This is a genomic window from Sinorhizobium sp. P24N7, from assembly GCF_042436655.1.
In the GTDB taxonomy this organism is placed as follows: domain Bacteria; phylum Pseudomonadota; class Alphaproteobacteria; order Rhizobiales; family Rhizobiaceae; genus Sinorhizobium; species Sinorhizobium meliloti_A.
Map to the genome: position 1 here is coordinate 113,103 of NZ_JBHMIW010000014.1, position 55,023 is coordinate 168,125.

Annotated in this window: 56 protein-coding genes, 7 tRNA genes and 1 pseudogene (2 of these 64 running past the window's edge); 28 read left to right on the forward strand and 36 right to left on the reverse strand. The window is 61.4% G+C overall.

What is annotated here, in order from left to right; translation table 11 throughout:
• The 5 genes in view from ACFHWW_RS23560 to glp are tightly spaced (at most 18 nt apart) and all read left to right on the forward strand, a layout consistent with a single transcriptional unit that may run on beyond the window.
• A protein-coding gene (locus ACFHWW_RS23560) for a SurA N-terminal domain-containing protein (protein WP_379941134.1) crosses the window boundary here: on the forward strand, positions 1–441 show its end. Its footprint begins 1,452 nt before the window's first position; only the last 441 of its 1,893 coding nucleotides appear in the window; the start codon falls outside the window, past its left edge; its stop codon occupies positions 439–441.
• A gap of 18 nt (positions 442–459) precedes the next feature.
• Entirely contained in the window at positions 460–1,473 is a 1,014-nt protein-coding gene (trpD, locus tag ACFHWW_RS23565) for an anthranilate phosphoribosyltransferase (RefSeq protein WP_379941136.1), read from the forward strand.
• 9 nt (positions 1,474–1,482) lie between these two features.
• Positions 1,483–2,298 (forward strand): indole-3-glycerol phosphate synthase TrpC, encoded by an 816-nt coding sequence (gene trpC, locus ACFHWW_RS23570; RefSeq protein WP_379941138.1) that lies wholly within the window; start codon positions 1,483–1,485, stop codon positions 2,296–2,298.
• Positions 2,298–2,792: a cyclic pyranopterin monophosphate synthase MoaC gene (moaC, locus tag ACFHWW_RS23575; protein WP_379941140.1), complete on the forward strand. Its 495-nt coding sequence runs from the start codon at positions 2,298–2,300 to the stop codon at positions 2,790–2,792. Before trpC ends, moaC begins: the two co-directional genes overlap by 1 nt.
• On the forward strand, positions 2,792–4,012 hold the full coding sequence (glp, locus tag ACFHWW_RS23580) for a gephyrin-like molybdotransferase Glp (RefSeq protein WP_379941142.1): 1,221 nt from the start codon (positions 2,792–2,794) through the stop codon (positions 4,010–4,012). The genes moaC and glp overlap by 1 nt, the downstream gene beginning before the upstream one ends.
• Positions 4,013–4,071: 59 nt before the next feature.
• Here the strand turns inward: glp and ACFHWW_RS23585 are convergent, their stop codons facing one another.
• From ACFHWW_RS23585 to pcsA, 9 genes are all read right to left on the reverse strand, one after another.
• The gene (locus tag ACFHWW_RS23585; RefSeq protein ID WP_324763420.1) at positions 4,072–4,662 is read right to left on the reverse strand and encodes a hypothetical protein; all 591 of its coding nucleotides are present in this window, start codon (positions 4,660–4,662) and stop codon (positions 4,072–4,074) included.
• 125 nt (positions 4,663–4,787) lie between these two features.
• Positions 4,788–6,080 carry a hemolysin family protein gene (locus ACFHWW_RS23590; RefSeq protein ID WP_379941144.1) on the reverse strand — a complete coding sequence of 431 codons (1,293 nt, stop codon included), beginning with the start codon at positions 6,078–6,080 and terminating at the stop codon, positions 4,788–4,790.
• Between the two features lie 644 nt (positions 6,081–6,724).
• The gene (locus ACFHWW_RS23595) at positions 6,725–7,474 is read right to left on the reverse strand and encodes a FadR/GntR family transcriptional regulator (protein WP_018094988.1); all 750 of its coding nucleotides are present in this window, start codon (positions 7,472–7,474) and stop codon (positions 6,725–6,727) included.
• Positions 7,475–7,650: 176 nt separating this feature from the next.
• The gene (locus tag ACFHWW_RS23600; protein WP_379941146.1) at positions 7,651–8,721 is read right to left on the reverse strand and encodes a BMP family ABC transporter substrate-binding protein; all 1,071 of its coding nucleotides are present in this window, start codon (positions 8,719–8,721) and stop codon (positions 7,651–7,653) included.
• A gap of 46 nt (positions 8,722–8,767) precedes the next feature.
• Positions 8,768–9,688 (reverse strand): ABC transporter permease, encoded by a 921-nt coding sequence (locus ACFHWW_RS23605; protein WP_018094990.1) that lies wholly within the window; start codon positions 9,686–9,688, stop codon positions 8,768–8,770.
• Positions 9,688–10,782 carry an ABC transporter permease gene (locus ACFHWW_RS23610; RefSeq protein WP_127709946.1) on the reverse strand — a complete coding sequence of 365 codons (1,095 nt, stop codon included), beginning with the start codon at positions 10,780–10,782 and terminating at the stop codon, positions 9,688–9,690. Before ACFHWW_RS23610 ends, ACFHWW_RS23605 begins: the two co-directional genes overlap by 1 nt.
• Complete coding sequence (locus ACFHWW_RS23615; protein ID WP_379941149.1) at positions 10,772–12,358, reverse strand: ABC transporter ATP-binding protein; 1,587 nt, start codon at positions 12,356–12,358, stop codon at positions 10,772–10,774. The genes ACFHWW_RS23610 and ACFHWW_RS23615 overlap by 11 nt, the downstream gene beginning before the upstream one ends.
• Before the next feature lie 144 nt (positions 12,359–12,502).
• Complete coding sequence (locus ACFHWW_RS23620) at positions 12,503–13,480, reverse strand: quinone oxidoreductase (protein WP_100673212.1); 978 nt, start codon at positions 13,478–13,480, stop codon at positions 12,503–12,505.
• Positions 13,481–13,533: 53 nt separating this feature from the next.
• Complete coding sequence (gene pcsA, locus ACFHWW_RS23625; RefSeq protein ID WP_379941151.1) at positions 13,534–14,259, reverse strand: phosphatidylcholine synthase; 726 nt, start codon at positions 14,257–14,259, stop codon at positions 13,534–13,536.
• A 335-nt stretch (positions 14,260–14,594) separates the two neighbouring features.
• On the opposite strand from pcsA, the gene ACFHWW_RS23630 reads away from it, so the two are divergent.
• Entirely contained in the window at positions 14,595–15,806 is a 1,212-nt protein-coding gene (locus ACFHWW_RS23630) for a UbiH/UbiF family hydroxylase (RefSeq protein ID WP_338283025.1), read from the forward strand.
• Here the strand turns inward: ACFHWW_RS23630 and ACFHWW_RS23635 are convergent.
• Together ACFHWW_RS23635 and ACFHWW_RS23640 are read right to left on the reverse strand one after the other, a co-directional pair.
• Positions 15,774–16,736: an AEC family transporter gene (locus tag ACFHWW_RS23635; protein ID WP_127709956.1), complete on the reverse strand. Its 963-nt coding sequence runs from the start codon at positions 16,734–16,736 to the stop codon at positions 15,774–15,776. The genes ACFHWW_RS23630 and ACFHWW_RS23635 overlap by 33 nt on opposite strands.
• 198 nt (positions 16,737–16,934) lie before the next feature.
• Positions 16,935–17,678 carry a cytochrome c biogenesis CcdA family protein gene (locus ACFHWW_RS23640; RefSeq protein WP_026168597.1) on the reverse strand — a complete coding sequence of 248 codons (744 nt, stop codon included), beginning with the start codon at positions 17,676–17,678 and terminating at the stop codon, positions 16,935–16,937.
• 240 nt (positions 17,679–17,918) lie between these two features.
• On the opposite strand from ACFHWW_RS23640, the gene ACFHWW_RS23645 reads away from it, so the two are divergent.
• Positions 17,919–17,994: transfer RNA gene (locus ACFHWW_RS23645), tRNA-Lys, on the forward strand.
• A gap of 124 nt (positions 17,995–18,118) precedes the next feature.
• On the opposite strand, the gene ACFHWW_RS23650 is transcribed toward ACFHWW_RS23645, so the two are convergent.
• Positions 18,119–18,415 carry a hypothetical protein gene (locus ACFHWW_RS23650; protein WP_275597900.1) on the reverse strand — a complete coding sequence of 99 codons (297 nt, stop codon included), beginning with the start codon at positions 18,413–18,415 and terminating at the stop codon, positions 18,119–18,121.
• A gap of 180 nt (positions 18,416–18,595) precedes the next feature.
• On the opposite strand from ACFHWW_RS23650, the gene ACFHWW_RS23655 reads away from it, so the two are divergent.
• From ACFHWW_RS23655 to ACFHWW_RS23680, 6 genes are all read left to right on the forward strand, one after another.
• Positions 18,596–18,841 (forward strand): membrane protein, encoded by a 246-nt coding sequence (locus ACFHWW_RS23655; protein WP_018094998.1) that lies wholly within the window; start codon positions 18,596–18,598, stop codon positions 18,839–18,841.
• 161 nt (positions 18,842–19,002) lie between these two features.
• On the forward strand, positions 19,003–19,308 hold the full coding sequence (locus tag ACFHWW_RS23660) for a hypothetical protein (RefSeq protein WP_026168598.1): 306 nt from the start codon (positions 19,003–19,005) through the stop codon (positions 19,306–19,308).
• A gap of 19 nt (positions 19,309–19,327) precedes the next feature.
• Positions 19,328–19,507 carry a hypothetical protein gene (locus ACFHWW_RS23665; RefSeq protein ID WP_275597898.1) on the forward strand — a complete coding sequence of 60 codons (180 nt, stop codon included), beginning with the start codon at positions 19,328–19,330 and terminating at the stop codon, positions 19,505–19,507.
• A 158-nt stretch (positions 19,508–19,665) separates the two neighbouring features.
• Positions 19,666–19,830, forward strand: a complete 165-nt coding sequence (locus tag ACFHWW_RS23670) for a hypothetical protein (RefSeq protein ID WP_379941155.1) — start codon at positions 19,666–19,668, stop codon at positions 19,828–19,830.
• Positions 19,831–19,869: 39 nt separating this feature from the next.
• A complete protein-coding gene (locus ACFHWW_RS23675; protein WP_018095002.1) occupies positions 19,870–20,133 on the forward strand; it encodes a hypothetical protein in 264 nt (87 codons plus the stop codon).
• Positions 20,134–20,580: 447 nt separating this feature from the next.
• Complete coding sequence (locus ACFHWW_RS23680; protein ID WP_018095003.1) at positions 20,581–20,820, forward strand: hypothetical protein; 240 nt, start codon at positions 20,581–20,583, stop codon at positions 20,818–20,820.
• 73 nt (positions 20,821–20,893) lie between these two features.
• On the opposite strand, the pseudogene ACFHWW_RS23685 reads toward ACFHWW_RS23680, so the two are convergent.
• Positions 20,894–21,194: pseudogene (locus ACFHWW_RS23685) on the reverse strand (hypothetical protein).
• Positions 21,195–21,411: 217 nt separating this feature from the next.
• Between ACFHWW_RS23685 and ACFHWW_RS23690 the strand changes: the two are divergent.
• The 3 genes from ACFHWW_RS23690 to ACFHWW_RS23700 all read left to right on the forward strand — a co-directional run bounded on the left by ACFHWW_RS23690 (position 21,412) and on the right by ACFHWW_RS23700 (position 23,759).
• Positions 21,412–21,813, forward strand: a complete 402-nt coding sequence (locus tag ACFHWW_RS23690) for a DUF1236 domain-containing protein (RefSeq protein WP_275600051.1) — start codon at positions 21,412–21,414, stop codon at positions 21,811–21,813.
• Positions 21,814–22,715: 902 nt separating this feature from the next.
• Positions 22,716–23,123 (forward strand): DUF1236 domain-containing protein, encoded by a 408-nt coding sequence (locus ACFHWW_RS23695; protein WP_003530981.1) that lies wholly within the window; start codon positions 22,716–22,718, stop codon positions 23,121–23,123.
• 324 nt (positions 23,124–23,447) lie between these two features.
• A complete protein-coding gene (locus ACFHWW_RS23700) occupies positions 23,448–23,759 on the forward strand; it encodes a hypothetical protein (protein ID WP_018095009.1) in 312 nt (103 codons plus the stop codon).
• Positions 23,760–23,974: 215 nt separating this feature from the next.
• Here ACFHWW_RS23700 and ACFHWW_RS23705 read toward each other — a convergent pair whose 3' ends face one another.
• Positions 23,975–24,970 carry a GlxA family transcriptional regulator gene (locus ACFHWW_RS23705; RefSeq protein ID WP_100673202.1) on the reverse strand — a complete coding sequence of 332 codons (996 nt, stop codon included), beginning with the start codon at positions 24,968–24,970 and terminating at the stop codon, positions 23,975–23,977.
• Between the two features lie 267 nt (positions 24,971–25,237).
• On the opposite strand from ACFHWW_RS23705, the gene ACFHWW_RS23710 reads away from it, so the two are divergent.
• On the forward strand, positions 25,238–25,885 hold the full coding sequence (locus ACFHWW_RS23710; protein ID WP_275597895.1) for an outer membrane protein: 648 nt from the start codon (positions 25,238–25,240) through the stop codon (positions 25,883–25,885).
• Positions 25,886–26,039: 154 nt separating this feature from the next.
• The gene (locus tag ACFHWW_RS23715; protein ID WP_379941159.1) at positions 26,040–26,303 is read left to right on the forward strand and encodes a hypothetical protein; all 264 of its coding nucleotides are present in this window, start codon (positions 26,040–26,042) and stop codon (positions 26,301–26,303) included.
• Between the two features lie 16 nt (positions 26,304–26,319).
• Here the strand turns inward: ACFHWW_RS23715 and ACFHWW_RS23720 are convergent, their stop codons facing one another.
• The 10 genes from ACFHWW_RS23720 to ACFHWW_RS23765 form a co-directional block, all read right to left on the reverse strand.
• The gene (locus tag ACFHWW_RS23720) at positions 26,320–27,177 is read right to left on the reverse strand and encodes a PCC domain-containing protein (RefSeq protein WP_379941161.1); all 858 of its coding nucleotides are present in this window, start codon (positions 27,175–27,177) and stop codon (positions 26,320–26,322) included.
• Positions 27,174–27,935 (reverse strand): SDR family NAD(P)-dependent oxidoreductase, encoded by a 762-nt coding sequence (locus tag ACFHWW_RS23725; RefSeq protein WP_379941163.1) that lies wholly within the window; start codon positions 27,933–27,935, stop codon positions 27,174–27,176. The genes ACFHWW_RS23720 and ACFHWW_RS23725 overlap by 4 nt, the downstream gene beginning before the upstream one ends.
• The gene (locus ACFHWW_RS23730; protein ID WP_379941165.1) at positions 27,932–29,581 is read right to left on the reverse strand and encodes an acyl-CoA synthetase; all 1,650 of its coding nucleotides are present in this window, start codon (positions 29,579–29,581) and stop codon (positions 27,932–27,934) included. The genes ACFHWW_RS23725 and ACFHWW_RS23730 overlap by 4 nt, the downstream gene beginning before the upstream one ends.
• Positions 29,578–30,747, reverse strand: coding sequence for an acetyl-CoA acetyltransferase (locus tag ACFHWW_RS23735; protein ID WP_275597890.1), 1,170 nt, complete (start codon positions 30,745–30,747; stop codon positions 29,578–29,580). The genes ACFHWW_RS23730 and ACFHWW_RS23735 overlap by 4 nt, the downstream gene beginning before the upstream one ends.
• A complete protein-coding gene (locus ACFHWW_RS23740) occupies positions 30,744–31,592 on the reverse strand; it encodes an IclR family transcriptional regulator (protein ID WP_338282959.1) in 849 nt (282 codons plus the stop codon). Before ACFHWW_RS23740 ends, ACFHWW_RS23735 begins: the two co-directional genes overlap by 4 nt.
• Positions 31,593–31,595: 3 nt before the next feature.
• Entirely contained in the window at positions 31,596–32,399 is an 804-nt protein-coding gene (locus ACFHWW_RS23745; protein ID WP_100673194.1) for an SDR family NAD(P)-dependent oxidoreductase, read from the reverse strand.
• A 108-nt stretch (positions 32,400–32,507) separates the two neighbouring features.
• Positions 32,508–33,518, reverse strand: a complete 1,011-nt coding sequence (locus ACFHWW_RS23750; protein WP_379941168.1) for a TRAP transporter substrate-binding protein — start codon at positions 33,516–33,518, stop codon at positions 32,508–32,510.
• Between the two features lie 48 nt (positions 33,519–33,566).
• Complete coding sequence (locus ACFHWW_RS23755) at positions 33,567–35,435, reverse strand: TRAP transporter large permease subunit (RefSeq protein ID WP_275597886.1); 1,869 nt, start codon at positions 35,433–35,435, stop codon at positions 33,567–33,569.
• A 361-nt stretch (positions 35,436–35,796) separates the two neighbouring features.
• A complete protein-coding gene (locus ACFHWW_RS23760) occupies positions 35,797–36,672 on the reverse strand; it encodes an MBL fold metallo-hydrolase (RefSeq protein ID WP_379941170.1) in 876 nt (291 codons plus the stop codon).
• Positions 36,659–38,158: an aminotransferase class V-fold PLP-dependent enzyme gene (locus tag ACFHWW_RS23765; protein WP_379941231.1), complete on the reverse strand. Its 1,500-nt coding sequence runs from the start codon at positions 38,156–38,158 to the stop codon at positions 36,659–36,661. The genes ACFHWW_RS23760 and ACFHWW_RS23765 overlap by 14 nt, the downstream gene beginning before the upstream one ends.
• A gap of 99 nt (positions 38,159–38,257) precedes the next feature.
• On the opposite strand from ACFHWW_RS23765, the gene ACFHWW_RS23770 reads away from it, so the two are divergent.
• On the forward strand, positions 38,258–38,740 hold the full coding sequence (locus ACFHWW_RS23770) for an Lrp/AsnC family transcriptional regulator (RefSeq protein WP_275597884.1): 483 nt from the start codon (positions 38,258–38,260) through the stop codon (positions 38,738–38,740).
• Positions 38,741–38,921: 181 nt separating this feature from the next.
• On the forward strand, positions 38,922–40,088 hold the full coding sequence (locus ACFHWW_RS23775; protein ID WP_338282955.1) for a BCCT family transporter: 1,167 nt from the start codon (positions 38,922–38,924) through the stop codon (positions 40,086–40,088).
• A gap of 549 nt (positions 40,089–40,637) precedes the next feature.
• On the opposite strand, the gene ACFHWW_RS23780 is transcribed toward ACFHWW_RS23775, so the two are convergent.
• Both ACFHWW_RS23780 and ACFHWW_RS23785 read right to left on the reverse strand, forming a co-directional pair.
• Positions 40,638–41,078: a YybH family protein gene (locus ACFHWW_RS23780; RefSeq protein ID WP_379941172.1), complete on the reverse strand. Its 441-nt coding sequence runs from the start codon at positions 41,076–41,078 to the stop codon at positions 40,638–40,640.
• A gap of 188 nt (positions 41,079–41,266) precedes the next feature.
• On the reverse strand, positions 41,267–41,431 hold the full coding sequence (locus ACFHWW_RS23785) for a hypothetical protein (protein ID WP_018095026.1): 165 nt from the start codon (positions 41,429–41,431) through the stop codon (positions 41,267–41,269).
• 95 nt (positions 41,432–41,526) lie between these two features.
• Here ACFHWW_RS23785 and ACFHWW_RS23790 point away from each other — a divergent pair, with 95 nt between their 5' ends.
• The gene (locus ACFHWW_RS23790; protein WP_379941235.1) at positions 41,527–42,321 is read left to right on the forward strand and encodes a class I SAM-dependent methyltransferase; all 795 of its coding nucleotides are present in this window, start codon (positions 41,527–41,529) and stop codon (positions 42,319–42,321) included.
• Positions 42,322–42,490: 169 nt separating this feature from the next.
• On the opposite strand, the gene ACFHWW_RS23795 is transcribed toward ACFHWW_RS23790, so the two are convergent.
• From ACFHWW_RS23795 to ACFHWW_RS23820, 6 genes are all read right to left on the reverse strand, one after another.
• Positions 42,491–43,735, reverse strand: coding sequence for a calcium-binding protein (locus ACFHWW_RS23795; protein ID WP_379941175.1), 1,245 nt, complete (start codon positions 43,733–43,735; stop codon positions 42,491–42,493).
• Between the two features lie 365 nt (positions 43,736–44,100).
• Positions 44,101–44,177: transfer RNA gene (locus ACFHWW_RS23800), tRNA-Arg, on the reverse strand.
• A gap of 17 nt (positions 44,178–44,194) precedes the next feature.
• Positions 44,195–44,500, reverse strand: coding sequence for an ETC complex I subunit (locus ACFHWW_RS23805; RefSeq protein WP_003530925.1), 306 nt, complete (start codon positions 44,498–44,500; stop codon positions 44,195–44,197).
• Positions 44,501–44,552: 52 nt separating this feature from the next.
• Positions 44,553–44,629: transfer RNA gene (locus tag ACFHWW_RS23810), tRNA-Pro, on the reverse strand.
• A gap of 80 nt (positions 44,630–44,709) precedes the next feature.
• On the reverse strand, positions 44,710–45,201 hold the full coding sequence (locus tag ACFHWW_RS23815) for a DUF192 domain-containing protein (RefSeq protein ID WP_379941178.1): 492 nt from the start codon (positions 45,199–45,201) through the stop codon (positions 44,710–44,712).
• The gene (locus tag ACFHWW_RS23820) at positions 45,201–45,779 is read right to left on the reverse strand and encodes a cold-shock protein (RefSeq protein WP_003530922.1); all 579 of its coding nucleotides are present in this window, start codon (positions 45,777–45,779) and stop codon (positions 45,201–45,203) included. The genes ACFHWW_RS23815 and ACFHWW_RS23820 overlap by 1 nt, the downstream gene beginning before the upstream one ends.
• 196 nt (positions 45,780–45,975) lie before the next feature.
• Here ACFHWW_RS23820 and ACFHWW_RS23825 point away from each other — a divergent pair, with 196 nt between their 5' ends.
• From ACFHWW_RS23825 to ACFHWW_RS23850, 6 genes are all read left to right on the forward strand, one after another.
• Positions 45,976–46,416: a VOC family protein gene (locus tag ACFHWW_RS23825; RefSeq protein ID WP_275597880.1), complete on the forward strand. Its 441-nt coding sequence runs from the start codon at positions 45,976–45,978 to the stop codon at positions 46,414–46,416.
• A gap of 391 nt (positions 46,417–46,807) precedes the next feature.
• Positions 46,808–48,121 (forward strand): D-Ala-D-Ala carboxypeptidase family metallohydrolase, encoded by a 1,314-nt coding sequence (locus tag ACFHWW_RS23830; protein ID WP_379941181.1) that lies wholly within the window; start codon positions 46,808–46,810, stop codon positions 48,119–48,121.
• 161 nt (positions 48,122–48,282) lie between these two features.
• Positions 48,283–48,358 (forward strand) — tRNA-Glu (locus ACFHWW_RS23835).
• Between the two features lie 216 nt (positions 48,359–48,574).
• A tRNA-Glu gene (locus ACFHWW_RS23840) sits at positions 48,575–48,650 on the forward strand.
• A 57-nt stretch (positions 48,651–48,707) separates the two neighbouring features.
• Positions 48,708–48,782: transfer RNA gene (locus ACFHWW_RS23845), tRNA-Glu, on the forward strand.
• Positions 48,783–48,965: 183 nt separating this feature from the next.
• A tRNA-Glu gene (locus tag ACFHWW_RS23850) sits at positions 48,966–49,041 on the forward strand.
• 73 nt (positions 49,042–49,114) lie between these two features.
• On the opposite strand, the gene recJ is transcribed toward ACFHWW_RS23850, so the two are convergent.
• From recJ to ACFHWW_RS23870, 4 genes are all read right to left on the reverse strand, one after another.
• Positions 49,115–50,917, reverse strand: coding sequence for a single-stranded-DNA-specific exonuclease RecJ (recJ, locus tag ACFHWW_RS23855; protein ID WP_379941183.1), 1,803 nt, complete (start codon positions 50,915–50,917; stop codon positions 49,115–49,117).
• A 129-nt stretch (positions 50,918–51,046) separates the two neighbouring features.
• Complete coding sequence (locus ACFHWW_RS23860; RefSeq protein WP_379941185.1) at positions 51,047–52,369, reverse strand: homoserine dehydrogenase; 1,323 nt, start codon at positions 52,367–52,369, stop codon at positions 51,047–51,049.
• Between the two features lie 80 nt (positions 52,370–52,449).
• Positions 52,450–53,667: an LL-diaminopimelate aminotransferase gene (locus ACFHWW_RS23865; protein ID WP_010969423.1), complete on the reverse strand. Its 1,218-nt coding sequence runs from the start codon at positions 53,665–53,667 to the stop codon at positions 52,450–52,452.
• Between the two features lie 123 nt (positions 53,668–53,790).
• The gene (locus ACFHWW_RS23870) at positions 53,791–54,096 is read right to left on the reverse strand and encodes an SHOCT domain-containing protein (protein WP_198516793.1); all 306 of its coding nucleotides are present in this window, start codon (positions 54,094–54,096) and stop codon (positions 53,791–53,793) included.
• 211 nt (positions 54,097–54,307) lie between these two features.
• Here ACFHWW_RS23870 and phaC point away from each other — a divergent pair, with 211 nt between their 5' ends.
• A protein-coding gene (gene phaC, locus ACFHWW_RS23875) for a poly(3-hydroxyalkanoate) polymerase subunit PhaC (RefSeq protein WP_379941188.1) crosses the window boundary here: on the forward strand, positions 54,308–55,023 show its start. 1,120 nt of this gene lie beyond the right edge of the window; 716 of the gene's 1,836 nt are visible here — the first part of the coding sequence; the start codon lies at positions 54,308–54,310; its stop codon lies beyond the right edge, outside the window.

Sequence of the window (55,023 nt, forward strand, 5' to 3'; positions counted from 1 at the left end):
GCCGCCGACTGGACTGCGGAGCAGCAGCGCGCGGCACTGGCCGCCAAGGCGAAGGAACTCAAGGAACGTATCGAGAAGGGCGCCAAGCTCGCCGATATCGCAAGCGAACTCGGCCTTGTCGTCGAGACCAAGACCGGGCTGACCCGCGCGACCAACGATGCGAGCCTCAGCCCTGCCGCGGTGATCGCGGCCTTCGGCGGCCCGAACGGCCATGTCGCCAATGCCCCGGGGATCGGCGGCGATGGCCAGGTGCTCATGCAGGTTACGGCGGTCGAAGAGAAAGCGCCTGCCGACGCCCTCGACAACGACAGCAGCCAGATCGATGCGATTGCGCGCGCGAGCGGTGACGACATCCTGGATCAGATGGTCTCCACCTTGCAAACTGCCTACGGCGTTTCGATCAACCAGTCGCTTGCCGAAACGGCCCTGGCGCAACGGTGACGACGGAGAAGCGAACCCATGAGTGATTTGAAACCGTTCGTCGCGAAGGTCGCAGGGCGCGAGGCACTGAGTCGCGAGGATGCGCGCGCGGCCTTCGAGATCATCATGTCCGGAGCCGCCACCCCATCGCAGATCGGCGGTTTTCTGATGGCGCTCCGGGTGCGCGGCGAAACGGTCGACGAGATCGTGGGCGCGGTCGGCGCGATGCGCGCACGCATGTTGCCCGTGGAAGCGCCTGACGGAGCGATCGACATCGTCGGCACGGGCGGCGACGGTGCCGGTACCTACAACATTTCCACACTCGCCGCGCTGATCGTCGCGGGTGCCGGTGTACCGGTCGCCAAGCATGGCAACCGCGCGCTCAGCTCGAAGTCCGGAACGGCCGATGCGCTCTCCTGCCTCGGGGTCAATCTCGATATCGGACCCGCGACAATCTCGCGCTGTATTGCCGAGGCCGGTCTCGGCTTCATGTTCGCCCAGCAGCACCATTCGGCCATGCGCCACGTCGGCCCGACGCGGGTGGAACTTGGCACGAGGACCATCTTCAACCTGCTCGGCCCCCTGGCCAATCCCGCCGGCGTCAGACAGCAGCTCGTCGGCGTCTATGCGCCGCAATGGGTCGACCCGCTCGCGGAAGTGCTCCGCGATCTCGGTTCGCAAAGCGTCTGGGTCGTGCATGGCGAAGGGCTCGACGAGATCACCACGACCGGCGTGACCAAAGTGGCGGCGCTGAAGGACGGCACGATCACCAACTTCGACCTGACGCCGGCCGATTTCGGCCTCGAACGGGTGTCGCTCGATGCCTTGAAGGGCGGAGACGGAGCCCACAATGCCGCTGCGTTGCAGGCCGTTCTCGACGGCGCGGAAAATGCCTACCGGGACATTTCCCTTGCGAATGCCGCCGCTTCGCTGATGATAGCAGGGCGCGCCAGGGACTTGTCCGAAGGCATGGCGCTGGCCCGGCAATCGCTTTCGAGCGGCGGTGCCAAGGTCGCCTTGCAGCGGTTGATCACCGTCTCGAACGCGGCTTGAGGAGAAGACATGACGGACATCCTGCGCCGCATCGAAGCCTATAAGCGAGAGGAGATCGCCGCTGCGAAAGCGCGCGTTCCGCTCGAAGAGTTGAAGGCGCGGGCCGCCGATCAGTCGGCGCCGCGCGGTTTCCACGCCGCGCTTGTGGCCCGGCGGGAAAAAGGCCAGTTCGGGCTGATCGCCGAAATCAAGAAGGCGAGCCCCTCGAAGGGTTTGATCCGGCCCGATTTCGACCCTCCGGAACTGGCGAAGGCCTATGCCGCGGGCGGCGCTGCCTGCCTCTCCGTCCTGACCGACGCGCCGAGCTTCCAGGGTGCGCCGGAGTTCCTGACGAAGGCACGCGAGGCCTGCCCGCTCCCGGCTCTGCGCAAGGACTTCATGTTCGACACCTATCAGGTTTTCGAAGCGCGCGCCTGGGGCGCCGATTGCATACTGCTGATCATGGCTTCGCTTGGCGACGATGATGCGCGCCGGCTGGAAGAAGCCGCGTTTACACTCGGCATGGATGTCCTCGTCGAAGTACACGACGCGGAGGAGATGGAGCGAGCACTTCGCCTGTCATCGCCGCTCATCGGGATCAACAACCGTAATCTCAGGACGTTCGAGGTCGACCTCGCCGTCTCCGAACGGCTCGCGGCAATGGTTTCCTCAGACCGTCTCCTGGTCGGCGAAAGCGGCGTTTTCACCCACGAAGACTGCCGGCGCCTCGAGATGAGCGGGATTACGACCTTCCTGGTCGGTGAAAGCCTGATGAGGAAGGACGACGTGGAGGCGGCGACGCGCGCGCTGCTGACCGGCTCGGCAAATATCCTGGCGGCAGAGTGATGAGCGGGCCGACCCTCACCCATATAGACAGCGCCGGCGAAGCCCGCATGGTCGATGTCGGCGACAAGACCGAGACGGTCCGCATCGCTGTCGCGGAGGGCTTCGTCAGGATGAAGCCGGAGACGCTGACACTCATTCGCGAAGGAAATGCCAAGAAGGGCGACGTGATCGCGACCGCCCGGCTGGCGGGCATCATGGCCGCCAAGCAGACATCCAGCCTCATTCCGCTCTGCCATCCCTTGATGCTGACGAAAGTGTCCGTCGATATTATGCCGGATGACGCCCTTCCCGGGTTGCGTGTCGAAGCGATGGCGAAGCTGACCGGACGGACGGGTGTCGAAATGGAGGCGTTGACCGCCGTCAGCGTAGCCTGCCTGACGATATACGACATGGCCAAGGCCGCTGACCGGGAAATGGAAATCTCCGGCGTGCGGCTGGTCAGCAAGTCGGGCGGGCGTTCCGGCGATTATCACCGCGGGGGAGAGATGCGCTGATGTCGCTTCTTTCGGTCGAGGAAGCACTTCAGAGGATTTTGGCCAGGGCCAATCCGCTGCAACGGACGGAGCGCGTTTCGCTGCAGGAATGCCTCGGAAGGGTGCTCTCCGAGAACGTAGCGGCCAAGCTGACTCACCCCCCTTTCGACAACTCCGCGATGGATGGTTATGCAGTCCGCCACGAGGATATCGCCGAAGTCGGAGCGGAGCTCTCCGTTATCGGCCAGTCGGCCGCAGGACACCGTTTTCGCGGCGAAGTGAAAGGCGGGGAGGCCGTACGCATCTTTACCGGCGCGCCGGTACCTGCAGGCGCCGATACCGTAATCATCCAGGAAGACACGGAAAAACTGCCGGACGGCCGCATCCGCACCCTATTTGCGCCGGCAAAGGGCCGCCACATCCGTTTGGCGGGCCAGGATTTCCTGGCAGGTGACGTCGCGCTTTCCGCCGGAAGCGCGCTCGATGCCGGCCGCCTGACGCTCGCGGCCGGCATGAATCATCAGGACCTGCCGGTTTTCGCGCGAACCAAGGTTGCAATCATCGCCACGGGCGACGAGTTGTTGCCGCCGGGAAGTTCCCTCGGCCCCGACCAGATCATCGCTTCCAACAGTTTCGGAATCGCTGCGGTTGCCCGCGACAATGGGGCCGAAGTTCTTGATCTCGGCATCGTCGGCGACGATCGGGCAGCGATCGCCAGCGCCGTCGCCAAGGCACAGGCAGCCCAGGTGGACGTGCTGGTAACACTCGGAGGAGCCTCGGTCGGCGATCACGATCTCGTCCAGTCGACGCTTCTCGGCTGCGGCATGACGCTGGACTTTTGGCGCATCGCCATGCGGCCGGGAAAACCGCTGATGGTCGGCGATCTCGACGGCGTCACGGTACTCGGCCTTCCCGGAAACCCGGTTTCGAGCCTCGTCTGCGCCCTGCTCTTCCTTGAGCCTTTGACGCGCAAGCTTTCGCATCTGCCGCCCCGTTCGAGACTGGTCGATGCACGGCTTGCCGCAGCGCTGCCGGCCAATGACCGGCGCCAGGATTATATACGTGCCCGCCTCACGCTCGAGGCGGACGGTTCGCTCGTGGCGCATCCCTTCCCGCGGCAGGATTCGTCCATGGTCAGCGTTTTCGCGCAGTCCGACGGGTTGATCGTGCGGCGACCGGGTGCTCCCGAAGCCGCAAGCGGAGAGGCATGCAGGGTTTTCAGGCTCAGAGATCCCGCCTGACTTGCGTTGGACCTAATTGAAATGCCCTCGAGATCGGCGAAGAAGGCTGGAGAGCTGAGCTACGGCGCCCTGCCCGCGGGAGGTTTTTCCTGCGCCGCTTTCCGAAACAACAAGGCCGATGCGACCCAGAGCATTGCGAACAAGGCATTGACGCCAAGGATCTCCAGCGGCGGACTTGCCGGGTAACCCATCCCTGCGGCTACCGCGACCGCGGCGACCAGCGCCTGCGCGAGCGCGGTTGCGAAGAAAGCGCGTGCCATTCCGGCCGGCTGAAAGCGCGCAATGAAGGCGCTGATGATGCCGAACGCCAGCACCCCGCCATAGAGGAGGTTGGCGGGGTCATCCTCGGTCCCGATGATGCCAACGGCGAGATTCGCCCACACCAGGAGGAATGCTGTCGCCAGCGCAAGGCCGATGGCTGCGCGGTATGCGTTGCCGGCAGAGAACCTCGCCGACGCCTCATAGACGCCGCCTGCGGCGATCAGCATGGCTCCGAAGACAGCGAAATCGGCGACATCCCAGGCCACTTCCTCCGTGACTTGCATTGCGAGCAAGGGCAGCAGCATAAGCGCTGCGGCCGCGCCCCACGCCGCTCTCCTCCAGAGTCTCCCGCGTCCCTTACGATTTTCCGCCTTCGCCGCCATCTGCATCGCCCGCGCGCATTCACCTCGACTACTTCCAAGCGGATCGCGGTGATTTTAGGTCGGATCGACCTGAAATCATGAATGTGATCGATTCCGATGAGTCGAGACGCGGGATGTCGCGGAAAACCGCGTCATGAAAGTGTTTCACCGGCCCGGCTGACGAGGATCTTGTCGATGCGTCGGCCGTCCATGTCGATCACCTCGAAGCGGTAGCCGTGGGCCTCGGCGGTGTCGCCCTCCTCCGGAGTCTTGCGCAACTGCTGCACCAGGAAGCCGGCTATGGTTTCGAAATCGCCGTCCGCTTCGATTCCATCGATGCCGATCTGGAGATGAATTTCATCGATCGGCGTCCGTCCGTCTACGATATAGCTGCCGTCGTCGCGCTGGCGAATGAGAGCGTGTTCGGAATTATCATAATTCGACGGGATGACGCCGACGATTGCCTCCAGGATGTCGGCGGTGGTGATGATCCCCTCCGTGCTCCCGTATTCGTCGACAATCATCGCCATATTGATGCTGGACGACTTGAAGGCTTCGAGAGCCTTCAGACAGGAGGCCGTCTCCGGCAGGGTAAGAATTTCGCGGACATAATCGCGGATGTTGAAGGGCGCGGCCGGCGCAACATTCAATATTTCCTTGGTAAGGACCGCGCCGATGACATCACCCGATGGGCCGTCGATCACCGGGTAGCGCGAGTGGCCGAATTGCCGGATCTTCTGTCCGATCGTCTCCAGGCTGTCGTGAACGTCGATGAAACCGACCTCTGTGCGGTGGGTCATGATCGATTTGACGTTCCGATCGCCGAGGCGGATGATTCGCCGCAGCATCTCGTGCTCGCTCTTCTCGATGGCGCCGCTTTCGACGCCTTCCGCCATGATCGCCTGCACTTCCTCTTCGGTGACGCGATCGGCATCCTCCGGCCTCATGCCCATGAGCCGCATCGCAATAGAGGCCGCCGTTTCGAAAATAAAAACGACCGGCGCTGCGATACGGGAAAGCAGCGCCATCGGACCGGCGACGAACATGGCCAGCCCTTCCGGATTTCGCAGCGCCAGCTGCTTGGGGATGAGCTCGCCGATGACCACCGACAGAAATGTAATCAGCGTGACGACGAGTGCGACCGCGACGGTGTCGCCGTAAGGGCTGATCCAACCGATGTCGTTCAGGAACGGAGCAATCTTTGCCGCGATCGTCGCGCCGCCATAGGCGCCCGCGAGGATGCCGACAAGGGTGATGCCGACCTGCACCGTCGACAGGAACTTGCCCGGATCCTCGGCCAGCGTCAGCGCGGCCTCCGCGCGCCGGTTACCCTGCTTCACCATCTGACGAAGCAGCGGCCTGCTTGCCGAGACGATTGCCATTTCCGACAACGCGAAGAAAGCGTTGATCAAGAGCAGAATGAAAATGACAAGAAGCTCGAACATAGTCTCCGGTTCACCGTTGAAGAAAAGGCGGCCGCGCGACTGCCCGCTTCCCAGATAGGCTAAGCCGCATGGTCGGGCAAGGCCACCAGCAGGATTTCACGGCCGGGCGCCGGAGCCTGGATCGCGATGTTCTGAGGTCGGCCGACCTAAAAGCATGAACGTAAGTTAGAGCGGGAAGTCCGAGCGGCGTCTCATAAGACGGGCGGCGCTGTAGGAACGTATCGGAGGACTGCAATCTCTCCTCCCCTCATCCCTGTGCTCGTCACAGGGATCCAGCAGCGCCGCGTCTGCGGCGCGGAAAGCGTTCTTTCAGCCCAAGGACTTGGTCTGGCTGGATTCCTGTGACAAGCACAGGAATGAGGACCGGGGATGTGCGCCTATTGCAACATTCGCTGCGAATAATGCGAGGGATGGTCGACCTGCGCGCCGAGGGCCGCACCCTCTCCGCCCCCTGTGCTCGTCACAGGGATCCAGCAGCGCCGCGTCTGCGGCGCGGGAAGCCTTCTTCAGCCCAAGGACTTGGTCTGGCTGGATGCCTGTGACGAGCACAGGAATGAGGAAGTCAAAAAAAGCGCGGCGGGTGTCCCGAATCTCAACAGGCCTTAGAAGGCCGCTGTCTTGTCAAAGTGTTTGAGGGTCTTCGGTCAGGCTTCTGCACCGCCGCCGCTTAGCGCCTGACGGATACGCGCACGCCCTACCTTGATCACGTGCTCCATCGCCAGGCGTGCAGCCGCTTCGTCGCGTTTGCCGATCGCCTCGACGATGCGGATATGGTTGCGCGCAACTTCGTCGATGCCGCCCTTCTCAGCTGTCGGCGAACTTAGCTTGAAGACGCCCACAAGAGCTGCCTCGATCAAGCCCCCGACGGTACGCAGGAAGGGATTGCCGGATGCTTCGATAACCGAGAGATGGAACTTGAGGTCCGCTACGGCGAGGCTCTCGGGGGTGTGATTCGCCTCGCCCATGGCGACGGCGAGCCGCATCATCCCCGCGATTTCCGCATCCGACGCGTTTCTTGCCGCCAGTGCCGCAGCATGGGTCTCGAAGGCAAGCCGTACCTCGCTCAGATGGTAGAGAAAGTCCTCATCGACGCCGCAGGCGAAATGCCAGGTGAGAATGTCGCTGTCGAAGAGATTCCATTCCTTTCGGGGCGTGACGCGCGTGCCGATCCGGGCGCGCGGAACGATCATGCCCTTGGCGGCAAGCGTCTTCATCGCTTCGCGCAGTACCGTCCGCGAGACGCGGAAACGGAGCGCCAGTTCAGGATCTCCGGGGAGAATGCTGCCGACCGGGAACTCGCCCGAAACGATCGCCTTGCCGAGCTGATCCACGACCTGTGCATGGCTCGTCCGCTTCGGCGTGCCGGATATCACGGTCTCAAGCACGCTCTTCAACCACTCCTCCCCAGGGAAACTCCTCATCGTCAGCGTGATTCTTGCCGGCGACGATCAACACTAGATCGAATAGACGATTCCTGAAAGGCCTGCGGAGAGTTGCAGGTAGGCCGTCGGACTATAGAAAACCCCGCGCACGAGGCGCGGGGTTGCAATAGCCGTGTTCGGGCGTTCGATTATTGCGGCAGCTTGTCGTCTACGCCTTCGACATAGAAGTTCATGCCGAGCAGCGTCGCGTCGTCGGCGGTCTCGCCCTCTCTCAGCCACGGGCTGCCATCCTGCTTGTTGAGCGGACCGGTAAACGGCTTCAGTTCGCCGGACTTGATTTTCGCCTCCGTCGCTTCCGCCATCGCCTTCACGTCATCGGGCATGTTGGTGTAGGGCGCCATGGTCAGGATGCCGTCCTTCAGGCCGTCCCAGCTCGAAGTCGTCGACCATGTTCCATCGAGGAAAGCCTTGGTGCGCTTCACATAGTAGGCGCCCCAGGTATCGACGATCGCAGTCAATTGCGTCTGCGGGCCGGCGGCAATCATGTCGGATGCCTGACCGAAAGCCTTGATACCGCGCTCGGCTGCGACCTGCATCGGCGCGGTCGTGTCGGTATGCTGAGTGATGATATCGACGCCCTGGTCGATGAGCGCCTTGGCGGCGTCCGCTTCCTTGCCCGGATCGAACCAGGTGTTCGCCCATACGACCTTGATCTTGAAGTCCGGATTGACCGCCCGGGCACCGATGACGAAGGCGTTGATGCCCATCACCACCTCGGGAATCGGGAAGGAGGCGATGTAGCCGGCAACGCCCTTTTCCGACATTTTCGCGGCGATCTGGCCCTGGATGTAGCGGCCTTCGTAGAAACGGCTGTTATAGGTGGCCACGTTCGGCGCGGTCTTGTAGCCGGTCGCGTGCTCGAACTTCACATCCGGGAATTTGCCGGCGATCTTGATCGTAGCATCCATGAACCCGAAGGACGTGGTGAAAATCAGACCACAGCCGGAACGCGCCAGGCGCTCGATCGCGCGTTCGGCGTCCGGACCTTCCGGCACGTTTTCCAGGAACTGCGTTTCGATCTTGTCGCCGAGTTCCTTTTCGAGCTCCTGGCGGCCGATGTCGTGGGCCTGGGTCCAGCCGCCGTCTGTCTTCGAGCCGACATAGATGAAGCAGATCTTTGCCTTCTCCTGAGCGCTTGCAGCCGGCGCGATACCGAGCACGGCGACGGTGGTTGCGAGGGCGACGAGTAGTTTTTTCATTTTTGACCTCTGTCGGTTTGAGAAATGTCCGTCTGGCTATTGTTCTTCACCGGTCCGGCACAAACGGCTTGCCGAGCGATGCCGGCGTATTGATCAGGGTCATGCGCCGGTTATGCGATATGAGAATGAGTACGACGATCGTTGCGAGATAGGGAAGCGCAGTCAGGAACTGCGACGGAATGCCGATGCCGAAAGCCTGCGCATGAAGCTGGCTTATCGAGACGGCTCCGAAGAGATATCCTCCGGCGACCACGCGCCAGGGCCGCCAGGAGGCAAAAACCACCAATGCCAGCGCGATCCAGCCGCGGCCGGCCGACATGTTCTCCACCCATTGAGGCGTGTAGACGAGCGACAATTGCGCGCCGGCAAGTCCGGCGCAGGCGCCGCCGAACAGAACGGCCAGGTAGCGGGTGCGAATGACGTTCACGCCGAGGGCGTGGGCCGAGGCGTGGCTGTCGCCCACCGCCCGCAACTTCAACCCCGCACGGCTCCGGAACAGAAACAGATGGACGCCCACCACGATCGCAACCGACGCATAGAATATGGCGTCCTGCCGAAACAAAAGCGGTCCGACGACCGGTATCTTCGACAGGAGCGGAATTGCGATCGGCTGCAGCTTGATACCCTGCATCCCGAGAAAACTTTCTCCGACCATTCCGGAAACGCCGAGCCCGAGGAGCGTGAGCGCCAGGCCGGTCGCTACCTGGTTGGCAACGAGCGTCAGCGTCAGGAAGCCGAACAGCAGCGAAAACACGGCGCCGGCAGCGATGCCGGCAAGAATTCCTACATAGGGCGAGCCGCTGAGCTGCGTCGCTGCGAAGGCGCAGACAGCGCCCATGATCAGCATGCCTTCGACGCCGAGGTTGAGCACGCCGGACCGTTCGGCGACGAGCTCGCCCAGGGCGGCGAGGACCAGTGGCGTCGCAGCCGTGATGACGCTTAAGAGGATTGCTTCGACTATGCCCATCAGTGCGCCTCTTCCGTCTTGACCGCTGCGAAGCGATCCCACACCAGCCTGATGCGATAGTGAATGAGCGCGTCGCACGACAGCACGAAGAACAGCAGCAGCCCCTGGAAGACGCGCGTCACCTTGTCGGATACGCCGATCGAAAGCTGCGCGGCCTCGCCGCCGAGATAAGTCAACGCCAGGACGAGACCGGCGGCCACGATTCCGAGCGGATTGAGCCGGCCGAGGAACGCGACGATGATGGCGGTGAAGCCGTAACCGGGCGAGATCACCGGACGCAGCTGCTGCATGGCTCCACTCACTTCCGAAATGCCGGCGAGCCCCGCCAGCGCGCCGGAAAACAGCATCGAGAACCAGATCATCCTGCGCGAGGAAAAGCCGGCAAAGCGCCCTGCCCGCTCGGATTGGCCGAGAACGGTGATTTCGAATCCCTTCAACGTATAGCGCATCATGAACCACACCAGCACCGCCGCGATGATCGCGAAGGCAAAACCCCAATGCGTACGCCCCGAGGCGAGCATTTCGGGAAGGACAGCGTCCGCGCCGAAAGTTCGCGTTTCCGGGAAGTTCATACCTTGAGGGTTGCGCCAAGGGCCACGCACGAGCCAGTCGAGAAAGAGCTGGGCCACGTAGACCAGCATCAGACTCGTCAAGATCTCGTTCGTATTCATATGCGCTTTCAGGAAGGCCGGTATCGCGGCGAAGAGCGCTCCACCGAGCATGCCGAGAAGCATCATCAGCGGCAGTATCAACGGCGACTGCCAATCGTAGAAGAGTACCGGGAGGGCCGACCCGGCGATTGCGCCCATGATGAACTGCCCTTCTGCGCCGATGTTCCAGTTGTTGGAGCGGAAGCAGACGGAGAGCCCGACGCCGATCAGGATCAGTGGCGCCGCCTTGATCGCGAGTTCGTGCAGCGACCAGACCTCGCTCAGCGGCTCCACGAAGAAGCTGTAGAGCGCGGTCGCCGGATTCTTGCCGAGCAATGCGAACATCACGCCGCCGAAGATGATGGTCAGCGCAAAAGCGATGAACGGCGAGAGGATGGAAAACAGCGTCGAGGCCTTCGCGCGCTTTTCAAGTTCAATGCGCATGCGCTGCTCCCGTACCTTCCGCCCCGCCTTCCGATCGGCCATACATGCCGCCCATCAACAGGCCGATCTTTTCGCGCGAAAGTTCACGGGCCGGATAGGGATCGGAGAGACGCCCGTCGCTTATGACGGCAATCTCGGTCGCCACTTCGAATATTTCATCGAGGTCCTGACTGATGACAAGGACAGCGGATCCCGCTTTTGCGAGATCGACCAAGGCCTGACGGATACGGCTCGCCGCTCCGGCGTCGACTCCCCAAGTGGGCTGGTTGACGACGAGCACGGCCGGCTGACGGTCGAGTTCCCGTCCGACGATAAACTTCTGCAGATTGCCGCCAGAGAGTGATCCGGCCGGCGGATCCTCGCCGCTCTTGCGCACGTCCATCGCCTCGGCAATCCGCTTCGTCGCCGCCTGGACGGCGCCGTGGCGGATGATCTTCAGTGCGCCGCCGCCGAGAAAAGCCCGTCGATCCGATTGGCTGCGCGCGAGCACGAGATTGTCGGAGAGCGACAGCGCCGAGACCGCGGCGTGCCCGTGGCGCTCCTCCGGCACGAAACCGGCGCCCATCAGACGGCGGGCATTGATGTTCCTGGTCCCCACCGGCCGCTGGCGGATCTGGATGGCATTGTCGTCGGCGACCGGATATTCGCCCGAAAGCGCATCGAAGAGCTCGCTCTGCCCGTTGCCGGCCACACCGGCGATCGCGAGCACCTCGCCTGCCCTGACCTTGAGACAGATGTTCTTCAAGGAGACTGCAAAGGGCGTGCGCGCCGCGACGGAAAGATGCCGCGCCTCCAACTGCACGTCGCCTCTGGTGCTCGTTCCCTCCGGCGTCACGACGGCAACGTCGCTGCCTACCATCATGCGTGCAAGAGAGGCGGGCGTTTCCGCGCGCGGATCGCAGGCGCCGGTTACCTTGCCGTGTCTCAGCACCGTCGCGCGGTCGCAGATGCGCTGCACTTCCTCGAGACGATGACTGATATAAAGGACGGAACGCCCCTCCGATCGCAATTTCTGCAGCGTCTCGAAAAGGCGGTCGGCTTCCTGGGGCGTCAGCACCGAAGTCGGTTCGTCGAGGATGATGAGCTGCGGGTTCTGCAGGAGAGCCCGGACGATTTCGATCCGCTGCCTTTCTCCGACCGAGAGATCGGCGACGTGCGCCTTCGGATCGAGCGGCAGGCCATAGATGCGCGACAGCCGTGACGCTTCCTCGGCAACCCGGGCAAGCGAAACCGACCTGACCATTGAAAGGGCGATATTCTCGGCGACTGTCAGCGCCTCGAACAGAGAGAAATGCTGAAAGACCATGCCTATGCCGAGCCGGCGGGCGTCGCTCGGGCTGCCGATGCGAACATTCGACCCCTGCCACATGATCTCGCCGGCGCTCGGCGCGAGCACGCCGAACAGCATCTTCACCAGCGTCGACTTTCCCGCGCCGTTCTCGCCGAGCAGCGCGTGGATTTCTCCGGGTTCTATCTGCAGATCGATTGCATTGCAGGCCGCGAACGAGCCGAACAATTTCGTAAGGTTGCGAACGGCCAGCAGCGGGCCGCTCGCGGTTTGTCCCTTTTCAGGCACGCTGCCCTCTTCCCCTCTTCGATCCCCGCTCGCTTTACTGCACGTTCCTTTGATCGTACCCGATCAATCGACAAGAACCTGCAGCCACGTGAAGACTACGGCGACCTTCGCGTCCGATAAGACGCCGGCGCCGTAAGGCTTCGGTCAGGGAATCAGCAATGTCGTTCCACTTGTTTTTCTTGTTTCGAGATCCGTATGCGCCCGACCTGCTTCGGCGAGCGGATAGGTCTGATTGATATTGATACGCACTTTGTTGCTTTGCACAACATCAAACAGGGAATTTGCACATGCCTCCAGGGCCGGCCGGGTCGCGACATAAGTGAAGAGCGTCGGGCGCGTCGCATAGAGCGCGCCCTTCTGCGCCAGGATACCGATGTTGAAAGCATCCACCGGCCCGGAGGAATTGCCGAAGCTGGCCCAGAGGCCGCGCGGCTTCAGGCAGTCGAGCGAGGCCGGATAGGTGTCGCGCCCAACGGAATCATAGACGACATCGACGCCGCGCCCTCCGGTCAAGTCCTTGACGCGCTCCACGAAATTGTCCGTGCGGTAGTTGATGACGTGGTCGTAGCCATGGGCAAGAGCCAGATCGATCTTCTCCTGCGATCCGGCTGTTCCGATCACCGTCGCACCAAGTGCCTTGGCCCACTGCCCCGCAATGAGCCCGACGCCGCCCGCGGCGGCGTGAAAGAGCAAGGTCGTCTCCGGGCCTACCTTGAAGGTCTGGTTGAGAAGGTATTGCGCGGTCATGCCCTTGAGCATCATCGCAGCCGCCGTCTCCAGGCTGATTCCGTCCGGCACCTTCAAGAGTTGCGAGGCGTCTACGTTGCGCTCGCTGGCATAGGCGCCGTCAGCGGATGCATAGGCGACGCGGTCGCCGACCGAAAACATGCTGACCCCATCGCCCACCGCAGTCACTACTCCGGCGCCTTCCTTGCCCGGAACGAAGGGAAGTCCGGTCGCCGACTTGTAGAGGCCGGTGCGAAAATAGACGTCGATGAAATTGAGGCCGATCGCCACCTGCCGGATCTGCACTTCGCCGGGTCCGGGCGCCGCAAGCGTCACGCCCTCCATCTTCAGAACTTCCGGTCCGCCAAGTTCGCGAACGACGATCGCCTGTGCCATGTCCAACTCCTAGTCGATTGCGATGATTTCGGGCCGAGCCTGACCGATCGCGCTCAGGCACGCCCGAGTTTCGGGAATATCTGCAGTATGAAACCGATGACGTAGAGGTAAAGCCCGGTTGCCGCGACGCCCACCACCACCCAGGGCGGGGTCTCGAAATGCAGGAGCAACGCATACATGCCGAGCACCGACCAGATGAGAAAGACGCCGAGATTGAGCGGTCTCAGCCTCTTCACACGCACCGGATGCAGGAAGTTGATGGGCAGGAACGTCAAAACCACGGAAAGGAAAACCACAATCGATGCAGTGACTTCGCTCGCCTGGATCACAAAAAGGGTGAAGACGACCATGTTCCACACGACCGGAAATCCGGAGAAGAAATACTCATCCGTCTTCATCCCCATATCCGCATAGTAGATGGCGCTCGAAACCACGATCGCTCCGGCGGCCACGAACGACCAGGGTTCGCCGATCATGCCGCTCTGGTAGAGCGCGAAGGCCGGCAGCAGCACATAGGTCACGTAGTCGATGACGTTGTCGAGCGTATCGCCCGACCAGTTGGGCAGCACCTCCTTGACCTGGACCTTGCGGGCGATCGGCCCGTCGATGCCGTCGACGAGCAAGGCCAGACCGAGCCACCAGAACATGTCGACGAAGCGGTGCTCTGCCGCGGCGACGACGCCGAGAAAGGCCAGGAACGATCCGGACGCTGTAAGGATATGCACGGAAAAGGCGCGGATTTCCGCGTAAGGAACGCGTCTGTAATTGAAGAACTTCATGTGCGAAGCCGCCCTGTCCCTTGTCCGTGCGCCGCCAGTCAGCCGCTCTTTCAGCACCGGCACCACTTTGGCCGTAATATGCACCGTTTGCCGAGCATCGCCAGCAAATTCCAACCGTTCGCCACTTTGAGGCGGTATTGTCCTGTGGACATGCGGCGCATGCCCCTGCGGTGATTCTGCCCATTTATTTCAATGGGGTAAGCGGCTAGAACTAAAGCATGTCGCCCGAAGCTGTGGGCACGAACAGCACGCTGAAGGACTTCGGATGAACGCGGGCACTTCAGGCTGCAATATCGAGACGAACGCGGGCAACCGCACGGGAGGGCCTGTCGGCCATGGATCACTATGACATCGCAATAATCGGCGCGGGGCTTGCCGGCTCGTTGGCGGCCATCGCTCTTGCACGCGAAGGTCACCGTGTTGCGCTCGTCGGCCCGCGGCCTGCCATCGCCGACGGCCGCACCACCGCGCTCATGGACCAGTCGATCGAATATTTGAGGAAGCTCGATCTTTGGGATGAGGTCGAGCCGCTGACGGCACCACTGGTCGCCATTCACATCCTCGACGGGACCAGGCGGCTTTTTCGGGCGCCCCCGGTCAATTTCCGCGCCTCCGAAGTAGGCCTCGAGGCTTTCGGCTACAACATTCCGAACGCGCCCTTCCTCGAGATTGTGGAAAGGCACGAAGCGGAACTGCCGACGCTCGAGCGTGCGACCGCCGCGGCAACGAGAATCGACATCGACGGCGCAGAGATTCGGATCGGCCTTGGCGATGGCCGCTCGATCACTGCCGATCTGGTGGTCGGCGCCGACGGGCGACGCTCGGCCGTGCGGGAGGCGGCCGGGATCGGCGTTCGCACCTGGTCCTATCCCCAGGCTGCTATCGTCCTGAATTTCAGCCATGAACTGCCGCATCAGGACGTTTCGACCGAGTTCCATACGGAAAGCGGTCCGTTTACGCAGGTGCCGCTTCCCGGCAATCGCTCGAGCCTCGTCTGGGTCCGGAAGCCTCGCGATGCCGAGGAGATGCTGACGCTTGCACCGGATATCCTCTCGCGCACGATCGAGGATCGAATGCAGTCGATTCTCGGCAAGGTCACGACAGAGGGAATGCCGCAATCATTTCCGCTTTCCGGCCTTTCTGCCCGTCGTTTCGGCAAGGGTCGCGTCCTGCTCGTCGGCGAAGCCGCCCATGCCTTTCCACCGATCGGGGCCCAAGGGCTGAACCTCAGTCTTCGCGACATCATGACCCTTGTCGATCTCGTCGGCCGGCCAACGGGCAGCCGCCTGCCGGCAGACACAGGCGACCGCTTCGATGGCCGGCGGCGCGCCGACATTCTCAGCCGCACGGCGAGCGTCGACCTGCTCAACCGTTCGCTGCTCTCGAATTTTCTGCCGGTGCAGGCCTTGCGTGCGGCTGGCCTGCATCTCCTCTCCTCTGCAGGCCCGTTGCGCGGACTTTTGATGCGCGAGGGAATTCATCCCGGCAGCGCGCTGCAGGCGTTCAAGGAGGGCTTACGGGAACAGATCCGCCGGAAGAGCGCCTGAGCGTATGAGGTATAGCAGCCCGGTGACCGTCGCGACGGAGAGCAGCGTCGTGATGAGGATCGTCGCCGATGCCCGCTCCTGCCAGACGCCGTATTGTTGGCCGATCACGAACACATTGGTTGCGGTCGGCAGCGAGGCGAGCAGCACTGCCGTCTGCACCCAGATGGGATCGTAGGCACCGCCAAGGCTGAGCGCCAGATACATGAGCACCGGATGAAGCACGAGCTTCGCCGGCACGATGTAACCGATCTCCGCGGGAATACGCTTAAGCGGGCGCAGCGCAAGCGTGACCCCCATCGCAAACAGGGCGCAAGGCGCCGCCGCTTGCGCCAGGTAGTCGATCAGCCGCTGCAGCGGCAGCGGGGCCTCGAAAGAGAGAAAAGCCGCGGCGACGCCGGCAAAGGTCGACAGGATGAATGGATGAAAGGCTATCCGGCGCGCAATGCCCAGCGCGAGGACTGCAGGCTTCTGCTTGCTGCCACCCGCAGCCGCCATCAGCGCCGGAGCGACGGTGAAATGCGCTGCATTCTCGAAACAGAAAATCAGCGCCACCGGAACGGCCGCCGTCTCCCCGAGAGCCAGCAGCGCCAGGCCGGGCCCCATGTAGCCGATATTGCCATAAGCACCGGCGAAGCCCTGCATCGTCGCCTCGGCAACCGTATTGCGGCGAAGGAACAGCCCTATGGCGAAAATCAGAGCAAAGACGACATAGGTCGTGCCTACGCTGGTCAGGATGAAATCGGCACGGGTAAGCTCCTCCACCGGCGTGCGCGATACCAGCTTGAAGAAGAGCGCCGGCAGCGCCAGGTAGACGATGAACGTGTTCAGCCAGCCCATCGCCTCGCCCGGATGGTCGACGAGGCGCGCCGTCAGGTAGCCGAGAAAGATGAGGCCGAAGAACGGCAGCACCAGACCCGTGATTTCCGCCATGATCTCCCTCGCCGCTGCTGGAGCGCTTCCAGGAAAAGTGTGTAGCGGTTTTCCGTCCGGAAGTGCGTTGTTTAAAGACTCAGCGCTTCCAGGAAAAGTGCGTAGCGGTTTTCCGTCCGGAAGTGCGTTGTTTAAAGACTCAGCGCTTCCGGGAAAAGTGGGTGACGTTTTCCGTCCGGAAGCTGTAGCTGGGCGTGCTTAGCCGATTTGGGAGAGAATTGGGAAGGTCTGCTGGAACCAGATCGCGACGGAACTGACGAAACCGAAGAGGAAAGCAAGGCCGGCGGCGACGAGCAGAGCGCCCATCAGCTTTTCGATGAGCCCCAGATGGCGGCGAAAACGCGAAAGAAAACGCATGAAGGCACTGGAAAAGCCCGCCGCGATCCAGAACGGCACTGCGAGCCCGAGCGAATAGATCGCCAGCAGAGCAGCGCCGTCGGCGACCGTATCGCGCGCGGCGGCAACACCCAGGATGGTGCCCAGCACCGGGCCGATACACGGTGTCCAGCCGAAGGCGAAGGCAAGACCCATGACATAGGCTCCAGACAGGGTCGCCGGCTTGCCACCCTGGAAACGTGCCTCGCGGGCAAGCAGGCCGATCCGGAAGACCCCGAGGAAATGCAATCCCATGACGATGATGATGATCCCGCCTATGCGCGAAAGAAGATCGAGATGCTGCCTGAGCAAAAGACCGATCGAAGAGGCGCCTGCCCCGAGCGCCACGAAGACCGTCGCAAAGCCGAGCGTGAAGAACAGCGCCGCCGGCAGGACGGCCCTGCGCGTGCTTGCGGTTGCCACGGCATTTCCGTCCCGGAACTGGTCGACGGAAACGCCTGCCATATAGCACAGGTAAGGCGGCACCAGGGGCAGGACGCAGGGCGAGAGAAAGGACAGAGCACCTGCCAGAACGGCGGTCCAGATGGAAATATCTGCAATCGACAAGGTATCAGAACTCCGGCACTCGACTTGCCGCCTTCTTACCCGCATGTACGGAGCGAAACCAATCACCTTTTGGCGATCATTTTGACGCACCGAGCCATGGCCGCACCGACGGGGACGGCCGCGCACAGGGCCGCTCGCTTCGAACCCATAATCATGGTTTAGTGCAATTTTTGGGTTGACCGGCGCAAAGCCTGCGTGCATATGTCCGGCCACTCCGCCGGGCCTGCAGGCCCGGCATGGGAGCGCGTAGCTCAGCCGGTAGAGCAACTGACTTTTAATCAGTAGGTCCAGGGTTCGAATCCCTGCGCGCTCACCATAAAAAGACAATCAAACAACGCTTTGCATGATCCTTCTAGCTTTACCCTCGCCTTCAGCCACCCGGCCAGCTTGGCGTCGGCATCAGAATCACAGCCTTGCACTAAGCCCGCGTCGGCGAGCCGCTAGAAATTCAAGTAAATATTGACGCTCGGTCGACGGTTGTAGCGGTAATCGTCGCGGTAGCCGTAGCTCTGGGTGTAGTCATAGCGTGGGAAGCACCTGCCGTAGTAGCGGCATGAACGCCAGGCGTGCCGCCTGTTCCAATGGCTGTCTCGCCAGTTGCGTCGGTGGTCGACCTGCTCAACCGCGCCCGTCTTCACCTGCTCTGGCCTAGGCACGAAGATTGGCGCGGCTCTCGCAGGCAAGGCGAAGGACGCAGCCAAAACTGCGGCTGTGAGGGCCAACAAAAACTTTCTCATGAAGGGATCCTCCTCGGTGCGGATGAGATTGCACCGTGGTGGCTGAACTGCCGATGAATGGGTGCGTTGGTGGTGTCCTGCTAAATCGAATCTACGCAATGCGCAGATCCGGTCGGTTCACTGATATCCGGAACCTCCCCGCCGGTCGTCGGTTCCTCCTTCCCCAGCAGGAGAAACAACATGGCCAAAGACGAACTGAGCGCCGGCTTCACCGGGACGCCGACCGAACCGCCCACTGGCGTCCGAAAGGTAGCGAAGACAGCCACCGACGCAGTGAGCCGCGAGGCTAACGCTGTGGTGGCCGGCGCCGCGGATCACCCATACACAGCGACCGGCCTGGCGCTCACAGTCGGCGCCCTCGCCTTCGCAATCGGCTACGTTATGGGCCGATCGTCAATCGACAACGGGCGGAGTTACTGGCGGTAGATTACCGGCCGGCGCTGCTGGTGTGGGCGCAGATGGTGACCGCGCTGGCCACTGAAGCTCTGATCCGACGCGGCGCCGAGTCTATCATGGTGATCTCTTGCCTTTGCCGGCGGCCTGGGCGAACCTCTGATTCCCATTTCCTGAACTGGCATGTGAAAGCGATGAGCAGCAAAATTTTTGAAACCTTGACCGGCATGTACTTTACGGTCGACGCCGCCGATGGGAGTTACTCCACCGGTCAAGTGATCCGGCTCGCTGCCGAGGGGCTCTATTTCGTTCGGTTCGACGGCAACGAGGTGACATTACCCCTGGAACTCGTGACCGTCGGCGAGATGCTGGACACCACCGAAGAAGAGTACAAGCTCTGGCGGTTTTTCGACACGATCGAGGAACGTGACACGTGGATCGAATGGCTGGACGCGCCGTCTAAGCCGCGGGTCATCTCGCTTGTGAAGCCGACCAAGTAACACGTTCGAACCTGTGACAATGGCCAATATCGATCAGATAATCATGTTTGGCGCCGGTCTCTGGATGACAGCGGCAGGTTTTGGCTTCGTCCAGACGAATACTCAAGTGCCGTGGCTCGTTCAACTCACAAGGCATTTTCGCTGGATGGGGCCGTTGTTGACCGTTATCGCTGTGGTTCTGCTGTTTGCCCCAAGTTAGCAACATGATTTTCCGAATGGCCGTAGAAGATGGGACGAAGAGTTGAACTGATTGCGGTGGCAGTGATCATCATCTCCGCCTTTGTGCTCGTTTGGCTGCTATTTGTCTTCAGTTGAACGCTGAAAAGATCAGCATGGCGTGGTCTGGAGCAAGCGATATTGAAGCGTAACGTGCGCGCCATGAGACTGCTCGCCCTGGCGGCCATTCTGATCGCAGTGCTGCTGCTGTTCCTGCTCGTATCCGGCATTGCCGATGTCCCCTGTCAGGACGGCACCTGGGACCCGAACAGATATACCTGCGTACATACAGGGGTGACGTCATGAAGGCTGCCCCTCGGCACTCCCACATGCTATAAGAGATCGATGACCGAAAACGAACAGCAGTACGAGTTTTCCGAGTTCTCCGGCGAATTTGTCGATGACGACATCATGGTCACCATCGGCATATACCGCCCGGCCGGCACCAATGCGGACTGGACGCTTGAGGTCGTCGATCAAGAGGGATATTCGACCGTCTGGGATGATCTGTTCGCTACCGATCGCGATGCTTTCCAGGAATTTCTGGCGACCGTCCATCGCGACGGGATACGCAGCTTTCTCGATCAGTCGATCCGCACCGTCCATTGACGCTGCATTCCGCGCGCCTGGATGATTGGCATTGGTCCGATGCCGCTGATGTGATCAGGAGGCGGAAAATCGCGCTTGATGTAAATGTGCAAAAGCGCTTTACCTGCCTATGTATTTTGAAGAGGCGTACCGGAATCGCGGAATCAGACCTTTCTCGCTGATGAAACCGCAGATAGCGTCTCTGCGCAGCTGCATTCCGGCTGCGTCCCCGAGTCCAATGAAGGCAACTGGATGAGGGCTTGCCCCGCCATCGTGCGGGGCTTTTTCGTGGCCATTGGTACTGCTCGGACAGCCGACTTGAGACAGCCGCACACCGAAGCGTTGGCTCTCCCTCATGCCCATAAGGATGCGGTCGCGACCACCGTTTCTAGCCCATTTTAGTCAGAGAGTAAGCATTGCGCCTCGAAATAGGTTGTGCTGTGATTCGTACTCAACCGGAGTGCTGCCATGTTCGATAATGAAGAGATCGGTATCCCCTGCCCCGAATGCGGCCATGAGACCAGTAAGCCCGTCGCTTGGGTGAAAGCGAACGACGAACTCCCTTGCAGGAGATGTGGGACTGCCATCGTGTTGGAGAATGAAAAGCACTTGCTCACGATCGAGCAAGTCGCTCAGAACATGACGAAACTCAGACGATCGCTTGCAAAGTTTCGTAGGAATGCCCGTGGTGCGCGTTGGCACCGGTGACATCCATCCGCCGCGAAAGAAATCCCTCCCCGAATGCGCTTCGAGGAAGGACTAGCATCCGTGTGAACCGTCGCTAGAAATTGAAGTAGATCGTCACGCCCGGCCGCCGATGGTAGCGGTAATAGTCTCGATAGCTATAGTGCCTGTAATGGCGGCGGATAGCACCTGCCGTAGTAGCGGCAGGAACGCGAAGCGTAGCGTCTGTTCCAGTGGCGCTGCGTGCGCCAATGGCGATGGCGCCGGTGATTGACCTGCTCGGCAGCGTCGGTCTTCACCTGCTCCGGCACAGGCACGAATATCGGTGCGGCGCTTACCGGAAGGGAAAAAGGCGCAGCCAGGACTAAGGCTGTGAGGGCGGATGAGAGCTTTTTCATCATCGACTCCTTGTCGCTGCCTATGAGCTTGGGCCATCATGACTGAACCGCTGATGAACGAGCCCTACTCAAGAAAATTCACTATCAAGGAAATATATCCCCGAAGTCCGCACGATTAATCGGGAAATCGTCTGGCATTGAGTCGGACTAAAGTCCAAGGAGTGGAACCGCTTGCTTATTTCCCCGTTGAGTGACGAGTTCAACGAGAGGAAATGCTATGAAGAAGCTCGTATTTATTACTGCGACTGTCGCGCTCATCGCCAGCGGTGCTGTCGCGCAGCAAGCCGACGGTACCAACGCGGCAACCGGCATGGTCGGCGGTGCCGCCACCGGCGCCATTATCGGCGGCCCGATCGGAGCCGGGGTCGGCGCGGTGGTAGGCGCCACGCTCGGCGGCGCACTCACGCCGCCTCCCCCCGAAGTGGTCACTTATGTTCAGCAGCAGCCGGCACCGCCATCGGTGGTCGTTCAGCAGCCGATTGCGGTCGGCAAGCCTGTTCCCGAAACGGTTATGCTGACGCCGGTCCCGCAGAATCCGACCTATGCATATGCGGTGGTCAATGAGCAGCGTGTCATCGTGGAGCCGAAATCGCGCACGGTCGTTCAGGTCATCAACTGACCTACGGCGGTGAGAGCGGCCCTCGCACGCTCAGTTTAAGGCCCCAGGCCGGCCCCGCGTTTATCGCCGGCCTGGAACTTACCCGCGGCGTGGCCGTTCACTCGTGAAGAAAGGAGTTGATCGATGAACCAGATTATCTACCTCGTCGGCCTCGTTGTGATCGTGATAGCGATCTTGTCGTTCTTCGGCTTGAGCTGAACTGAGAAGATCGGCTCCATGGCGGCCAGCCGACCTCGGCTTTTTCCGCATCCCTCACGGACCCCGCGGATTTTTTCGCAGCGGCGTACCGGAAACCGAGATTCAGACCTTCCCACCAGTCCGGCTCAGAGATAGCGTCCGCGTCGTAGCTGCATTGGAGCTACATCTTTCCCCGCATTTCGTTTGCCAAGCGGATGCGTGCCTGCCCCGCCATCGAGCGGGGCTTTTTTATCGCCGTAACTCCACGTCCCGCCGCGGCTTCGATGCGTGCGCGGTTTGCGGCGGATGCGGCCGTAGACGCAGACAAATCACTGATCTGCCGGACTTTGGTCCCTGGATAATAAGGCTCTTGGCCGGCCAAAGGTCCGATACGCTGGGCTGCCGGCTGCGATATTGTTCGCATGGAAGGCTGCAGCAAATCCATCGGCGATTGTTGCAGAGAGATCGGGAGGTCCGAAGCCAGCCGCCGCTGGACGGCGGACCCCGCGAGTGGCCCCAGAGCGGTGTCCCAGTAGTCCCTTCGGGCAGCGCCGCTCTGGGGCTTTCCCCAACCACCGGATCGCGTCGGTAACTCGCCTGTCGTCACGGCATATTTCACTCAGGTAACGTAACGTTACTGTATAGAAGAAATTATCAGCTAGTAAGATCAGGAACAAATTGAACGATACGTCGTTCTACCATCGTATATCAAGGGAGTACGATAGATGAACGCCAAGATCTTCATTGTTACTGCGATCGCAACGGGCATCTTTGCCGCGCCCGCTATTGCAAACGACACCAACCAAGGTGCGGTGACGGGTGCCGCTGGCGGAGCCGTTACCGGCGCTATTGTTGGCGGTCCCGTCGGCGCTGCCATCGGCGGTGCGGTCGGCCTCGTCGCCGGCGCTGTTATCGCTCCTCCGCCGCAGCAGGTCGTAACCTATGTGCGACAGCAGCCGGTTCCCGCCGATACCGTGGTCCTGCAGGAGCGGATCGCCGTCGGTCGTCCGCTACCGCGGACCGTGGCTCTGACGCCCGTTCCCGAGAATCCCTCCTACGCGTTCGCCGTGGTCAACAACCAACGCGTGATCGTCGACCCAAGAACCTACACGGTCGTCCAGGTCGTTCAGTAAGAGGCATTGGAGCGGGATGAGGAAAAGTCTTTGCGCTTTTCAACCGCATCCCGCTCCAATTTATAGATCATGTTCATGATCCTGGTCGACACGGCCTGAAATCACCGTGATCCAGAGCATTTCCGCGCTTCTTCGGTTCGCGGAAATGCTCAAGCTCTCGTTTCCGCGCATTTGGGTGGTGTGGCACATACACATCGCTTTTCAGCAAAAACTGATTCATGTAAAATTGCTGCTTCCTTCCGAATCGGAATCGCCCTCTATCGAGGGGAACTAAGGAATCATCCCGCCGTTTCCCCCTAGGTTCGCTTCCGGAGGGCTGCCACCATGTTTACCGCTTTGTTGATTGCCTCACTCGCGGCGCCTTCGAGTCTCGTCTCGGCCACCGCGACGGTCGATGATCTCCAGTCCGACTTCGAAACTGCCGTGGCCTGCCGGCAGATAGACGGCAGGAACGTATGGAAGGGTGAACTGGCCTATTACATCCAGTCCTATGTCTACGAAGGCGATGCAGCCGCTTCGGCTGACCGCGCCGACATGGCTGATGCCGTGCTGCCGGAGGACAACGAACCGGAGACGGTCAAGGAATTCGAAGAGGCCTGCTCACTTGCCGGGTCGACCGGACACGCACGAAGGTGACCGTTCTGGCGCAAGTCGATTGCCCCTCTCGATCACTACAGCGGCCGTTGCGCGTCTCGTAAGACGCGCGGCGCTGTACAGGGATGAGAGCAGCGCCGCGTCTGCGGCGCGGGAAGCGTTCTTTCAGCCCAAGGACTTGGTCTGGCTGGATTCCTGTGACAAGCACAGGAATGAGGAAAACAAAGCCGCGGCGGCTATCCGGATTTCAACAGACCTCAGCCTGATGCGTCCGGTGTAACGCCTGCGCCACGTGCACTGCGCATTTTCAAAGCGCTCGTCCGGTATTCGCGGCGATAGGCGCGCGAAAAGGCGGAGAGACTGTCGAATCCGCAACGCAGGGCGATGTCACGCATCGGAATTCCGGTATCACGCACGAGCCGGTGGGCGACCTGCAGCCTGAGGCGCAGGTAATAGGCGCCGGGACTCGTCGAGAGGCCTTTGGCGAAGAGCGTTTCGAGCTTGCGCTGCGAGACGGAAAGCCGGCGCGCCAGCGCCGCGACCGTCATCGGACGTTCGAGCGTGCGCTCCATGAGCCTGATGGCCGCGGCAAGCTCCGGGTCGCGTGCCTCTATGCGGCCGAGCGAAACGAAAGGCTGGACATCCGTCGGTCCGTGCATCTGGTCGTAGACGAAAATGCTCGCGACATCGAGCGCCAGTGCGGGCCCGAGCCTCTCGGCGACGAGATGCAGCATCATGTCGAAGGTCGGCGACGCGCCGCCTGAGGTCCAGTATTTGCCGTCGATCACGAAACGGTCGCCGATTACCTCCAATTCGGGAAACGCCTGGCTGAAATCTTCGAGTTCCTCCCAATGGGCCGTAGCCTTGCGGCCATTGATGAGCCCGGAACGGCCGAGCAGCCAGCACCCGGATTCGACGCCTGCGACGATGTCGAAATGTCGCGCACATTCCTGCAGGGTCGCGAGAAAGCGCTTGCCGGCGTGCCTTTGAAGATTGAACCCGCCGATGATGAGAAGAAGATCTCCCACGACGGGCAAGGTGAAACTTCCGTCCACGGCAATCGGGACGCCGCAGGTCAGCATCACCGCCTGGCCGTCGGCGGACAGCAGCCGCCAGCGGAAGACCTCGTGCCCCGCCACTCGATTTGCCGCGCGCATCGGATCGAGGACCGAGGCAAAGGACATGATCGACGATTCGGGCAGGACGACCACCACGACCTCAATCGGCGATTGTGCAGAACGGTTCGCAATCATGCGCGTAACGTCAAATTTTATGCGCAGTATGTCAAATGGCAAACGAGCGTTAGGGCATTATCGACCGGCAATCGATCTCTTCGCGGGCATTTGCAGGCCCGCTCGGAGATGATGTTCCCCTTTTTCCGCTACTTTCGGAAGGGCCGGCCGGAACGAACCGCCGGCCCTCTTTCTTTCCCCCGGACGGGCGGTTCGAAGGCGTTGTTTTTCGCAGACTCGCTCCCGATATGTTGCTAATCTCTGCCGCAACAACAGGAGGCATCTGTGATGATCAGAAATGTGCTTGTTGCAGTCTTCGGGGCTTCGCTGCTCGGGGGAGCGGCCCATGCAGCCGATTTGGCACAGGCACCGGAGCCGGCGCCGACGGTCGAGACGATATCCAGCTTCGTATGGACGGGCGGTTATCTCGGCCTGCAGGGCGGGGGTGGCTGGTTGAACAGCGACCTCAGCGTCCCGGGCGGCAGCGCCTCCGAAAAATTCAGCGGCGGCCTCTTCGGCGCCTTCGCCGGCTACAACTATCAGCATGGCGACTGGGTCGTCGGCGTCGAGGGCGATGTCAGCTACAACTGGAACGATGAGACCGTCACCGTCTTCGGATCTGACACCGAAACCGGGACGGATGTTTCCGGATCCGTGCGCGCCCGCCTCGGCTACACCGTAAACGACCGGACGCTGATTTACGGCACAGGCGGCTGGGCAGTAACGCGCGGCTTCGTCGACGTCGCCGGCGCGCCCAAGGAAAAGGAAACCTTCAACGGCTGGACCATCGGCGCGGGTGTCGACTACGGCTTCACCGACAGCGTCTTCGGACGCGCGGAATATCGTTACAACGATTTCGGAGACAAGGATGTGGGCGGCGTCGATGTCGACCTCGACCAACACCAGTTTACCGTCGGCGTCGGCGTGAAATTCTGATCGCCGCAGGAGTTTCGATCAAGGACCCGGCAATCGCCGGGTTTTTTCTGGAGGCATATCGGCTCCGATATGAGAACGCAGCAGGCATCAGGACACGGGTTGCGGAAGCGGGATGGGATGTAACCGCGCCCGCCGAAACATACGGGGAGGAAGGATGGGAAGATTTCTGGAGTTCTTGGGCGGTGCGATCGTCATCGGAACGCTGGTTTTGCTGGCGCTGACACTGGTTCCCTCTCCCGACGTGAGAACCCTCGTCGCCGTCCTCCCCTGGGCCTTTCCGGCGATTGCCGGCGGCCTCCTCCTCGTCGCCTTCGGCGCGATGCTCGACCACCTTGCCGCCATACGCTCGGCGGCAGACCGGCAGGCCGATATTTTCCAGCAATTGCTCGAGCGGCGAAACACAGCGAAAAAGGAGTGAGGCTCGCCCTCGACCGTCACGCTTCGACGATCAGCACCTCGAACGTTATGCAAACGGCGTCAACGCCGTAGGCTATCTCACCCTCGAAAATGGTGCATTCCGTATCGACGATCGCGATATCGAGCTTCGCTTTGGCCTGTCCGCTCCGATCGGGTGAAAGCGTCCCCTTGCGAATGAGCAATTCCGAAGCGGCCGATTCCATGACCTGGCCGTCGGCGAACGTGCAGCCGACGAGGCTGCCGATGCCGTGCAACGTCGCCCGTTCGATTCCGTGCTCGGCTGCCGTGCGCTCGATCGCCGAATGGATCGGTTCGTTCGGCTTCAACCGGCAGAGAACGGCGCGCCGCGGAGTGATGGCCGGTGCGGCGGCATGAGGCACAGGCGTGAACAGACGGAATCGGGTCTCGCTGTCCTCCAGCTGATCCATGATGGCGCCCGACAGTATCCAGGCTTCCGCCTCCACCGGTTCGGCGAATTGCGAATCCTTCGGCATCACGTGCCCGGCCGCGCGGAAACCGTCCTCGTGCCGCCAGACACCATGGCCGTGCAGGAACGGCTCCCCGTCGCGCCGGCCGAACGTCATGACCAGATCTTCGATGGGCGCGCGGCCATTAGGCGCATGTATGTCGCTGTACCAGGCGGCATGAAGACCGTCATGCGAGAGAGTCGGTGCGACATAGGCAAGCGGCGCAAACGCACCGCCCCTGACCTCCACGATCGCGCTGTCGCAGCCTTTTTCAGCGAGCGCCTCGTGGACGGCTTCGAGCACGCTTCGGCCCGGTTTGAAGGTCAATCGCGTCTTCTCGGCGTGGCACCCGAGAGAGATCACCCTCGGCGTGAACGGCACGCCGGGTTGGCGGAGGCTCCGCATCATCGTCCTTTCAAAGCCAGACCGGCGTTGACGAATCCTCCATCGACCGCCAGCACCTGGCCGTTGATATAGCTCGCCTCCTCCGAGATCAGGAACGCCGCGCTGGCCGCGACTTCGCGCGACGAACCGTAGCGGCGCTGGGGGATGCGCTCGTGCCATTGCGCACGCACGTCATCCGTATGGACGGCACGCGACAAAGGCGTGTCGATGGCACCGGGAGCGATGGCATTGACGCGAATTCCATCCTGTCCGAGCTCGGTCGCGAGAATGTAGGTGAGCAGATTGACCGCGCCTTTGGAGGCGCCGTAGGCGGCGCGTCCCTTGTTGCCGATAATACCCGATACGGAGGAGATGTTGACGATTGCACCGGGCGTGGCCGTCGCCAGCCAATGACGCGCCGCCTCACGGCAGACGATGAACGTGCCGGTCAGATTGACGTCCAGAATGCGGCGGAAATCGTCGACGCTGGTCTCGACGGCAGGCCTGTCGATCGCGATGCCCGCCGAATTGATGACCGCCCGCAGCGGTGCCCTCGCCGCCGCGGTCTCGATGGCCGATGCGACCTCCTTTTCATCCGTGACGCTGCAGGCGATTGCCTGCGCGGGATCGATCGGGATCGCGCGACATGCGTCCGCCAGCGCATCGGCATTGCGATCCACCAGATAGACCCTCCAGCCGCGGCCGTTCAGAAGCCTCGCTATTTCGAGGCCGATACCGGATGCTCCTCCCGTGACGAGTACGGATTTCATTCCATCGCTCATGGGGCAGCACTCCTGCGGTCCCCGATGCCAACGGAACCGATGTCCAGTTCGCCGCGCCGTTCGAGTTCCTCGCGGATCAGCTTCTTGGTGATCTTGCCATAGGCCGATTTTGGCATTTCGGACCAGAACACGATCTTCTTCGGAAGCTTGTAGCGCGCAATCTTCCCGTCCAGCCATTCCCTCAGAGCCGCCGCGTCGACCGACGCACCGTCACGTGCGACGCAAACCGCGATGCCGACCTCTCCCCAGACCGGATCGGGAACGCCGACGATCGCCGCCTCGCTGATATCCGGATGCATGAGGAGCTTTTCCTCGATCTCGCGCGGATAGACGTTGGACCCGCCCGAAATGAACATGTCGGAGGCGCGGCCGGTAATGTAGAGGAAGCCTTGCGCATCGACATGGCCAAGGTCGCCGGTCCGAAACCAGCCGTTGCGAAACGCTTTGGCGTTGGCCTCGGGGTTCCGATAATAGCCGGCAAAAACCGCCGGGCCGATCACGCAGATCTCGCCGGTCGCGCCCGCCGGGACTTCGTTGCCGTCGTCGTCCTGGATCTGCACCTGCATGCCCGTCCGCTCGAAACCGCAGGTGCCGATACGCGCATCCGGGCCATCCTCCGCGCTGTGGAAGGCGGGAGGCAGGACGGTGATCGCTCCCGTCACTTCGCCGAGCCCGAAATACTGCACCAGGACGGCGCCGAGCTTTTCCAGTGCCTTTTTCTGGTCGGCACGGTACATCGGCGCACCGGCATAGATGACATAGCGCAGCGACGAGTGGTCGTACCGGTCGACGGACGGATCCTCGATGAGCAGCTTTACGATAGTCGGTACGGCGAAGAGGTTGCTGACCCTCCATTTTTCGACGAGGGCCCAGAACTGCGGTATATCGAGCTTCTCGGACGGCAAGAGGATCGTGGTTGCGCCCCTTGCGACCTGGCACAGCTGATGGATCCCGGCGCCGTGCGACAGCGGCGCAACGACGATCGACCGGTCGCGATGGGTCGTAGCCGGAAAGAGATCGCCGATATGATTGTTGATGACGAAGGCCATTTGCCCGTGCGTCAGCACGGCAGCCTTGGGTCGGCCGGTGGTGCCGGACGTATAGAAATACCAGCATGGATCATCGCGATCGACGGCAACGGGCGAAACCGATTTTCCAAGATTGCGCGCAACGATCGCGTCATAGTCTTCGCCGACCCGTGACGCGCCGATCGGAATGCATGATCCGATCTGCTCGCCCGCAGCCCGACATGCTTCGGCATGGGCCTCGAAGGGGGCCTGGAAGATCACCAGCCTGGCACCGCTCGATTGGGCCAGATAGGCGACCTCCTCCGGCAGTTGGCGGAAATTCGTCGGAACCCAGACCGCACCTGCTCTGAACGCCGCAAACATGGACTCGAACATCTGGTTGCAGTTGGCGGAGTGGACGAGAATCCGGTCTCCTTTGCGCACGCCGAACTCATGGACGAACGCATATGCCATGGCGTCGACCCGCGCCTCCAGCTCGTTCCAGCGCCACCGGTGATCGCCGTGAACGAGGGCGATCTCGTCCGGATTGCGTCTCGCTGCCTGCGAAAGGAAATTGCCGAGGTTCATGACTCGCGTCGAAACGGGGGTGACGCCGCCCTGGGGTTCGTTGCTCGTCATTTCGCCCGTTCCAGGATGGAGACATAGTTTGCGACGGCAGCGCCGCCCATGTTGAAGATGCCGGCGAGACCGGCGCCGGGAATCTGCATTTCGCCCGCCTCCTCCATAAGCTGCATGGCGGAAATGACATGCATCGAGACCCCCGTCGCGCCGATCGGATGACCCTTGGATTTCAAGCCGCCGGAGGGGTTGACCGGAAGGCTTCCGCTCCTGGTGGTGGTTCCGTCGCGGATCGCACGGTAGCCTTCGCCGGGTGCGGTCAGGCCCATCGCTTCGTATTCGATCATCTCGGCTATGGTGAAGCAGTCATGCGTCTCGACGAAGGAGAGATCGTCCAGCGTGGCGCCGGCCATGGAAAGTGCCGCTTTCCAGGCCCGCCGTGGCCCGTCGAATTCCAGCATGTCCCGGCGGCTGAGTGCAAACACGTCGTTGACGTGGCTGCGGGCTCGGAAGGCGATTGCCCGCTGCAGCGTCGCAGCCGTGTCCGCGTCGGCGAGCACGAGGGCGGCCGCCCCGTCCGAGACGAGCGAGCAGTCCGTGCGGCGCAAGGGGGCCGCGACGATCGGATTCTTCTCCGAAACGGTGTTGCAGAACGCAAAACCGAAATCCCTTCGCATATGCGCGTAAGGGTTGGCTACGCCGTTTTCGTGGTTCTTGGCCGCGATCATCGCAAGTTCCTCGGAACGGTCGCCGTAACGCTGGAAGTAATGCTGTGCTATGCGGCCGAAGACGCCCGCAAAGCCCCCTTCCACGTCGCCTTCCTCTTTCCGGTAGCTGCCGCCCAGAAGGATATCGCCGACTGCTGCCGTCGAAACGGCGGTCATCTTCTCGGCACCGATGACGAGCGCGATGCGGCCGCGGCCGGCCTCGATGAAGTCCATCGCCGTATAGATCGCCGCCGAGCCTGTCGCGCACGCATTTTCAAGCCGCACGGACGGGACGTGAGCAAGGGCCTCGTCGGTCATGCCGACAAGTGCGGCCTGAAACTCCTGCTTGGAGAAGCCGCCATTCATGACTCCGACAAAGATTCCGTCGACATCCGAGGCGGCAAGACCGGCATGGGCAAGTGCCGGCGCCGCGACCGCGGCCATCAGCGCCTCTGTGTCCGCGTAGTCGGTCTTGCCGAACTGGGAGTGGGCCCAGCCTACGATCTGCGCCTTGGTCATCTGGACAATCTCCTTTTGAGAGGTCTTGCAATGGAGGCTATGTGTCGCGTCCCGCGTTCACGGAACTGCTCGGCGAGTTTGCTCTCGATGCGTGAAGCTTCCTGCCTGAGAAGAGCTGCCAACTCGCTCTGCCGCGGCTCCTGCATGCGGCTGTCGATGGCGGCAATGCTGATGGCTCCGGCGACGCCGCCGCCGGGATAGCGGATTGCGACGCCCACACCCCAGGAGTTGGTGAGGATAAGGCCGGGATTGACCGCATAGCCCTGAGCGCGAGCAAGCTCGACGCGGCGGCGCAGTTCGTCCGGCCCAAGCATCGGAAACTGCTCCTCGAGCACGGCGGCATTCTGGTCCAGAACGGACGAAACCTCCTCGTCCGAAAGAGCCGCGAGCATGGCCAGAGAGCCGGCGCCGACGCCCAGCGGATGCACGAAGCCCGCCTGGAGTGCGTGGGTGCGGATCGGAAAGCTCCCCTCCTCCCGGTGGAGACAGACCGACGACGCTCCGCGGCGTACGGAGAGAAAGCAGGAGTCGCTGGTCTTCTGCGCCAGGCGATGCAGGCTTTCCGTCGACAGGCGCAGGAGCCCGTGCCGGCTCGATGCGAGGGTGCCGAGCACATAGGCTTCTTCACCGACATAGTAGCGCCGGTCGCGGTCGTCCTGCTCCAGGAGGCCGGCCCTGATCAGGGCAAGCAGGAGGCGGCGAACCGTTGGTTTGTTGAGGCCGCTCTGCTCCACGACGGCGCTCAGAGACATGCCGTCCATCTGGCGGCCGACCAGCGACAGGAGCTTGGCCGCACGATCGACGCTTTGCGAACCGGTCATGTCCCTGTCGGCCGCATCGCCCATGTTTCAGTGTACCCCCATGATCGTGCAGCTCTGGCCGCCATCGACCGGCAGACAAACGCCGGTAATGAATTTCGCTTCGTCGGAGGCAAGGAAAAGCGCTGCATTGGCGACATCCCAGGCATCGCCCATACGCCCGCCCGGAAGCGCCGCGTTGCGGGCTGCCACCATTTCCTCGGCGGAGGCGTATTGCGAGGAGATCTGCTTGTAGATCAGAGGCGTGTCGATCAAGCCGGGGACGACACAGTTCGCACGGATTCCGTGCGGCGCATATTGAGCCGCGATCGCGACCGTCGCCTGGTTGACCGCCGCCTTCGTCGCGTAATAGGCGAAGTAGGGATAACCGGTCCACCGGATGCCTGCGAGCGACGAGATGTTGACGACGGCGCCACCGCCGGCTTCGATCATGTGCGGGATGACAGCCTTGGCGGTGCGGAACACAGAGCCGAGATTGAGATCCACCGATTGCTGGAACTGCGCTTCCGACAACTCGACCGGTCCGCCCATATGCGTGACGCCCACATTGTTGTGCAGAATGGAAATGGTACCGAATGCCTGCCGTGCGGCCGCCACCGCCGCTTCGACAGATGCGAGAGCGGTGACGTCTGCGGCGACGGCTAGGGCCTGGCCGCCTTCCGCCGTGATGATTGCCGCCGTTTCCTCGGCTGCCTCCCTATCGACGTCGACACAGACGACCTTGGCGCCTTCACGCGCATAAAGCACGGCGGCAGCCTTGCCGTTGCCCCAGCCGGGGCCGGAGGAACCCGCACCGAAGACGATTGCCGATTTTCCCTTGAGACGGTCTGCCACTTCGAAACCTCGGAAGGCGCCACGCGCTCGTGGAAGAACGCGCCGCGTCGCTGCATCGGTCGGCGAACGGCCGGGTGAACGGCCGCCCGCCTCGTCGTGCTCAGGCGATCAGCCGAGGCTGGTGCCTACGGCCTTTTCGAGAATGGCCCAGGCCTCGTCGCCGAATTTTCCCTTCCATTCGGCGTAGAAACCCGCCGATCTCAGCGTCTCCCGGAAAGCTGCCTTGTCCGGGTCGGTGAACGTCATGCCGCTTTGGGTGAGCTGCTCGCGTACCGTGTCGTTCACCTTGGCGGTATCGGTGCGCTGGGCGATGGCCGACTCGTTGAGATGTTTGGCCGCAATCTCCCTTATGTCTTCCGGCAGGGTTTCCCAGGCCTGCTTGTTCGCCAGCATCCAGAAACCGTCCCACATATGGTTGGTCATGGCGCAATGTTTCTGCACCTCGTAGAGCTTGGCGGTCGAGGCGATTGCCAGCGGGTTTTCCTGGCCATCGACGGTGCCGGTGCTGAGCGCCGTGTAGACTTCCGCGAAATTGATCGTGGTCGGTGCAGCCCCGAAGGCGGTGAACATGGATTGCCAGAGCGGGCTCGGCGGAACGCGGATCTTGAACCCCTTGAGGTCCTCCGGCGTGTTGATCGGCTTGGTCGAACTGGTGATCTGGCGAAAGCCGTTGTCCCAGATCTTCTCCATCGGCACGAGGCCCTTCTTCTCGATCTCGCCGCGCGCATAGGCGCCCAGCTCTCCGTCCATCGCCTTCCAGACCGTGTCGTAGTCGGGGAAGGCGAAGCCGATGCCGCTGATGGCAGCGTTGGGCACCAGGGTCGAGAGGATCAGCGGCGAGAGCGAGAAGAACTCGGTTGCGCCGTTGCGAAGCTGCGAAAGCGTTTCGGTGTCGTTGCCGAGCTGACTGCTCGGGAAGATGTTGATCTTCAGGCGGCCGCCCGTCTCCTCCAGGATCTTGTCGGCGGCTTCCTTCAGGCGAATGTTGAGCGGATGGGTGACCGGCAGGTTGTTTGCCAGCTTATAGGTGAAGTCCGCGGCATGGGCCCTGGTGCGGATCGAAGCCCCAAGCGCAACTGCTCCAGTGCCGAGCAGCATCGTTCTACGGGTTATTTTCATCGCTCTGTTCTCCTCCTGATCGTCGATGATGAATATGGGATGGCGGGCTCACAGCAATGCGAGCGAGAACCACGGCACGGCGGCGATCAACAAGAGGCCAAGCACCATCGCGCCGATATAGGGCCAGATCGCTCCCATGGCTTCGTCGGGCGAAACGTTGCCGATCTTGCAGGCGATGTAGAAGCCGATGCCGATCGGCGGTGCCATCAGTCCGACGTTCATCGCGGTGACGATGACCATGGAATAGTGGACGTCATGGATCCCCATCGCACGCGCGATCGGAAACATGATCGGCGCCAGGAGCACGATCGCAGGGAGGCCTTCGAGCACGCAGCCGAGCAGCATGAACAGGGCGATCGAGACCAGCATGAAGGTGAACCATCCACCCGGCAGGCCGCTCATCATATCGGTGAGCTCGAAGGCGAACCCGGTCTGGGTGAGCGCCCAGGCCATCGCCGCGGCGGTACCGAGGATCAGGAGGATCGCACCGCTCATCGCGGCGGTCTCGACCAGCATCCTGTAGGTCCGGCGCATGCCGATGCCGCCATAAAGGACAGTGCCGATGATGAAGGCGTAGACGACCGCGATGGTGGAGACCTCGGTCGCGGTCGCCGCACCGCTCGCGACCGCGCTGCGGATGATGAACGGCAGTACCAGGGCCGGCGCCGCGATCAGGGCCGTGCCGCCGATGTGTTTCAGCGACGGGCGCACGACGCCGTCGACATTTTCTCGGGCCGCCTTGATGCGTGCAAGCGCGGCAAGCGCGACCAGCAACACGAGAGCGATGGCAAAACCGCTGGTAAACAGAGCGGCGATCGAAACGCCGGCCACAGAGCCGAGAACGATCAGCACGATGCTCGGCGGCACGGTGTCGGCCATGGCGGCCCCGGTCGCGAGCAGCGCTATCATTTCCTTCGGCTTGTGACCCCGGCGCTTCATCTCCGGAAACAGCGCCGGGGCAACCGTCGCCATGTCCGAGACTTTCGACCCGGAAATGCCGGACACGAGAAAGAGCGAGCCCAACAGAACGTAGGACATGCCGGCCTTGACGTGGCCGAGCATGGAGGCGAGGAAATCGACGATCGCCTTGCCCATCCCGGTCGCGTCCAGAATGCAGCCGAGAAGCACGAAGACCGGGACCGACAGCAGAATGAGGCTGGACATGCCCTCGTCCATGCGGCCGATCATGACGACCAGCGGCATCGATGTCGTGAAGGCGAGAAACAGAAGCGTCGCGATGCCGAAGCAGAAGGCGATCGGAACGCCCATCGCGAGGCAGATGGCAGCACCGCCGACGAGAAAGATCAGAATGTTGCCGTTGCCGAACGAGCTGAGCGCAGGCGTCAGCAACCAGAGCACCAAAGCGACCGCGAGCACGAATGCCACGGCCAACACCACGTCGAACGGCTTGGCGGTTCTGATCAATTGAGCGACGGCCAGCAGCACCATCAGGACCATGCCGACTGCAATGGCCGCGGCACGATAGCCCGCCGGGATGTTCAAGGCCGACGAAGTGATGTCCATTTCGCCGGCGGCATAGGTGTAGGCTGCCGGCAGCAGGACGAGAAGGAACGCCATGATGGCGACCATGCCGAGCGTTTCGGTGAACTGCCGGGCCCTTTCGCCGAGAGCATTGAGAAGAATGGTCAGCCGCAGATGCTCGCAACGATCGATCGCGATCGCCGAACCGAGCATGGCCAGCCACAGGAAGGCGATGGATGCGGCTTCATCGATCCAGACGATCGGTCTCGACAGGCCGTAGCGAAAGGCTACGCCGGTAAGCAGCATGGCGATGATCGCCACAAGCAGAGCGGCGGACAACGCTTCGACGGGGCGCATCAGCCGCGAACCCGGCCGGGCCTCCATCGTCTCGGCGAGCACGGCGAATTCGGACACGCCCTCCGTCGTTGTGGTCATCGGCTTCCTCCCTTACGAACCGTTCGATCGCCTTGCGCGCCAGCCGCGCGAATTGCGGCGGGATGAACGACGTCAAAGCTCCTCCCGGAGGTATCGTCCGAAGAAAATGGATGCATCGGATCGACATTCCAGATCGTCCGTCGCCCTCCAAAGCAACGTTCGATCAGGTCCATTTTGTAGGTGAAAGGAAAACATCAAGCAACACGCTGAACTAAACCGTTGAATAATAAATATATTCCTCGTTAACTGAGGTCCATAATGTGAACCTGATCGTGTCGTGCGGAACAAGTGTAGGCCCCGTGGTCGCCTGGTGCGAGTCCCCTTCGCCGGCTTGCGGCGGACGAATCCGTCCCTGTCCTCGTCATTCCCAGACGGCACCGGGAAAGGCGTTCAGCGGTATCTTGAGGTAGCGGCGACCATTATCCTCGGCGACCGGCAGTTCTCCACCGCGAATATTGACCTGCAGGGCATGCAGAATCAGCTTGGGCATCGGCAAGGTCCTGTCGCGCGCCTCCCGCAGATTGACGAAATCCGCCCGTGTTTTCCCGGCGACATGCGTATTATTAGCTTGCTGTTCCGCCACCGTACTTTCCCACAGAGCTTCACGGCCGCCTGGCCTATAGTCATGTCCGGTGAAGAGGCGGGTCTCGCCCGGAAGGGCAAGAATGGCCTCAATCGAGTTCCACAGGCTCTCGGCGCTGCCGCCGGGAAAATCCGCGCGGGCGGACCCGCTGTCAGGCATGAACAACGTGTCGTGAATGAAGGCCGCATCGCCGATGATGTAGCTGATCGACGCTAGCGTATGCCCAGGCGAGTGCAGTACGCGGGCTTCGAGATTCCCCAGATTGAACATGTCGCCGTCGCGAAACAGCCGATCCCACTGCGAACCGTCACAAACGAAATCCGGCCAATTGTAGATCTGTTTCCAGATCTGCTGGACGCCCTTCACGTGCTCGCCGATGGCAGTGGGCGCCCCCGTTCGATCCCTGAGGTAGCGTGCCGCCGAGAAATGATCCGCATGCGGATGGGTGTCCAGTATCCATTCGACACTCAAACCCTGCTTGGCCACATGATCGAGAATGGCGTCGGCGTTCGTCGTCGCGGTGGAACCGGATTTCTGATCGAAGTCGAGCACCGGATCGATGATCGCGCATTTTCCCGTTTCGGGGTCGGCCAAGACATACTGAATGCTGCACGTGGCCGCGTCGTAAAAGGCGGCTACATCAGGCCTGTGCATGTGCCCTTCCCTTCTCGGCCGCTACACGAGGGAAGAATATCGCACGTGCCGGATCGAAGTCGTAATCCCGTTCGAACGCAGGAGCGTCGGCAGCCAGTTTCGCGACGGAATCGAGGATGAATTTCACCTTTTCGTCCGAGAGCAGAACGCTGAAGTTCAGCCGCGTGAAGCCGGGCTTCTTTATTTCGTCGCCGGCGAGAATGGCTTGGCGCATCTGCTCTGACTGCTGCGCATCGATCGACAGCAGCCTGTGAACATAGGGCCCGGCGCAGGCGCAACCGCCACGGGCCTGAATGCCGAACCGGTCGCTCAGCATGCGAGTAACGAGTTGCTGGTGCATATACCCCCCTTTGCCGTCGCGGATGCGGAAGGAAAAAATCGGTAGCCGGTCCAGCGCCGGAAGACCAAGTATCTCCAATTGTGGGACATCCTTCCATGCGGAAAAGGCACGAACTGTAAGCTGGCGATTGCGCCGCGCCATTTCCTCCAATCCGATGGCGTGCTTGACGACAAAGGCGAGGGCCGCCCGGATGTCGCCGACGACGTTCGGTGTCCCCGCCTCTTCGCGGGCTTCGAGGCTGTCGCTGTAGTCGTGCGTCTCCGGCGAGACGAATTTCACCGTCCCGCCGCCCGGCCAGGAGGGTTTGCTCGTGGCCAGACCGTCGCGCCGAACGATCAAAATGCCGGAAGCGCCCGGGCCGCCAATGAACTTGTGCGGCGAGAGAACGATGGCGTCGATCTCCGCAGAACCGCTCGGCGACACCGAAATCGGTACATAGGGCCCGGCACCTGCATAGTCCCAGATCATCTTGGCCCCGGCCGATTTCACCAAGTCGGTAATCGCGGCGACGTCGCTGGTGATTCCCGTGATGTTCGAGGCCGCGGACAATGTACAGATGGTCAGGTCGCAAGATCCGCTTCGCAGAGCCTGATCCAGAAGGAAAAGGTCCGGGCCGCCCTCGGGCGATTCGGTCAGCTCGACGATTTCCGCACCGCTTTCGCGCCAGGGAAGTATGTTGGAGTGGTGCTCATACGGACCGATGATGACCCGCACGGTCTTCCCTGCCGCGATCGCTTCGGTGACGCCGAACAGTTTGACGAGGCGGTTCAGCCCCGAAGTCGCGCCGGATCCGGTAAAGATGACCGCATGTCTCTCGTCCGCTCCGCAGCACTCGGCGATCAACGCCCGCGCCTCCCTTCGCATGCGGGTCATGAACCCGCCGCAGTAGGAAGCCTCGGTATGGCTATTGGCGTAAAATGGCAGGACTTCCTCGAGGATGAAGCGTTCAACCGTTCCAAGCGCCCGGCCCGATGCAACATAGTCGGCATAGATCAGGTTCCTGATGCCGTAGGGGCCTTCGATCCGCGATGTGGCCCCGACCAGATCATCCCGCAGGAAGTCTATAAGATCGCCGCGGTCCAGCCCTCGGCGAAACCGCTCGAGAGGCGTGACGTTATCTTTCGGCTCATGGCGGACAGCTTGCACGATCACCTCCCGAGGCTTGAATGTTGACATCGATTGTATTCTGCCGCACCGTCGAAATGTTCACCTATTTTCTGCAGTTCCTCTCGGGTTTTGTGTCACATGATCGAATCTCAAGCCAAAGTCGATGGATTCGATCTGAAGATTCTGACGGCTCTGCAAAAGGATTCGAACCTCTCGCAGCGCGAACTGGCGGAGAAGGTAGGGCTGTCGCAAAATGCCTGTTGGCGCCGTCTTCAGCGGCTTCACTCGATCGGAATGATCCGCGGGTCCCATAGCGATATAGATATCGGCGCGTTGGGCCTCGATCTCATCGTGTTCGTGATGATTCGCACCCGACATCACTCCAAGGAGTGGAGCGACGGCTTCAGGGCACATGTCGAGAGACTTCCCGAAGTGATCGACTTTTACCGTATCGGCGGAGAATGGGACTACCTGATCAAAGTCGTCACCAGGGGCATGTCCGGCTATGACGCCTTCTATCAGAAGCTCATCACGAATTTCGACCTCGCCACGGTGACGGGCTTTTTTTCGATGGAAGCGATCATCAACAACCGTCCTGTGGATTTGACACGTCTCCGGTGAGCCTCTCGAATTGCGGACTTTCAGGGCCATTTTTGATCGCTTGCGGCTCGAAACGGCCGCGGTGCGCGTCGTTCACGATTAGCGCCGCGTCGTTCGTGGACATTTGAAACCGCCATGCTTGTGGCCTCATGCCGCTCCCGCCGATCGGATGCGGCGGGACGACAAGAGGGGGAGATCTGCCGTGAGCTACATCATCAGCACCGCCTATGCGGCGGTCCTTCTCAGCGCCGTCTTCGTGATCGTCCGCTGGGGCAATGTCTACTGCCGCGGGCAAACGCCCGTCGGCATATACACCTTCGTGGCGCTGCTGTTCACGGCTGGTCTCGATATGGGCCTGGTCATGCTCCCCCTGACCGAGTTTCCCGCCTATGCGGCCGATAGCGCCTATGGCTTCACCAATCCGCTCGCCATCGAGTTCGGCATGTGGGGGCCGTTGGTCTGGATGATGTACTTCCTCTCGGCCTTCTACTTCGTGGTGCTCGAACCGCGACTCAAGATCTTCGAGATCGCGGCCGTCAAATGGGTCTACAATCTCACGGTCATCGCGACATGCGCGTTCACCTGCTATCTCTTCCTCACGGCCCTGCCGAGCTATATCGAGGGAATCTCGATGCCGGCGCGCTGGGCTGTCGTCGTCGCCGTCATCGCGGCGTCCGTCTATTCGAGCAGCAACGTCAATTTCATGAAATGGCTGGCGGTCACATCGACATGGATGTTCGTGACCCTGGCTCTCGCGGCCCTTTTGGCAGCCGCCTTTTTCTACAGCAATACAGGCCTCAGCGGGCTCGTATCGAATGTGGGCCTGCTGTCGGACTATTTTGCCAACTTGAACCGCTTCGTCAGTCCGATCACAGAATATCACGAGTTCTACCTGTTCTGGTGGTTCTCCTGGAGCATTATGATCGGCCAGTTCGTTTCCATGTTCGTCGGAGGGCTGAGGACATGGCGGCTGGCGGTTGCAATGGTCCTCCTGCCTTCGATCCCCTTGGCGGTGTGGTTCGCGGTGCTTTACATCTATTTCCAGCAGCAGATCGTCATTCCGACGTGGTTGAACTGGTTCATGGTCACGGTCGGCATCATCTTCGTCGTGAATTCGCTCGACTCCCTGATCCGTCTCTACGGACTTAATCTCGGCTGGACGAAATCGCGGCTCGGCGCGAGAGCATACTATCCGCTGCACTTCCTTCTTCAGCTCGGCCTGGTAATGGCCTACCAGTTCACGCCGTTCAGGATCGAATGGGTGGGCGTGATCGTGATCGGCATTTACGCGGCGATCTACGCGCTCATTTTGCGCCACCACGTTCATGTTCGGACGGCATTGAACGAGGCGCGGAGCGCGGCAGCCTAAGGCTAGGGCCCTTCCAGGAGAGATTTGCTCGGCCGTGCTTTCGAGCAACTGCTGGAAGAGCGTCAGGTACCCAACTGCGGCGACCAGGCGGAGATACTGAAAAAACTGACGCTGCATTCCTGAACGCCGCGCGTGGCAAGCGATCGGCCGGGACGGAACGCAGCCGTCCGGAGCATTCGCGGGATAACTGTGTGCCGTCCGGTGTCGAGATGCCCGGTTGCGCGGGAACAGGCCTGATTCAAATAAAATTAACCGTGACAGGCATCGGTGACCTTCTTCGTCGATGTTTGCCCCGGTTTGCTCGCATTCAGCTTGCCATGATGGGGGATGGATAAAGCGGGACTCGCCTTTCTGGTGCTCATACTCGTGCTCATCTCTATCGTGATGAGCATACTTGCCGTCGAGCGGGAACCGGAGGCGCCGCCTACCGGGTCGATCATCGCCCCGGCGGTCGGAACCCGTCGTGGCTGCCGGCGGCCCCAAAGAAGCCGAAGGCCATTTGCAAGATAGTTCACTATCCCGCTTGGCTTCCCGGGAGACGTGGATCTGTCAGTTGAAGGTGTGCACTCTGAGTTTCAGGCTGCCGTCTGCCTGTTTCTCAAAGACATGGGTTGCCACCCCAGCCCATGGCTGATCGGCACCTTTGGCGTCTTTGCCCTTGGCCGACCATTTCGCTGTGCCGATCAGCAGGTTGCCCTCGCCTTGCGCCTCGATCAATTCAAGCTTGTGACCCGTCACGCCCATGCCGAAGATTCCGCCAAAGAATTTCTCGACGCCGGCGGGCCCCTTGATCACGTCATGGGTGGCAGGCAAGAATATAGCGTCGTCCGTGTAGAACGCCGCGATGGCTTTTGCGTCCGCATTGTTGAATGCTGCGTCCCACGCCGAGTAGGCGGCCTTTACGTCGTCGCCGGGGTCGGCCTTGGCAGAGGCGAGCGAAAAGACGCAAATGCCGAACGCGACGAACATGGCAGTCAGAAGTCTAGCCATGGCATCCTCCCAAAAGGATGGCGGCATGGAATGTAGATGCCGTCTTACAAAGAATACGCTCCGATTGCCGGGGTGTTAACCCACCCATTCGGGTGGCGATGATTGGCCTGATTTCGAAGCAGGGTCGCCGGGCCGTCGGCTTCCTTTGTGACCGGATGAGGTCGAAGCCTGCCCCAACGAGGCGCCGCTTATGGCATGCTCGGCGGCGCGATGAACTGGTAGTACGCCCACACCAGGACCAGCCCGGCTATAACGGCCAGCCAGGTAAGCGCCTTCCGCCGCACTGGAGCGACCGCTCTCGGCTGCGGCTTCGATTTCCGTCGCTCGAATTTAATGATTTTGTCGTCGCTCATGTGGTCCTCTTCTCAGCGGTGGACGTAGTATCATACTGTTGCCGGCTTGTTCGAAACAAACATGGACAAATCGTATCCCCAAAAAGGAGCACAGCGTGACCCAGTTATCGGAGGCGGACGTTGCGGCCCGATGGAACGACAATGCCGATCAATGGGCACATGATGTTCGACAGGGTTACGATACCTATCGAGACCTATTCACGCTCCCGGCATTCCTGGCCTTCCTTCCCTCAATCAGCGGCTTGGACGTGATCGACTTCGGCTGCGGCGAAGCTTCCAATACGAGGCGGTTCGCCGCAATGGGCGCTCGAATGACCGGCATCGATCTTTCGGAGCAGATGATCCGCCATGCTCGCGCAATTGAAGAGCAGCAGCCGCTCGGCATCCACTACGCGATTAGATCTTATAGCCAGAACACCGGTTTCGAGGATGCCTCCTTCGATGCCGTCGTCTCAACCATGGCATTGATGGATGTGCCAGACTTCCCAGCCGCCATGCGGGAGGCATTCAGGTTGGTGCGCCCCGGCGGGTTTATCGCCTTCAGCATCCTGCACCCCTGTTTCATTACTCCCGGGTTGCGATGGCAGAAGGAGGGCGACGGGAGGGCGACGGGGCTGGTGGTGTCGCACTATTTCGATCAAACCGATTTCGTCGAGAGATGGCGCTTTGGCGACCGTCCGAGTGACGAGGACGTCGTGCCGTTTGAGGTGCCACGCTTTCCCCGCACTATCGGCGAATATCTCAACGGCGTCGCTGATGCCGGGTTTCGTATCGTCGAAGTCCGCGAGCCGCAGCCGACGGCGGAGGCATGCGAACTCGCACCTCGTTTCATCAGATGGCGCGATCTGGCCGCATTCCTGCTCATGATCCGGGCCGAACGTAGTGCCTGACAGGTCACGCGCCTTTGCAATCGGACGGATCGTTAGAGAGCCCAGCTATCCAGCCATTCTCGTTGCCGTAAACGAACTTCGGCGGGTCTTCGTCGCTGTTGGAGAAATCCGGGATGCGTCACAGACGGGATCGAAAGAGGGCAGCTTTGGCGGCACCCCTTTTGAGTGCTTATGCGAAGATGAAGTCTGCGTTCGAGAAACTGGTAGCGGTGATAACGCCGTTCTGATCGTCAACGAGAACTGAAAACTCGCGTCCACCGGAATCAAAGCCCTTCACCAGCACGTCACCGCCGGCGGTATCGTACGCGTAGATCGTACCTGCCGCGCCAGTATTGGAATACAATTTAACCCCAAGCTTCTCGATGACAAACATGTCGAGACCATCCTGAAAGTCCATCACCGAATCCCGGTCAGTCAATACCGTCGGCCCTCGAAAGACAAAGCGGTCGGCGTCGGCTCCGCCCCAGAGTACGTCCCTTCCCCCATCGCCAGAGATTGTGTCTCCGCCAGCGTCGCCATAGAGGGTGTCATTTCCCGCCCCGCCGACCAGGCGATCATGACCGTTGCCGCCACTCAGATCATCGTCGCCGGCGCCGCCTGTGAGAATGTCATCTCCGTCATCCCCGAACGCCCGATCGCTGCCCGCCCCCACGGAAATTCTGTCATTGCCTCTACCGCCATACGCTTCATCGGTCCCCCCTTCCGAATCCAACACATCATTGCCGTCGCCGCCGTCCAGGTAATTGTCACCGTTACCGCCATCGACGATGTCGTTTCCGCTCCCGCCGTACGTACGGTCGTTCCCCGACTGGCCCTTAAGGGCGTCATCGCCGCCTTCGCCATAGATTATATCATTGCCTGCGCCGCCGCTGACCGCCTGCTGCGTCAATTTCCCAGTTGCAGGGTTCACGCGGTTATTGAAGCCGTCATTTCCCGCGCCAGCGAAGATGATGTCGTCACCATCACCAGCATCAATATACTCTTCGCCATTGCCACCGTAGATTACATCGTTACCACGGCCACCCAGAAAGTGGTCATGGCCTTCACCGCCATGCAACGTGTCGTTGCCATCTCCACCATCGGAAATGTCGTTTCCTCGTCCGCCAAAGAACGTGTCGTTCCCAGCCCCACCTTTGAATCGATCGTCGCCATCGCCGCCTTCGGCATAGTCATTCCCAGCGCCGCCCTCGATATAGTCGTTCCCATCGCCACCGTAGAGTTTATCGTCGCCGAGACCGCCGTAGAGATAGTCGTTGCCGGCGCCGCCCTCGACATTATCGTGGCCATCGCCACCGTAGAGCTTATCATCGCCCTGCCCGCCGTAGAGATGATCGTCGCCTGCATAACCCCAAATCTCGTTGTTGCCAAAAAGACCCCGGATGATGTCGGCCAAGCTTGTTCCGCGTAAAAGCATTTCATCTCCTTCGGGTGGGCTACGGCAGAGCGCTCTCACGACGTGAGTAAGCATAGCGCTACCTGCCAAGCTTCTAAGGCCTCAAACCGAAAGAGACCATTCGGGCGGATGGACTAGACCACTTGGTTGATATGGCCAGTCCTGATTTGGGGACAGTGTCCTATAGCCGCCGACGAGAGCGCGACGGCTCATGAGTTGATGGCGATGTATGGCTGGGCTCGGCTCGCAATGGCCGAGATCTACACGAAAGAAGCGGAAAAAAAGCGCCCAGGCAGCCTCGGAACGCCTTGCGAACAGAATGCAGGTCGCACCTATGACCCCGACCGGTCGCACCTGAACTAGAATCAATGACTTAGAGGGTGGTTTGGCGACCCCTGCAGGACTCGAACCTGCGACAACCTGCTTAGAAGGCAGGTGCTCTATCCAGCTGAGCTAAGGGGCCGTCTCAGCACGTGAGCCTCAATGGGTCCAGGGCTGCATCCGGTTGAAACGGAAATTGTCCGAATAGGAAACATTCTTGCGAGCCGCATCCTTGGGCGCGATCACGCGATACTCGATGCCGTTGCGCTCGGCATAGGCGATCGCCTGCTCAGCACTCTCGAAGGTCAGGCGAACCTGCTGCCGGGTGTCGGCGGAACTCGTGTAGCCCATGATCGGATCGATCGTGCGCGGTCTTTCCTGATCGAACTCCAGCACCCACAGATGCGTCTTGGCCTTGCCGGACTGCATTGCTGTCTTTGCGGGGCGATAGATCTTCGCGGACATTGTTCTTAACAGCTCCCGTTGACCAAGAGATCAATGTTTTCACGTGATTGGATGGTCGGAGTGGAGAGATTCGAACTCCCGACCCTCTGGTCCCAAACCAGATGCGCTACCAGACTGCGCTACACTCCGCACCACGAAGGCGGAGATACACGCTTCGCCCTGCGGCTGCAACAGCAAATTTCGAGGCTGGCGCGGAGCCGGCGAATGCTTCAGTTCGCCCGCTCCGCTGCCGGAAGTCCCGCGCCTTCGAGCCTGTCGCCGGGGCTGATGCCGAGTCGCTTCACGGTTCCGGCGTTAAGCTCGAGCACGTAGGCCACCGGTTCCCTGGAATCGATAATGGCTTCGGAATGCGGAACCGCGTTCTCATGGATGGTACGGATGACGCCGTCACGGGCGATGAAGAGCATGTCGAGCGGCAGATAGGTGTTCTTCATCCACATCATCACCGGCCGCGTCTCGCCGAAATCGAACAGCATGCCGTGATCCGGCGCCATCTGCCGGCGATACATCAGCCCCTGCTCCCGCTGATCCGGCTGGGTCGCGAGCTCGACGGTAAGGTCATGCGTGCGTCCGCTCGCCGTTATCAGCCGCACCCGCTCCTTTGCAAAGGAAATCTCGGCCATGGCCGAGGCGACGAGCAGCGACAACAAAAAAAGCGCCGTCAGGGCGCTTCTTGCAATTATGCCGACGACTCCGGGCATCAGTGCGACCGCGTGGTCGGCGTCGGCCCGTCGGGATGGATCTCCGCAGCCATCAGGCCCTTCTCCCCGTCCCCGAAGCGGCAGAGTACCACTTGGCCGGGCCTCAGCTCCGTCAGGCCAAAGCGGCGCAGCGTTTCCATATGCACGAAAATGTCTTCGGTGCCCTCCCCGCGCGTCAGGAAGCCGAATCCCTTGGTTCGGTTGAACCACTTCACGAGCACACGTTCGAGGCCGCTCGTCGGTGTGACTTGAACATGCGTTCTGACCGGTGGCAGCTGGGAGGGGTGAACGGCCGTCGATTGGTCCATCGAGAGGATGCGGAAGGCCTGGTAGCCGCGATCCCGCTTCTGAATGAGAGCGACGACCCGGGCACCTTCCAGAACGGTCTGATATCCGTCGCGTCTGAGGCAGGTCACATGCAGCAAAACGTCCTGCATGCCGTTGTCCGGAACGATGAAGCCGAATCCCTTGGCGACGTCGAACCACTTTATGACCCCGGTAATTTCGATGAGATCAAGCGCGTCGTTACCGAATTCGCCATTATGGATGACGTCTTTCGAAGATGTCCTGTCAGCCATTCTCGCAGCCCCTCGTTACGCGCAACACTTCGATACGGTTAACTGATTCTTATGGGCCAGAATAACATCGTCCCGCTGCGCGTGTGCAAGCCCCTCGACATATTTTGACCTGAGACGTTTATAGGCATGCAGCCTTGCGTCTGGCTTGCCGTCGCCCCACTATACGCCATCTTCCACGAAACAGGGACATTCTCCAATGCGGTATCTGCATACGATGGTTCGCGTCAAAGACCTCGACCAGGCTCTCCATTTCTATTGCAAGCTTTTCGGGCTCCAGGAGATTCGCCGATACGACAACGAGAAAGGCCGCTTCACGCTCGTTTTTCTCGCGGCGCCCGGCGATCTCGACCGCGCCAAGGAGGAAGCCGCGCCCTGCCTGGAGCTCACCTATAATTGGGATTCCGAGGAATATGCCGGCGGGCGAAATTTCGGCCACCTCGCCTATGAGGTCGACGACATCTACGCGTTCTGCAGGGATCTGATGGACAACGGCGTTACGATCAATCGCCCGCCGCGCGACGGCCACATGGCCTTCGTCCGGTCGCCGGACGGCATCTCGATCGAGATCCTGCAGAAAGGCGAGCACCTGCCGGCTCAGGAACCCTGGGCTTCGATGGCCAATACGGGTGTCTGGTAAGCCTCGCACAATTGCCACCGGCTAATCGTCAGCCGTCGCCGGCCCTGCCGAGCGGCGCGGCACCGGCCGGCGCAAGAGGATCAATAGAACAGCGGATGATCTTCGGGCCCGGCTATTGCCGGGCTTTCGCTTATATTTTGCGAAGCTGAAATAGGTTGGTGCAGGTTTACAAAACACGCGGCGTTCATTACCTTGCCGCGCAGACGTTGAAACGGGGCTCTGCTTCGTCGTCACTTGCGGGGATAGCCCTATACTTGCCTGACCTTTCCCGTGGGGAGCCTAACGCCCTCCGCGTGAAATTGTTGTGCCGTTCCGGAGCGTATTCGGAATCGGAACGTGTTGTGTGCGCGGTGCAAAGCAACCCGCATGCACGGAGAGCGGGGAAAAGGCGTTGCAACATCTGGAACCAGGATACAGTCTCCTGACGATCGGACGCGCCGCAGCATTATCCGTATCGCTTCTGGCACTGGCGAGCTGTGTGTCGGCAGTCGCCGAGAATGAGACGATCAGCCCGCTCAATTCCCGACAGGTGGCGGAAGCAGCGCCGGCGGCATCCGAGGAGACAATGCGGGACGAGCAAGAGGCTGGCGCCGGCGCGACGGCGCAGGTGCCCGACGGTGAAGCGGGCCAGAACAGCGCCGCCATGCAGCCCGGTCTGGCCATGCGGGGCACTGCGCTGCGCGCGACAACATCGAGCATCTACGGGCAATCGCCGGCAGGACCGTCCGCCGAGGCGCGGCCGGACACAAGCAGCCAGCCGACGGCAGCACCGTCGGCCGTCGCATCGCCGACGATGAATGCCAAGGCCAATAGTCTCTTCAGCAACGGACAGTCCGAGGCTCAACCGGTGATTCAACCGCAACAGGGCGCGGCAGGCGAAGCTCCCGCGACAACCGAAGCGATTGCTGCCGCAACGCCGGCAGCCACCGGCGAAAGCGATACGCCCGCGGCCGTTCCATTGCCTTTAAGCGCGCAGGCCGCATTATCAGGTGCTACGGCGGCCGCCCTGAAGCCGGTCGAAGTCGCCTCGCGAACGCCGGCGAATGCCGCCCAGCCGGCGGGCTCCGATCACGGTGAGAAAGAGACTCAAGAGACGAAGAAGACCTGGAGTCTCGCAAGTCTGTTTGCGCCGAAGCGCAGGGAAAAACAGCGGGCCGAATCGACACGCGCTGTGCCGGCAGGCGAGAAGAAAACGATTACCGCAAGCAATGCGGGACAGCCGCAGGTCGCTTCCCTCGCCTATACGTCACTGCCCGGCGTCAATATGAACCCGCTCTTCAGCATGGAACACGAAGCGCACGAGGCTGACGAGGACGACGCGCCCGTGGAAGTGGCGAACCTCTCGGGCCTTGCCCGACTCACGCCGAGCGGCCTCATCCTGCAAACGGAGAAGGTGGAGACAGGCTGTTTCAAACCGCAGCTTCTCGACATCCTGAAGACGGTGGAAGGTCATTACGGCCGCAAAGTCATGGTCACCTCGGGCCTGCGCGCCATCAAGGTCAACCGCAAGCGCCAGTCCCTTCATACGCGCTGCGAGGCGGCGGACATCCAGGTGGCGGGCGTCAGCAAGTGGGAGCTCGCGAATTTCCTGCGCAACGTTCCCGGCCGGGGCGGCGTCGGCACCTACTGCCATACCAACTCCGTCCATATCGACATCGGTCCCCAGCGCGACTGGAACTGGCGCTGTCGCCGTCGCAAAGGCTGATCGGCGATCGCTCCCTGTTAACAAGGCCCATCGTGATCAGCAGTGATTTTTCCCGGAAAAAATGAAAACTGCCACTTGCGGGAATCCGAAGCCCTCTCTATAAGCCGCCTCGTCTTACAGCGACTTGCGTCTTTTCAGATGCGCAAAGGTTGCTGCAGCAGGCGCCCATCGTCTAGCGGTCTAGGACGCCGCCCTTTCACGGCGGAAACACGGGTTCGATTCCCGTTGGGCGTGCCATTTTCTCTCTTATACTTGTGGATACTTCGCCTTGTATGTGGATGGGGCGTCTTTGCTTTGCGTCACCATAGGATCGAGTTGACCTGTGCGGATCTCTTGCCGAAAAAGCAAAATAATCGCCTCTGATCACTTGCATGAATCCGATGCCCTCTCTATAAGCCGCCTTGTCTTACAGCGGCTTGCGTCTTTTCAGAGGCGCAAAGGTTGCTGCAGCAGGCGCCCATCGTCTAGCGGTCTAGGACGCCGCCCTTTCACGGCGGAAACACGGGTTCGATTCCCGTTGGGCGTGCCATTCCACCTCTTTTCTATTTCATGTTTTTCATAGTATGGTGCTGATCGTCACCAGCAGGCGCCCATCGTCTAGCGGTCAGGACGCCGCCCTCTCACGGCGGTAACACGGGTTCGAGTCCCGTTGGGCGTACCATTTCCTCACCTTGCGCGCGCATCATTTCGCTTCCGAACAGCGCTTGCGTCTGCACCCGATCTTTTCCCAGGAAAAATCGAAATTTACCGCCCGCGGTCTCTTGCGAGAATCCGAAGCGCTCTCTATAAGCCGCCTTGTCTTACAGCGCGTGCGCCTTTCAGACGCACAAAATCGCTGCAGCAGGCGCCCATCGTCTAGCGGTCTAGGACGCCGCCCTTTCACGGCGGAAACACGGGTTCGATTCCCGTTGGGCGTGCCATTCCTCTTCAAAGTCTTTAGGAAAAGTCCGTAAGTCTCTGATTCGGCTACACCCGTTGGCGCCGCCTCGGCGTTTAATTTGCTTTCGCGGCGTCCGTCACGCGCAGTTGAACCTTGCGTGTCCCCTGCCACAGATCCGCTGACACGGAACCCGCGACATGAACGGTGGCGCCGCGGTTGCCGAGCAGGAAATCGCCGAGCGGCGTCTCCGTCGCGCGAAGGGCAATGCCTTCCATGCGGCTGCCGTCCTGCCCCTCGAGCGTCACCTTCACGTGGTTGGCCCCGACCTGACGGCTATCGCGCAGTCGATGTTGCGGGAAGGCAAAGAGCGGCTGCGGATGGCCGGAGCCATAGGGTCCCGCCTGGTCGAGAAGATCGACGAGGTCGAGCGTCGCCCCGGCCGCTGCCAGCGCGCCATCGACCTTGAGCGTTTGGACGGCGACGAGATCGCGAACGGCAGTTTCGGCGCGCTCTTCGAAGAATTGCCGAAGCTGGCCGAGCTTACCGCGCTCGACCGTCAGCCCGGCGGCCATTGCATGTCCCCCGCCTTTGACCAGCAGGCCGTTGTCGACGGCCGCACGGACGAGCCGCCCCATGTCGAAACCGTTGATCGAACGGCCGGATCCGGTTCCGCGGCCGTTCGGATCGAACGCAATCGCAAAAGCCGGCCGGCGGAATTTCTCCTTGATGCGTGCTGCGATGAGGCCGACGATCCCAGGGTGCCAGTTCTGCCGGGCAGTGACGATCACCGACGCGCCCTCGCCCGTTCCGTATTCCGCCAGTACCTCGGCTTCCGCCTCCGCAAGCATCGCCGCCTCCATCGCCTGGCGATCGCGATTGAGTTCATCGAGCTGGATGGCGATGATTTCCGCCGCCGCGGCATCGTCGAGGGTCAGCAGACGACTGCCGAGCGCAGCGTCGCCGATTCGCCCGCCGGCATTGATCCGCGGGCCAAGCAGGAAGCCGAGATGATAGGGCGTCACGGGTCCGCCGATCGCCGCCTTGCGCAAGAGTGCGGCGAGACCCGCATTGCCCATGTGCCGCGCGGCAAGCAGGCCCTTGACGACATAGGCCCGGTTCAGGCCTTTGAGCGGCACCACGTCGCAGACGGTCGCAAGCGCCACCAGGTCGAGCAGCGACAGGAGGTCGAAGGATGCCGCGCGCGGGTCGCCCCTGAGGCGGAGCACGCGCAATGTATTGACCAGTACCAGATAGACGACGCCCGCAGCGCAGAGATGGCCCTGCCCCGACAGGTCGTCCTCCCGGTTGGGATTCACCAGGGCGTGACACGGCGGCAGCACCGAGCCGACCTGATGGTGGTCGATGACCACGGCATCGGTCCTGCGCTCTGCCGCCACCGCCAGGGCTTCATGGCTCGTCGAGCCACAGTCGACCGTGACGATCAGTTCGGCGCCCCGATCGATCAATTGATCGATCGCCTGCGGGTTCGGACCGTAGCCCTCGAAAATGCGGTCGGGAATATAGATCTCGGCGGTGATATCGAAATGCCGCAGGAAACGCGCCATGAGCGCGGACGAGGCCGCACCATCGACATCGTAATCCCCGAAGATCACCACCTTCTCGCGGCGACGAATGGCATCGGCGAGCCGCTCGGCCGCCTTGCGGCCGTCGGTCAGGGTGTCGGGGTCAGGCATCAGTGCGCGCAAGGTCGGCTCGAGGAATGCCGACGCGTCGTCCAGTCCGACGCCGCGCCCGGCAAGCACGCGCGCGATGAGTTCGGAATAGCCGTGGATCTGACTGATGGCCAGGGCACGGTTCTGGCCCGCCTGATCGAGGCGCGACACCCAGCGCTGACCGCTGACCGAGCGTTCAACGCCGAGAAATGCCCGCTGGATCGGATCCGCCAAAACGTCCATCTGTCTACCCGCCCGAAGTCCCTCCGTTCTTAGCGAAGATTTCGGCACTGAAAAACCGGCGGGGGTGCAGTTCGGCCTGCAAGTCGCCGGTCGCAGCGGCTTCTCAACAGATTTGATGAGGACGCGCGGTCACCAGGCCTTCGGACGCTCGATCCTGATAACCTGCGGCTCGCCGACGAGGTAGCCCTCGCCCTTGATCGAGACGATTGCCTTGCGCACGGAAGCCTCTGATGTCGCATGCGTGACGAGGATGATCGTCTTCGGCTCGGCCGGGTCGGCATAGTGCTTGGAATGCTGCATGATCGATTCCAGCGAGATGTCGTTCTCCGCCATGTGCTTAGCCACATTGGCGAAGACGCCCGTGCGGTCGACCACTTTCAACCGGATGAAGTAGCCGCCCTCATGGCTCTGCATCCGGGCGCGCTTATAGGGCAACAGCGCCTTCGCCGGACGGCCGAATGCCGGCACGTGCTGCGCGCCGGGTCGGCTCTTGGCGATGTCGGCGATATCGCCGAGCACGGCTGAGGCGGTCGCGTCCCCGCCCGCACCCGGGCCCACCATCAGAAGCTCTCCAAGAATGTCGGATTCGATCGCAACCGCATTGGTCACCCCGTCGACCTGCGCGATGACGGTGTCGTGAGGTACCATGGTCGGATGGACGCGCTGCTCTATGCCGCTATCGGTCCGCTGGGCGACTCCGAGAAGCTTGATACGGTATCCGAGGTCGGAAGCAGCCTGGATATCTTCGATCGAGATGTTGGTGATGCCCTCGAGATAGATGTCGTCGGCAGCAATCGCGGTGCCGAAGGCAAGGCTCGTCAGGATCGAGAGTTTGTGCGCGGTGTCGTTGCCCTCGATGTCGAAGGCCGGATCGGCCTCGGCATAGCCGAGCCGCTGAGCCTCCTTGAGGCATTCCTCGAAGGAGAGACCCTCCCTCTCCATCTTCGTCAGGATGTAATTGCATGTGCCGTTCATGATACCGTAGACGCGCGAGATCGTGTTGCCGGTCATGGACTCGCGAAGCGCCTTGATGACGGGAATGCCGCCGGCGACCGCAGCTTCGTAATTCAGAAGCGCGCCATGCTTCTCGGCAATTTCCGCCAGTTCGACACCATGTGCTGCCAGAAGCGCCTTATTGGCGGTCACCACATGGACGCCGCGCGTGAGCGCCGCCTTCACGCAAGAATAGGCCGGGTCTCCGGCGCCGCCCATCAGTTCGACAAAGACGTCGATGTCTGCTTCAGACGCCAGGGAAACTGCGTCGTCGAACCAGGCGACGCCCGAGAGCTTCACGCCCCGATCTTTCGCCCGGTCTCTTGCCGCTACGGCCGTAATCTCGATCGCCCTGCCGCATGTGGTCGCCATCGTCTCATGACGATCCTGGAGAATCCGCACGAGCGAGGCACCGACGGTCCCCAAGCCCGCAATGCCGATTTTGAGGGCATCTGCCATAGCAAGTTCCTAACACGTAGAGGCGCCCCGCCAGACCAGGCGGGGCAATTTGGGTGCGGAAACGGGCACAGCCCGGCTCCTTACCGATGTGCGTTGAGCGAGATGACGTTGTGCATCGTCTCGTCCGCCGAAGAAAGGAAGCGCTTGATATTGCGCGCGGCCTGGCGGATCCGGTGTTCGTTCTCCACCAGAGCGAGACGAACATAGTCGTCGCCCTGCTCGCCGAAGCCGATGCCCGGAGCAACGGCGACATCCGCTTTCTCGACGAGAAGCTTGGAGAACTCGAGCGAGCCGAGATGGCGGAACTTCTCGGGGATTTTCGCCCAGGCGAACATCGTCGCCGGCGGCGGCGGAACCTCGAAACCGGCCTTGCCGAAGCTTTCCACCATGACGTCGCGGCGCCGCTTGTAGATGGCGCGCACCTCGGCGATATCGCTGCCGTCACCATTCAGCGCCTGCGTCGCAGCTACCTGAATCGGGGTGAATGCGCCATAGTCCAGATAGGACTTCACGCGCGTCAGCGCCGCGATCAGTCGCTCGTTGCCGACGGCGAAGCCCATGCGCCAGCCGGGCATGGAGAAGGTCTTCGACATCGAGGTGAATTCGACGGTCACATCGGTTGCACCCGGCACTTCCAGAACCGAGGGCGGCGGTGCGTCGTCGAAGTAGATTTCCGAATAGGCGAGATCCGACAACACGATGATGTCGTGCTTCTTCGCAAAGGCGATGACATCCTTGTAGAAATCGAGCGTCGCGACCTGCGCCGTCGGATTGGACGGGTAGTTGAGGATCAGCGCCAGCGGCTTTGGGATCGAGTGCCGGACCGCACGCTCGAGCGGCGGGAAAAAGCTCTCGTCCGGCTCGACCGAAATCGAGCGGATGACGCCGCCTGCCATCAGGAACCCGAAGGCGTGGATCGGATAGGTCGGATTCGGGCAGAGGACGACGTCGCCGGGTGCGGTAATGGCCTGCGCCATGTTGGCGAAGCCTTCCTTGGAGCCGAGGGTCGCGACGACCTGCGTCTCGGGATTGAGCTTGACGCCGAAGCGGCGTGCATAATAGGCGGCCTGCGCACGGCGCAGCCCGGGAATGCCCTTCGATGACGAATAACGATGCGTCCGCGGGTCCTGGACGACTTCGCACAGCTTGTCCACGATTGACTGCGGGGTCGGAAGATCCGGATTGCCCATACCGAGGTCGATGATGTCAGCACCGGCCGCTCGCGCGCTCGCTTTCAAACGGTTGACCTGTTCGAAAACGTAGGGCGGCAAACGCCGGACTTTATGAAACTCTTCCATCTCCAGACCTCATTTGGCGCGCGTCTTTGCAGCCCTTGGGCTCTTCGCTCGACATGCGCGGGGTGAACGGCCGCCATCGCGGCCATTCAACGCTTTGCGGCCAAAACACGAGAAAGGCAAGCGCTAATTCTCGATCTGTTTCAGCGTGTCGGCACCGTGCTGCTCGGCCAGAACCTGCAATTCCTTCAGGCGACGCCGGTACTCGGCTTCGGAGATCGCGCCGGACCGGCGCTGCCCGGCAAGTGCCGTCAACTGCCCCTGCATGTTCAGCGCCTCCTCATTGGTCATCTGCTGCATGGCGGCGGGCTTTTGACCGTAAACCGAAGGATAGGTGGCAAGGTCCGCCGTCGAATTGCAGCCCGCGAGCACGCCTGCGAGAATCAGTGCGGACATCCAAGAAAGCGAACGCTGTTTTCCGACGGCAAGCATGCTGGCGATGACCTCTGTTTCTGCGGCGCAACGATGCGCTACAGCGCCGCGCGTCTCCCGGGACGCACAAAGGTCGCTGTAGCACTTTGATCTGCTGCATGTTTTTGTCCTTCGACCGGCTACGATCACGGGAACATGCAGTAGCCCTTGTAATCATTTTCGGGCAGAATGTAAAAATACAAAACAAACAAGATGCTGTGGAGGACGCCGGGTGACAGCAGAGAAGGCTGAGGGCGCTACGGGCTTTGCCGGCTTCGACCCGAAATCTGTCGAGCCCTACATCGTCAAGGATCCCGAAAGCCTGGCCATCAACATGGCTCGTGCGGCAGAGCAGCTCGGAAAAGCCGCTTCTGCATGGCTCGCCCCGCGCGAAGCGGGCGAGAAGACCGATAGTTTCGCCGAGCCCGTCTCCGATATGGTCAAGACGCTTTCCAAGGTCTCGGAATACTGGCTCTCCGACCCCCGGCGGACACTCGAAGCCCAGACTCATCTTCTCGGCAGCTTCTTCGATATGTGGTCGCGGACGCTCCACCGCATGGCCGGCGAGGCCGTGGAGGACCCGGCCAACCTTCAGCGCAACGACAAGCGCTTCGCCGACGAAGACTGGGTGAAGAATCCGTTTTTCGACTTCATCCGCCAGGCCTATTTCGTCACCTCCGACTGGGCGGAGCGCATGGTCAAGGACGCCGAGGGCCTTGACGATCATACCCGCCACAAGGCGGCCTTCTACGTTCGCCAGATTGCAAGCGCTCTTTCCCCGACCAACTTCATCACGACCAACCCGCAGCTCTATCGCGAAACGGTGGCTTCGAGCGGCGCCAATCTCGTCAAAGGCATGCAGATGTTGGCGGAAGACATAGCCGCCGGGAGCGGCGAGCTTCGGCTCCGCCAGACGGACACCAGCAAGTTCGCCATCGGAGAGAACAT

Bases quoted from the DNA above. Each gene is read 5' to 3' on its own strand.
- ACFHWW_RS23620 (WP_100673212.1), bottom strand. From the start codon at position 13,480: ATGGCACAGGCGATCGTCGTTCGCGAACTTGGCGGACCGGAAGTTCTG.
- ACFHWW_RS23820 (WP_003530922.1), bottom strand. From the start codon at position 45,779: ATGGCTGACAGGACATCTTCGAAAGACGTCATCCATAATGGCGAATTC.
- ACFHWW_RS23865 (WP_010969423.1), bottom strand. From the start codon at position 53,667: ATGGAAGAGTTTCATAAAGTCCGGCGTTTGCCGCCCTACGTTTTCGAA.
- ACFHWW_RS23740 (WP_338282959.1), bottom strand. From the start codon at position 31,592: ATGGGCGATGCGGCCGACAGGGACATGACCGGTTCGCAAAGCGTCGAT.
- ACFHWW_RS23795 (WP_379941175.1), bottom strand. From the start codon at position 43,735: ATGCTTTTACGCGGAACAAGCTTGGCCGACATCATCCGGGGTCTTTTT.
- ACFHWW_RS23755 (WP_275597886.1), bottom strand. From the start codon at position 35,435: ATGACCACAACGACGGAGGGCGTGTCCGAATTCGCCGTGCTCGCCGAG.
- ACFHWW_RS23805 (WP_003530925.1), bottom strand. From the start codon at position 44,500: ATGTCCGCGAAGATCTATCGCCCCGCAAAGACAGCAATGCAGTCCGGC.
- ACFHWW_RS23815 (WP_379941178.1), bottom strand. From the start codon at position 45,201: ATGCCCGGAGTCGTCGGCATAATTGCAAGAAGCGCCCTGACGGCGCTT.
- ACFHWW_RS23585 (WP_324763420.1), bottom strand. From the start codon at position 4,662: ATGCAGATGGCGGCGAAGGCGGAAAATCGTAAGGGACGCGGGAGACTC.
- ACFHWW_RS23725 (WP_379941163.1), bottom strand. From the start codon at position 27,935: ATGAGCGATGGAATGAAATCCGTACTCGTCACGGGAGGAGCATCCGGT.
- ACFHWW_RS23760 (WP_379941170.1), bottom strand. From the start codon at position 36,672: ATGCACAGGCCTGATGTAGCCGCCTTTTACGACGCGGCCACGTGCAGC.
- ACFHWW_RS23860 (WP_379941185.1), bottom strand. From the start codon at position 52,369: ATGGCAGATGCCCTCAAAATCGGCATTGCGGGCTTGGGGACCGTCGGT.
- ACFHWW_RS23870 (WP_198516793.1), bottom strand. From the start codon at position 54,096: ATGCTTGCCGTCGGAAAACAGCGTTCGCTTTCTTGGATGTCCGCACTG.
- ACFHWW_RS23650 (WP_275597900.1), bottom strand. From the start codon at position 18,415: ATGAGAAAGTTTTTGTTGGCCCTCACAGCCGCAGTTTTGGCTGCGTCC.
- ACFHWW_RS23770 (WP_275597884.1), top strand. From the start codon at position 38,258: ATGATCGAATCTCAAGCCAAAGTCGATGGATTCGATCTGAAGATTCTG.
- recJ (WP_379941183.1), bottom strand. From the start codon at position 50,917: ATGGACGTTTTGGCGGATCCGATCCAGCGGGCATTTCTCGGCGTTGAA.
- ACFHWW_RS23720 (WP_379941161.1), bottom strand. From the start codon at position 27,177: ATGATGCGGAGCCTCCGCCAACCCGGCGTGCCGTTCACGCCGAGGGTG.
- trpD (WP_379941136.1), top strand. From the start codon at position 460: ATGAGTGATTTGAAACCGTTCGTCGCGAAGGTCGCAGGGCGCGAGGCA.
- ACFHWW_RS23605 (WP_018094990.1), bottom strand. From the start codon at position 9,688: ATGGGCATAGTCGAAGCAATCCTCTTAAGCGTCATCACGGCTGCGACG.
- ACFHWW_RS23600 (WP_379941146.1), bottom strand. From the start codon at position 8,721: ATGAAAAAACTACTCGTCGCCCTCGCAACCACCGTCGCCGTGCTCGGT.
- ACFHWW_RS23700 (WP_018095009.1), top strand. From the start codon at position 23,448: ATGTTTACCGCTTTGTTGATTGCCTCACTCGCGGCGCCTTCGAGTCTC.
- ACFHWW_RS23655 (WP_018094998.1), top strand. From the start codon at position 18,596: ATGGCCAAAGACGAACTGAGCGCCGGCTTCACCGGGACGCCGACCGAA.
- ACFHWW_RS23750 (WP_379941168.1), bottom strand. From the start codon at position 33,518: ATGAAAATAACCCGTAGAACGATGCTGCTCGGCACTGGAGCAGTTGCG.
- trpC (WP_379941138.1), top strand. From the start codon at position 1,483: ATGACGGACATCCTGCGCCGCATCGAAGCCTATAAGCGAGAGGAGATC.
- ACFHWW_RS23680 (WP_018095003.1), top strand. From the start codon at position 20,581: ATGTTCGATAATGAAGAGATCGGTATCCCCTGCCCCGAATGCGGCCAT.
- ACFHWW_RS23690 (WP_275600051.1), top strand. From the start codon at position 21,412: ATGAAGAAGCTCGTATTTATTACTGCGACTGTCGCGCTCATCGCCAGC.
- moaC (WP_379941140.1), top strand. From the start codon at position 2,298: ATGAGCGGGCCGACCCTCACCCATATAGACAGCGCCGGCGAAGCCCGC.
- ACFHWW_RS23785 (WP_018095026.1), bottom strand. From the start codon at position 41,431: ATGAGCGACGACAAAATCATTAAATTCGAGCGACGGAAATCGAAGCCG.
- ACFHWW_RS23590 (WP_379941144.1), bottom strand. From the start codon at position 6,080: ATGTTCGAGCTTCTTGTCATTTTCATTCTGCTCTTGATCAACGCTTTC.
- pcsA (WP_379941151.1), bottom strand. From the start codon at position 14,259: ATGAAGTTCTTCAATTACAGACGCGTTCCTTACGCGGAAATCCGCGCC.
- ACFHWW_RS23695 (WP_003530981.1), top strand. From the start codon at position 22,716: ATGAACGCCAAGATCTTCATTGTTACTGCGATCGCAACGGGCATCTTT.
- ACFHWW_RS23610 (WP_127709946.1), bottom strand. From the start codon at position 10,782: ATGCGCATTGAACTTGAAAAGCGCGCGAAGGCCTCGACGCTGTTTTCC.
- glp (WP_379941142.1), top strand. From the start codon at position 2,792: ATGTCGCTTCTTTCGGTCGAGGAAGCACTTCAGAGGATTTTGGCCAGG.
- ACFHWW_RS23780 (WP_379941172.1), bottom strand. From the start codon at position 41,078: ATGGCTAGACTTCTGACTGCCATGTTCGTCGCGTTCGGCATTTGCGTC.
- ACFHWW_RS23705 (WP_100673202.1), bottom strand. From the start codon at position 24,970: ATGATTGCGAACCGTTCTGCACAATCGCCGATTGAGGTCGTGGTGGTC.
- ACFHWW_RS23710 (WP_275597895.1), top strand. From the start codon at position 25,238: ATGATCAGAAATGTGCTTGTTGCAGTCTTCGGGGCTTCGCTGCTCGGG.
- ACFHWW_RS23675 (WP_018095002.1), top strand. From the start codon at position 19,870: ATGACCGAAAACGAACAGCAGTACGAGTTTTCCGAGTTCTCCGGCGAA.
- ACFHWW_RS23825 (WP_275597880.1), top strand. From the start codon at position 45,976: ATGCGGTATCTGCATACGATGGTTCGCGTCAAAGACCTCGACCAGGCT.
- ACFHWW_RS23730 (WP_379941165.1), bottom strand. From the start codon at position 29,581: ATGACGAGCAACGAACCCCAGGGCGGCGTCACCCCCGTTTCGACGCGA.
- ACFHWW_RS23665 (WP_275597898.1), top strand. From the start codon at position 19,328: ATGGCCAATATCGATCAGATAATCATGTTTGGCGCCGGTCTCTGGATG.
- ACFHWW_RS23735 (WP_275597890.1), bottom strand. From the start codon at position 30,747: ATGACCAAGGCGCAGATCGTAGGCTGGGCCCACTCCCAGTTCGGCAAG.
- ACFHWW_RS23660 (WP_026168598.1), top strand. From the start codon at position 19,003: ATGAGCAGCAAAATTTTTGAAACCTTGACCGGCATGTACTTTACGGTC.
- ACFHWW_RS23635 (WP_127709956.1), bottom strand. From the start codon at position 16,736: ATGGCGGAAATCACGGGTCTGGTGCTGCCGTTCTTCGGCCTCATCTTT.
- ACFHWW_RS23630 (WP_338283025.1), top strand. From the start codon at position 14,595: ATGGATCACTATGACATCGCAATAATCGGCGCGGGGCTTGCCGGCTCG.
- ACFHWW_RS23715 (WP_379941159.1), top strand. From the start codon at position 26,040: ATGGGAAGATTTCTGGAGTTCTTGGGCGGTGCGATCGTCATCGGAACG.